Origin of the sequence: Paenibacillus terrae, assembly GCF_005217525.1 — a bacterium.
Lineage (GTDB): Bacteria > Bacillota > Bacilli > Paenibacillales > Paenibacillaceae > Paenibacillus > Paenibacillus terrae_C.
In genome coordinates, this window is sequence record NZ_PNXQ01000014.1 from 446367 (window position 1) to 503903 (window position 57537).

The window sequence follows — 57537 nt, forward strand, 5'->3', positions numbered from 1 at the left end:
GCGTGTAGTTGTAGCTACTTTTGCTTCCAACGTACACCGTATTCAGCAGGTCATTAATGCTGCTGAATCGACAGGACGCAAAGTGACGGTTATCGGTCGCAGTATGGTTAATGTCGTAGGGATTGCATCTGATTTGGGCTATTTGGAAATTCCGGATGGAATGCTGATCGAGCCTGAGGAAGTTGGCAAAATGTCAGCGGATCGCGTAGTTATTCTCTGCACAGGTAGCCAAGGCGAGCCGATGTCTGCTCTAACAAGAATGGCGCGTTCCACACATCGTAAGGTGGATATTCTTCCGGGAGATTCGGTTATCATTGCAGCTACACCGGTACCGGGTAATGAAAAATACGTCGGTCGCACGATTGATGAACTGTTCCGTTTAGGTGCCAATGTTTATTACAGCGCAGCTAATCCGGGAATTCACGTTTCCGGACACGGAAGCCAAGAAGAACTCAAACTGATGTTGAATCTGATGAAACCTAAATTCTTCTTGCCAATTCATGGTGAGTTCAGAATGCAACGTCGTCATGCCCTCCTTGCCGAATCGGTAGGTGTAGAGCCGGACAACATTTTCATCACAGATATCGGTGAAGTTATTGAAATTCAGAACGGTGGAGCACGCAGAGCTGGTAAGGTTACAGCGGGCAACGTGTTAATCGACGGACTGGGTGTAGGAGATGTAGGGAATATCGTATTACGCGACCGCAAATTGCTGTCACAGGACGGTATTTTGGTTGTTGTTGTCACCCTGAGCAAGCAGGACGGCACGATCAAGTCCGGACCGGATATCATTTCCCGTGGTTTCGTATATGTTCGTGAATCGGAAGGTTTGCTGGATGAAGCGAATCGCATTGTCTCAAGCACACTGCATAAGCTCATGAGCGAGAATGTAAATGAATGGGCTTCCCTTAAAACAAACGTCAAGGATGCGCTGGGTCGCTTCTTGTATGAGCAAACTCGTCGCAGACCGATGATTTTGCCAATCATTATGGAAGTGTGAGTCAATTGAAATTTGCTCAAAATCCTGAATTAAAAACTTAAGTCACAGGCACACAGTCGCCTCTCTTCCCGCAGGAAATATTGGACGGTTTCCGCGGGAGGGGAGGCTTTTTTGGCTTTTCCGGGTGAGGAAAGAAGGAAAGCCATGGGGGCGAGTATAAAATATTCCATTTCCATCCCATACTATAGGGTGAACACGGGTCACAAAGACGCGTAAAGCGAAAGGAAGGTCGCCCACATGGAACAATACAGCAATCTATTATCCGGCAGACAAGAAACGGAAGCACCGGATCAACCTATGCCTGAAGTTGGGCAAAGACCCATTTCCCCTGCTATGGAGGCCTTGCAGCAACTGGGACAAACCTCCATGCCCGGAAGCGAATCCAATATTTTTTGCATGACAATCATTGGTCAGATTGAAGGACATCTGGTTTTGCCACCGCAAAACAAAACGACCAAATACGAGCACATTATTCCCCAGCTGGTAGCAGCGGAGCAAAATCCACATATTGAAGGCTTAATGATTCTGCTGAATACAGTAGGTGGGGATGTCGAGGCAGGGCTGGCTATTGCTGAAATGATCGCTTCAATGAGTAAACCGACGGTGACCATTGTCATTGGAGGCGGGCATAGTATCGGTGTACCTATCGCTGTCTCGTCCACCTATTCTTATATTGCCGAGAGCGCGACGATGACCATTCACCCGATTCGTATGAATGGCTTGGTTATCGGAGTTCCACAAACGTTTGAATATATGGAAAAAATGCAGGAGCGTGTTGTACGTTTTGTGGTTTCCCATTCGCGTATTACCGAGGAGCGGTTTAAGGAGCTTATGTTTAAAACCGGTGAACTGAATCGGGATATTGGTACTGCGGTTGGGGGAGCCGATGCAGTGAAATATGGCTTGATGGACGCGGTTGGTGGCATCGGAGAAGCATTGAAACAACTGAACACCATTATTGAATCTCGACGTCAGCAAAATGGGATTACAGGGACTCAGCAGCAGACTCCGTTCGTGCCTTTCCCCCCCAATGCTACAGATACCTCGACTGGAACGCTTCCTAATGAGCATAGTGGGGAGTTGCCTCAATGACATTATATACCGTAATGCCAATGGAAATGGTGTGGGAGGGCATGTGGAAGGAGGCGGAGGCGTTTGCAGAGATTCGGGTTGACGGTTTACTTATGCAGGTGCAGCCGCTCGAAAGTCGCAGAGGGATTATCGTGCGATTGCTAGATTGTCCGCTGGAGACTTACCTTAATCCGCGTTATGCACCTGGACAAGTCATCGAATGGTCGTAGAAGGTGTCGAATAGGACGAAAATAGGTCGTTTAATGTTGGAAAAGAACATATGTGCGGATACCTGGTGACGTGGTATAATATTCTTCTGGGGGGTGACCTTGAATGTCCAGAAGAAGGAAAAGGAAAAAGAAAGCCGCGTTTGGCGGAGTTCTAAAATTCGAAGTTTACGGCATTGTGCTGATTACATTGGCGGTCATTGCGCTGTCGGGTGAAGCGGCAGTCGGTCGGTCGCTTTCCAAGATGTTTGGGCTGGTACTGGGGAAGTTTTATTTTGTCATACCCCTGATTGGCATTTATTACGGTCTGATGGTGATGATTCACCGCAAATGGCCAAATCAGTGGAACTCACGTAAAACGGGGCTGTTGCTACTGGTATTTGCCTTTACGCTTATGAGCTCTATTTCATCTATGGAGCAGCGTTTGGGGCCGATTAATGCACTTCAACCAGGCGGGGTGATGAGCCAGATACATATAGATATGCGTGAGCAGTTGCTGTCGCCTGACAAGGAAGGCCATACCTCAATGCTGAATAAGGATATTAGCGGGGGGTACATCGGCGCATTGCAGCTTACCGTGCTGTTGTGGCTGTTTGGTCTTATGGGTGCCAAGCTGATTATGATTGTAATGTTTGTGATTTGTTTTATGCTGCTGACCCAGCTGTCTTATGTGGATCTGGTGCGAATTGTTCGGACGAAGCTGCTGGCGGCAGGGGGAAGCGTTCGAAAAAAATGGATTGGTAAAGCCACTCCACTTTCGGCATCTGTCAGAGGTACTGGGAATAAAAAAATCAAGTCCGAGACGATTCCTGCGTATGAGGAAGATATGGATGATGATTTTGATGAAATGCAGCCTCCTGCACGTAAGCAGCCGATTTTCTTTCAGCTGTTTGGTCTTAAAAAACCGGCTGGAGAGGACAAGTATGATCGTTCCGTTCATGCTGATGAGGTTGATCATGAGCCTGCTTATGAAGCTGAGGAAGCACAGCCCTTATGGAGAGACGCCAAGCAAGCAGAAGAATTGCCCGATACTGTTGAACACTTAGAGGAGGAAGCTTCTGTTCCGATAAAAAGGTCACCGATCATTCGGGATTTCTTCGAGCAGGTGAAGCATGAGGAAAAAAGACCTGAGGATGAATCAGAGGCATCCTTGGCTGGGTCAGAGCAGACGGATTCATCTTATGATGAGTCGCTGGATGACAACTTTATAGATGCCGCTGTGAACACAGACACGGACGGTATGGCAACAATAGGTCATAATACACCGGACAGTGCAGACGGACGGGCCCAAGTGAATGCAACGGGGACGTCAGGCGAAGAGACTGAGGGCACAACTGCGGCCATTCCTACTCCACCGCCACCCAAGCCGTACAAGCTCCCTTCGTTCCGTTTGCTTTCCAAGCCACAAAACGTGGGCAAGGGTCTTGGGCAAAAGGATTACATGCAAACGGCACGCAAGCTGGAGGCCACATTGGAAAGCTTTGGCGTACGGGCAAAGGTACTGGAGGTTGTCCGTGGACCTGCGGTGACTCGTTATGAAATTCAGCCGGACATTGGTGTGAAGGTCAGCCGTATTGTGAGCCTGACGGATGACATTGCGCTTGCGCTGGCTGCGAAGGATATTCGTATGGAGGCTCCAATTCCAGGCAAATCGGCTATTGGTATTGAGGTTCCGAACAACGAGGTTTCTATTGTAACAATGCGTGAGGTTATGGAGACGACCGTTTTCCAGGAATCTGTATCCAATTTGTCCATCGCGTTCGGACGTGATATTGCAGGACAGACGATTGTTGGTAATTTGGCTAAAATGCCCCATTTACTTGTGGCCGGAGCAACCGGTTCAGGCAAATCGGTGTGTATTAACGGTATTATCACGAGTATTTTGTACAAGGCGAAGCCGGATGAGGTTAAATTTCTCATGGTCGATCCAAAAATGGTGGAATTGAACGTGTACAACGGTATTCCGCATTTGTTGGCACCGGTCGTTACCGATCCGAAGCGCGCTTCACTCGCTTTGAAAAAAATTGTAGTAGAAATGGAAAAACGTTACGAATTATTTTCCAAATCAGGAACCCGTAACATAGAAGGCTATAATAATTTGATGAAAGACAATCCTGCTGCGTTCCTGCCTTATATCGTCGTTATTGTGGACGAGCTGGCGGATCTGATGATGGTAGCTGCGGGGGATGTGGAGGATGCGATTGCAAGATTGGCCCAAATGGCGCGTGCCGCAGGGATACATCTTATCATTGCAACGCAGAGACCGTCGGTTGACGTAATTACCGGAGTTATCAAAGCCAACATTCCTTCGCGTATTGCCTTTGGCGTGTCCTCGCAGGTAGATTCCCGTACAATACTGGACATGGGTGGGGCTGAGAAGCTGCTTGGGCGTGGGGATATGCTGTTCATGCCGATGGGTGCTTCCAAGCCGGTTCGCGTTCAAGGAGCGTTCATGAGCGATCAGGAAGTGGAGAACATCGTTAACTATGTGCGTGAGCAGGGCGAAGCACAATATGATGAAACGCTGGTACCGGAGATAGAGGAAGTATCGGCTAATGCCGATGAAATGCTGGATGAGTTGTACGATCAGGCTGTCAACATCATTTTGGAGGCCAAGCAAGCATCTGTATCTCTGCTTCAGCGCCGCATGAGAATCGGCTATACACGTGCGGCCCGGTTGATTGACTCTATGGAGGCTCGTGGTGTCATCGGTCCTTATGAGGGAAGTAAGCCCCGTGAGGTGCTTATTTCATTGGAGCAATATCAGCAAAACAAAGTCAGTTCCTGACCATAGGCTTTACCGAAAATCGTATCCAAAATCGCTGTTTGTAAGTATGGTGGTTGTTTAAATCCGACAACACTAAGCGTACAGACAGCGATTTTTTTTGTTTTTTTTAAGGAATAGGAGTGGCCGAATGAAAGAAGATTAAAAGGGTGAATAGCTTTAAGCAGAGCTTGTCATAATAAACGTAGCCATCCTGTTAATCCAACAAAAGAAAGGTAGAGCGCAGCATATGAAAAAGACAATGGTCTGGATTTGCACGGGTATTCTCGCAGCCTCGGCTATCACGTACACAGGACTTATTGCGAACGTCTCTGCGCAGCATGCAGAGCCGCTGAGCACACAGCAGGAAGTACAAGCAACACAGCCTTCCCAAGCGACATTTAGCACAGAGGCGGTTAATTACGGTTCCTACGGTCAGGATGTATATGAACTGCAATCCCGTTTGAAGCTGTTGGGCTTTTTCGGGGCGGAAGTGGACAGTCATTTTGGCAGCAGTACATTGAAGGCTGTTAAGGGCTTTCAAAAAGAGTTTGGTATCACCCCTGACGGAGTGGTTGGGGCAAAAACAAAGCTAAAGCTGGTGAATGCAACCCCTAATTGGAAACCGACGGAAACGCCTTTACATCGTAAAAATGAGGCTTCTGCTCAGGGGAAGACAGCGGATAATAATAAACCGGATCAAAAAGATGAAACAATGGGATCAGCTAATACGATGGGACTGTCTGACAACGATCTCAAAATTATGGCTAACGCAGTCTATGGTGAATCCCGTGGCGAGCCGTTTGAAGGACAGGTTGCTGTGGCGGCAGTTATTTTGAACCGGGTCAAATCCCCCAGCTTTCCAAACACACCGTCTGGAGTGATTTTTCAACCGGGGGCCTTTACAGCGGTAGCTGATGGTCAAATCTGGCTCACGCCAAATGAAACTGCAACAAAGGCAGTTCGCCAGGCACTGAACGGCTGGGACCCAAGCGGAGGCTGCCTCTATTATTTTAATCCAAAAACAGCCACCTCCAAATGGATTTGGAGCCGCCCGCAGGTAAAGACGATTGGTCAGCATATTTTCTGCATGTAAACCACCGAAGCAGCCGGGAGCTTGTCTCCGGTTGCTTCTTGGCTTTTGCATCGTTAGAATAAAGATTGGCACACTTTACCTCCTTACAGGAAAAAGATTTACAGCGGCTCATGCTAATCAAAGGCTAGACGAAATTGACGTAACAAAGGAGTTTTGGACTTGAACAAAACAGGTTTCGAGCGTGGGACGCGCAGACAATTAAGGATTCATGTACTGCCAACCAAACGCTTCAAGACGTTTGCCATATCATTGTATGTAGGTACTCCACTACGAGAGGAAACGGTAACCCGAGTCGGACTGACCCCATTCGTATTGCGAAGGGGTACAGAATCATATCCGCAGACTACACAATTCAGAGAACAATTAGAGCAATTGTATGGCGCGGGCTTTGGATTTGATGTATATAAACGCGGAGATTATCAAATCGTGCAATTTCGCATGGATACGATTAATGACAGCTTTGTCAACAGCTCGGACAGCTTGCTGGATCGTTCATTTGCTTTTCTCGGAGAGGTGTTGACAAAGCCTGCATTGGAGAATGGAGCATTTCACACCGGATACGTCCAGCAGGAACGGGAAAACGTACGTAAGAAGCTGGAATCTATAGTCAATGATAAAATCCGTTATGCTGGAGAGCGCTGCATGGAGGAAATGTGCAAAAATGAGCCTTATCGTCTGCATCCCCTCGGTCAGCGGTCTGATCTGAATAGTATAGATGCGCAAGGCTTGTATAAAGCTTATGGAGAATGGCTAAATAACGCCAACATGGATTTGTATGTGGTTGGAGATACAACGCTGGAGGAAGTGGAGAAGTTCGTAGACCGCTATTTCCAATTGAACCGTTCTGAAGAAAAGGGATATGCTCATGAACAACCAAAAGCGGTGGAGCGTGATGTACAAACGGTGGTGGAGCGTCTTGATGTAAATCAGGGCAAGCTAAACATGGGACTGCGCACCCCGATTACGTATGGTGACGATCGATACGCCTCCGCACTGATGTACAACGGGATTTTAGGTGGTTATCCTCACTCCAAGCTGTTCGTCAATGTGCGGGAGAAGGAAAGTTTGGCGTATTACGCCTCATCACGGTATGACGGGCACAAGGGCATAGGGACGATTCAATCCGGTATCGAAATACCCAACTATGAAAAAGCGGTTACCATTATTCGCAAGCAACTGGAAGATACGCAAAATGGTGCGATTACCGAGCTGGAAATGACCCAGACACAGGCGATGATCCGCAATTTATTGAAGGAAATGCAGGATTCCGCTTTTGAAATGATCGCTTACGATTTTAACAGACAGCTTTCCGGCAAAGATCGGACGGTAGATGAGTTGCTGAGCCAGGTGGAAGCTGTCAAGGTGGAGGATGTTCAGGATGCCGCCCGGACGTTCCGACTGGACACCATTTATTTCTTGAGAGACCAGAAGGGGGAATAGCGGGTGGAGCACATACCTTATGAGCATTTGCAGGAAACGCTGTACTATGAAGTGATGGATAACGGATTGCACGTTTATGTGTTGCCCAAACCGGGATTCCAGAAGACATACGCTACATTTTCGACCAAATACGGCTCAGTCGATAATCATTTTCGTGTGGAAGGTCAGCAGCCGGTTAAGGTGCCGGATGGCATCGCCCATTTTTTGGAGCATAAAATGTTTGAAGAGCCTCAAGGTGATATTTTCGCTACTTTTTCCTCCAATGGGGCATCGGCCAATGCATTTACGAGCTTTGATCAAACGGTATATTTATTTTCCGCAACCGAGCATATTCAGGAGAATTTGACCACATTGGTCAATTTTGTACAACACCCTTACTTTACAGATGAAAATGTGGAAAAGGAAAAAGGCATTATCGGTCAGGAAATCAATATGTATGAGGATAATCCGGACTGGCGGAGTTACTTTGGCCTGATCGAAGCGCTATACAAGGTCCATCCGGTGCATATTGATATTGCGGGTACCGTTCAATCCATCAGCACGATTACGAAAGAAACGCTGTATAGCTGTTATGAGGCTTTTTACCACCCGAGCAATATGATTCTTTTTGTGGTAGGCGGAGTGGATCCGGCGGAAGTAATAGAACTGGTGCGTAACAATCAGGCGAAAAAGGATTACAAGCCGCAAGGAGAGATTGAGCGTATTTTTGACGAAGAGCCTGCTACTGTGGCAGAGAAGCGTCGTGAGGTAAAACTGGCGGTTTCTCTCCCTAAGCTGTTGTTCGGATTCAAAGAAGCCAAGGTAGGTCTCACGGGTGGGGAACTGCTTCGTCATGATCTGGAAACCAAGTTGATGCTTGATCTTTTGTTTGGTTCCAGCACGCAGCTGTATCAAAAGCTCTACGATGAAGACCTCATTTCAGATAGCTTCGGCCATGAGTACAACAGTACACCGCAGTATGCGTTCTCTGCTATCGGTGGAGATACAAAGGACCCGGATGGGCTGTTGGCGCGGATACGTGAAGAGGTGAGCTCCATTCAAAAACAGGGCTTCACGGCAGAACATTTTGAACGGGCACGTAAAAAGAAAATCGGCGGTTACCTGCGTATGCTTAATTCGCCCGAAAATATAGCGCATGAGTTTACGAGACACCGCTTCCGGGATAGCGATTTTTTCCAATTGCTTCCGGTCTATGAAAGTATTACACTTGAGGATGTTAACCGTCGTCTGAATGATCATATTCAGTGGGATCAGATGGCCATATCGCTGGTGGTGAGTCCGTAATGCCCAGGGAGAGGGAACCGATAACCACCAAGGATGGGGAATTAAAAGCCCTTGGCGATACGACTGTGCTGATCACAGGAGCAAGCGGCGGGATTGGAGCGGCTATTGCGGAGCGTTTTGCGGCTGTTGGGATGAATGTGGTCATTCACTACATGAAGTCCCATGAAAAAGCGAATGAAGTTGCCCGCCGTTGTATGGCTTATTCAGGCAAGGTGATGACCGTGTCAGCGGATCTGCGGAGCAAGGAGCAGATTGAACGCATGCGGGAGAAGCTGGAGAATCACGGAATGAAGCCAGATATTCTTGTGAATAACGCTGGATTATCTCATTATGGATTGCTGACAGATGTGTCGGAAGAGGAATGGGATGAAGTGATGGCCGTCAATGTGAAGGGAACCTTTTTGTGTACGCAGGTTTTTATGCCGCACATGATTTCCCAACGCTATGGCCGTATCGTGAATGTGTCTTCTGTATGGGGAATATGCGGCGCTTCGTGCGAGGTGCTGTATTCCACCACCAAAGGCGGGATCAACGCATTCACTAAAGCACTGGCTCAAGAAGTTGCACCTTCCGGCGTAACGGTAAATGCGGTAGCTCCGGGTGCAGTGGATACGTCTATGCTGGATCATCTGGACGAAGGGGAAATTTCCAGTCTCGAAGAAGAAATCCCTGCCGGTCGATTGGCTCGGCCTGATGAAATTTCATCACTGGTTTATTTTCTGGCGCTTCCTGAATCTGGTTATATTAACGGGCAGGTCATTAGTCCTAACGGAGGATGGGTGACTTGACGACAAGTACAGTGTTTGGAGGAAATCACCAGTATAGAGTGTACCTGAGAAGAACATATTATAACTGTTGATTTTAAATCTGAATCATCTAAGGAGGATTTAAGTATGTCAACAGTTGTTCAGAATTTCGATACCTGGAAGAAGTTCCTTGGTCAGCGTGTGGAACAGGCGGAGAAGCTGGGAATCAGCCAGGATACCATTTCAGAGCTTGCTTATGAAATCGGTGATTTTCTGGATGAGAAGGTCGATCCGGCCAACCACTCCAACCGCGCACTGAAAGAACTGTGGGGAGTTGCCGATGAGGACGAGCGTCACACTATCGCCCGGCTGATGGTCAAATTAGCCAAAAGCAACGCATAAGCAGGAACCAACATGAAAAGCTCCCTTTTGGGGGCTTTTCTGTAATGGTTACAGAGCTGTTCTTGTAATTCCTTTGTAATTTATATATCATAAACGTGATTGAGGCTTATGCGATTGTGTTGAATACAGGAAGCCTTTAGGGTCTCAATAATTGGTTTTGTCGAATGGTGTTATTCTATGATACAATAAGGCTTTGATTTGGAAATGTTAACGGTTTTGAATGTGAATGAGGTGCTAACGTGACGGAGGAATTGAAACAGTGGTACATGGAGTACAAGATACATAAAAATCGTCCCGGATTGCTGGGAGACATTGCTTCCATGCTTGGTATTCTGGGGGTTAATATACTGACGATCAACGGTGTTGAAGGCGAAAGACGGGGGATGCTGCTGGAAACGGACGATGACGAGAAGATACGCATTCTGGGAGATACTTTAAAAAAGGCCAGCAATATTACAGTTACGGCCTTGCGCGCTCCGAGGCTGGTCGATATATTGGCAGTAAGACACGGACGTTACATTGATCGGGATTCGGACGACCGCAAAACATTCCGCTTTACACGCGACGAGCTTGGGTTACTGGTCGATTTTTTGGGTGAAGTATTAAAGAGGGATGGAAATCAGGTGATTGGACTTCGCGGAATGCCTCGTGTGGGTAAAACCGAATCCATCATTGCCAGCAGCGTATGCGCCATGAAGCGCTGGACTTTTGTGTCTTCAACGCTCTTACGGCAGACGGTGCGGAGTCAGCTATCCGAAGAGGAAATGAACCCTAACAATGTATTTATTATTGACGGCATTGTGAGTACAATTCGGTCAAATGAAAGACATTATCACCTGCTTCAGGAAATTATGAGCATGCCGAGTACGAAGGTTATCGAGCATCCTGACGTTTTTGTGCGTGAATCGGGATACAGCTTCGACGATTTCAATTTCATTATTGAACTTCGCAATAATCCGGCTGAGGAAATTATTTATGATACCTTTACAGCCAGTTATACTGAAGATCTTTAAATAAGCGTAATTATACAAGGAGATGATGACATGTCAGAACTGGGTCAGCAATTAAAGGAGGCCCGGCTGCAAAAAGGATTGAGCCTTGACGATGTTCAGGAAATGACGAAGATACGCAAACGTTATCTGGAAGCCATTGAGACGGGCGATTACAAAGTGCTGCCGGGAAGCTTTTATGTCAGAGCTTTCATTAAAACGTACGCTGAAACAGTGGGTTTAAACCCCGACGAGATTCTGGAAGGACATAAAAGCAATGTACCTGAACCGGAGCCGGAAGCTGTCATGGAGCCTGTGACACAGAAACGCTCCAGCCGTCCCGCTACGATTGGAAACCTTAAGTGGTTGCCGACTGCTTTAATGTGGCTTTTTCTGGTTCTCATTGTTGGGGTTATTTATGCATATTGGGTGAGTAACAATCATACAGCTCCAAAAACAGCCGAGAATACAACGCCGATTACGACACCGATTACGTCCACTCCAAACAGCACCAAGGAGGGAACCACGACACCGCCGCAAAATACGACGACAACCCCTCCTCAGGGAAGTGCTCAGACGACCACGCCGAATAACGGTCAGACGGCAGCTCCAAATGGTGGCGGCGGACAAACCACTCCTGATGTTGGGCAAACGGGGCAAACCCAACCATCGGGAGGTACAGGAACGGATACGACCACTCCTGACAGTAGCCAACAGCCCAATACCACTACTCCGCAACAAGGTGTAACCGTGGCTCAGGATGGCAAGCAAGGCAAAACGACGATTTTTAAAGTGTCCAGTACAACCGGAGCTACAGTCAAAGTTGATATTAAGGCAACGGGAGAAAGCTGGCTTGAGGTATACAAGGGGCAAAACTCCCGTGGTGAAAAGCTGAGTTATGGCATGACCAAAAGTGGAGATGTCATGTCCTTTGATATAGGCCCGGAAGGCTTGTATATCAAATCAGGACGCTCTTCTGCCACGGATATTTCCGTAGCAGGCCAACCGATAACAGATAATAAATCGACGACTCGGGTTTTAATACAGCAAGGAGAAGCTTCTTCGACCGGAACGAGTGCCGGGGTGAGTGGTACTACTACGGATTCGAATACAGGCAGTACGGGTTCAACTCAGAGCGGTATAGATTCTTCGACTACTGGCGGTGAATAAACCCTCTATTGCGCGGAAATACTAATGACTGTAATTCATGGAAAGCCAGTCATTTCATTTTCCGCAAAGTGAGGTGTATACATTATGACCGTCAGCTGGATTGTGACAGGGCTTGGTATCATTGTCAGCCTGCTTGGTTATTATCTGACCCCAAGCGCATGGGGCTATGGCATACTGGGCTTTGGTCTTGCACACATTGTGCTGGGACTTCTGGATATGTTCCGGAATCCATCCCGTAGCCATAGTTAGAAAAGTTTACAGCTTGAATGAAATAAAGGCGTTTTTGTCCTTAACTGGCAAGAGCGCCTTTTTAGTGAGCGGATTATTGGATTTTTGTAATTGACTAGCCTATAATTAGTTATTGAACTTTGTTGTGGAAAGGAAAGTGAAACGATGGCTTCAGAAAATTCATTTGATATCGTCTCCAAAATGGATATGCAGGAATTGACCAATGCGGTTCATCAGACGGAGCGTGAAATTGAAACACGATTTGATTTTAAGGGGAGCAAAAGCAGCCTTAAGCTTGAAAAGGAAGCTCTTACAATTGCATCGGAGGACGAATACAAGCTCAATGCGGTAATTGATATTTTGCAATCTAAAATGGCCAAGCGCGGTTTATCTCTTAAAAACGTGGAGTACGGGAAGCTGGAGCCGGCGTCTATGGGTTCAGTGCGCCAGCGTCTTGCACTCAAGCAGGGGATTGATCAGGATAATGCCAAAAAAATTAACATTCTTATCCGGGACTCCAAGCTGAAAGTGAGAAGTCAGATTCAAGGTGATCAGATCCGCGTGACCGGAAAAAACAAGGATGATTTACAAGCGGTCATTCAGTTATTGCGCAAAGCGGATCTACCATTGGAACTTCAATTTATGAATATGAAATAAAGCCGTTTTCCCTTATGTAGATTGCAAGAAAAAATGATGCTTGATACGCCGGCAGGTTATTTTGACATGCGTTTTGCACCATATTATACTTGTAACGAAAATGCAGATGATCAGGTGTATAGCGGTATTCAAAACGATTTACATAGGATTGAATTCAATCCGAAAACTGCCATTTTTAATCAAGTACGATAATCAGGGGAGAGTGTGTTGTGAATTTACCCAACAGAATTACAATAACGCGGATTTGCCTCATCCCGGTAATGATGCTGGCCTTGCTGGTGGATTTTGATTTCTATCCGCCGCCGATTGAGATCGGAGCTTTTGAGCTGCCGTATAATCAGTTGATTGCGGCTATCATTTTCCTCATAGCCGCCAGCACGGATGGCCTTGACGGATACTTGGCCCGTAAAAATAACATGGTCACCAACTTGGGGAAATTACTGGACCCTCTTGCGGATAAGCTTCTGGTAACTGCTATTTTGGTCTCTTTGGTGGAAATGGGCAAAATTGATTCGTGGATTGTTGTTGTCATTGTTAGCCGTGAGTTTGCGGTTACTGGTCTGCGTCAGATTGCTTTATTGGATGGCTCTGTGGTCGCTGCAAGCAATTGGGGCAAATTAAAGACCATTATCCAGATCGTTGCCATTGTAGCGTTACTCATTAATAACTTCCCGTTTGTTTTTCTGGGTATTCCGTTTGATTTAATAACGATATGGGCCGCTGTGTTGATCACCATTTATTCGGGGATTGATTACTTTGTAAAGAATATCCATTTGCTGAGTTCCTCCAAAGTTTAACAGGATAAATTTTATGGAAACAGCAATAGGGACTAAACTTATTGCTGTTTCTTTTACATAATTCTCACAACATTCGCTCTACAGGAGGCAGAAACGATGAAAGCTGAAATCATCGCAGTAGGTACTGAATTATTGCTCGGACAAATTGTGAATACAAATGCCCAATATTTGTCACAAGAGTTGGCTACGATTGGGATTGATGTATATTTTCAGACGGTTGTTGGCGATAACATGGATCGGCTTCAGGAAGCGGTGCGTCTGGCTCAGAAGCGTGCGGATATTATTTTGTTCTCGGGCGGTTTGGGACCGACTCAGGATGATTTGACGAAAGATGCAATCGCCGCTGTGCTGGGGCGTAAATTGCATATAGACCGTCTCGCTATGGATAAGCTGGAACAGTTTTTCCGTAATCGAGGGGTAGAAATGACCGAAAATAATCGGCGTCAAGCGCTTTCCATTGAAGGGGCTACCCCGCTTGGAAATGAGACAGGTCTGGCTGTGGGCGATGCGATTGCACAGAATGGTAAATATTATGTGGTTTTGCCTGGACCGCCGAAGGAACTCAAGCCGATGTTTGAGAATCAGGCAAAACCTTGGTTGCTCCAGCAAGCACTGAGCGGTGAGGAACTGCCGATTTATTCAAAAATGTTAAAGTTTGCAGGAATCGGTGAGTCAGCTCTCGAAACCCGCTTATTGGATCTGATCCAATCACAGACAGACCCGACGATTGCTCCTTATGCCAAGGAGGGAGAGGTCACAATCCGTATATCCACCAAGGCGGCCAGCGAGAGCGAGGCACTGGTCAAGCTTGGGGCTACGGAAGCAGAAATTCAACAGCGTCTTTCGGAATACATGTATGCGAGCGAGGACGTCCCGCTGGAGAAGGTTATTGTGGATTTGATGTCCGATCGCGGACTGACTGTTAGCGCGGCGGAAAGCTGCACAGGTGGAATGCTAATGGAGCATATCACTTCCGTCCCGGGTAGTGCAGCTATGTTTCAGGGAGGTATCGTGTGTTATTCCAATGAAATGAAGAAGAAGCTGCTCAACGTGCCGCATGATTATCTAGAGGGGGACAATGCGCCCGGTGCAGTAAGCGAGGAGGTAGCTCTTGTACTTGCGGAGCAGGCAAGAATGGTCACGGACAGTGATTTCGGACTCTCGGTTACTGGTGTAGCTGGGCCAGGATATTCTGAGCGGAAGCCGGTTGGTCTGGTTTATATCGGTATTGCTGAGCGTGACAAAGAAACTGAGGTATACGAGCTGAAACTGAGCGGGAATCGTGAAACGATCCGTCTGCGGTCTGTTAAGGCAATCCTGTACAGATTATGGCGCAGACTGGTGGAAAATGAGCAGCTCTCTTAATGAGCTGTATCTGACGCGAGTTTTCATAGAGTTGTTTTAGGTAAACGACTAATGATATAATCATATTATCGGAAGAACCGTTGCAAAAGCCTTTTTGCCTGCGGTTCTTTTTTGATTTATGAGACAAATGGAAGCATAGAAGAGAACTGACTAACAAAAAAAACGAATGTATGTTCGAAAAAATGCTTGGCAAGCGTGTCAAAACAAGGTATTATTAAAGTACAAACAACGAAGGATGTGAGTTTATTGTCAGATCGTCGTGCTGCGCTGGATATGGCGCTCCGTCAAATAGAAAAGCAATTCGGTAAAGGTTCCATTATGAAGTTAGGTGAGTCCACACATATGCAAGTGGAAACCTCTCCCAGTGGTTCGATTGCTTTGGATATTGCGTTAGGAACGGGCGGCTTCCCGAGAGGCCGAGTTATTGAAATATATGGACCGGAATCGTCCGGTAAAACGACAGTAGCACTTCACGCTATCGCAGAGGTACAAAAAGCAGGCGGACAAGCCGCCTTTATCGACGCTGAGCATGCGCTTGATCCGTCGTATGCCAGCAAGCTGGGTGTTAATATTGATGAGCTGTTACTATCGCAGCCAGATACAGGGGAGCAGGCACTTGAGATTGCCGAAGCGCTTGTACGTAGTGGGGCAGTGGATATTGTTGTTGTTGACTCTGTAGCAGCACTTGTGCCGAAGGCGGAGATTGAAGGAGAGATGGGAGATTCCCACGTTGGTCTTCAAGCCCGTTTGATGTCACAGGCATTGCGTAAGCTGTCCGGTGCTATTAACAAGTCGAAAACGATTGCTATCTTTATTAACCAATTGCGTGAAAAAGTAGGCGTTATGTTCGGTAATCCTGAAACGACACCAGGCGGACGTGCTCTGAAATTTTACTCCACTGTACGTTTGGATGTCCGTCGTATTGAGAGCTTGAAAATGGGGAACGACATTGTAGGTAACCGCACACGTATTAAAGTAGTGAAGAACAAGGTGGCACCTCCTTTCCGTCAGGCCGAGGTGGATATTATGTACGGCGAAGGCATCTCCAGAGAAGGCAGCTTGATCGACATTGGCACAGAGCATGACATTGTTGACAAGAGCGGAGCCTGGTATTCCTATGAAGGTGAGCGACTCGGTCAGGGACGTGAAAATGCAAAGCAATTTTTGAAGGAAAATCCGAACATTGCTAGTACGATCGAGCAAAAAATTCGTGTGGCCAGCAATCTGATTACGACGGTAGCTCCCCCGACAGAAGAAGAGTTGGCACAGCAAGCCAAGGAAGAGCAGGAATTGCTGGAGCTTGAATAAAGCTTAGTTAATGCCTGGTTTGTGAATGAAGCCGGGGTTATGGCACAGTCTGTTTGAATAGCATGATTCTGATGCCCTGCACAGTTGTGCAGGGCATTTTTGCATCGAATATGGCCTAATGTTAGCTGACATTTTACTGATGCGTGGCGGGCGTTCTCGGCTTGCCTTCGTGAATATCAAAGTGAGGGAAGCACATTGCAATTGGAAGATGAAGGTGGACATATTTCGAAAGAAGATAAGCAGCAAGGTATTTTCCTTTTTCCCGATCATGAGGAATTGATGATTACGAGGGTGGAACAGGGACAGGGCAGGAAACGCGGAAGATACACGATTCATTTTGGTCCGTATTCATTGTCCATACTGGAAGATGTAATGATCAAGTTCAATATGTTCAAGGGAACGACTTTTGTCAAAAAGGAACTGGAAGAAATCGTTCTGGCGGACGAAAAGCAACAGGCGTATGTGCAGGCACTTCGTTATTTGGGACGAAAGCCGCGTACACGTCAGGAGATTGAGCAGCGTTTGACGCAAAAGGAAATGGGTCAAGCTGTAATTGCTGAGGTATTGGACCGTCTGGAGCGGGAACAACTTGTGGATGACGATCTGTACGCCCGTCAGTGGGCAAGGCAACGCATAACGAGCCAACGGAAGGGGAAGATGTGGGTAAGGCAGGAACTGCGTCAAAAGGGCATTTCTAAAGCCTCTATCGGGGAAGCTTTAGATGAGGTCAGCGATCAGGAGGAATGGGAGAGTGCTTTGATAGTCGGACGCAAGAAATGGAATCAGGTGCGTGGAGATATAATGGAGAAAAAACGGAAAACGTACCCCTTTCTCATGAGACGCGGGTACTCGGGGGATATGACACGCCGCGTAGTTAATCATCTTACGATGGCCGAGCAAGACGGGGCTTCCGATGACGAGGAATTATCACTGTGGGATGAATAGCTTCAAACAGCCGGGCATCCATTAGCTGGCATAGGCGAACAGGATGAGCTGGTTATCACATGGAAAGCCACATGGTAATCTACTAAAGTTTGCATTCCCTTGACAATGCCATTTGTCAAATAATAAAATATATATGAAACGATGCTTGTGGAACACCCTTTTTCCTTCCAAAAAAGTGGAGTCCATGGGTACGTTCTCATCGCCAAATAACAAGTGATGCCGCTATGCCAGGCGGAATTGTACATGTGAAAGCATGTGCATATGAAATGAAACGGCTGCGTGCCGTTATCTTAGTTTGACGATCAAAGCTAATGTGACAATTGCAAAAAGTCCCAAGGAATGCCTTGGAGGAACCAACGAGGAGGTGAACAGTATGATGATGACTGCGATCTGGTTCGTTCTCGTTGCTGTAGCCGCGTTATTCTTTGGGTTCGGGATTGGTTATTTTATTCGCAAATCTATTGCAGAAGCTAAAATCTCCAGTGCGGAAGAAGCTGCCGCGCAAATCGTGGAGAACGCGAAAAAAGAGGCAGAAGCGCTGAAGAAGGAAACGGTATTGGAAGCGAAAGATGAAATTCACCGCATCCGTGCCGAAGCTGAAAAGGAAACTCGTGAGCGTCGTAATGAAATTCAACGGCAGGAACGAAGACTGCTGCAAAAAGAAGAATCGCTGGATAAAAAATTGGAATCGCTGGAACGTAAAGAAGAACAAGTGGCCAACAAAGAGAAACGAATTGATGAAACCCAGCAGCAGATTGATTTGATTTACAAGAGTCAGGTAACTGAGCTGGAGCGTATTTCCAATCTGACGACAGAAGATGCGAGAAGTATTATTCTGTCCAACGTAGAACAGGAAGTACGTCATGAAACCGCTCAGATGATTAAGGAAATTGAGCAGCAGGCTAAAGAGGAAGCGGACAAAAAGTCTCGTGAAATCATCACACTGGCCATCCAACGCTGTGCGGCGGACCATGTAGCGGAAACGACGGTTTCCGTGGTTACGTTGCCGAACGAAGAAATGAAAGGCCGGATTATCGGACGTGAAGGCCGTAATATCCGTGCGCTTGAAACCCTTACGGGAATTGACCTTATTATTGATGATACGCCGGAAGCAGTTATTTTGTCCGGATTTGATCCGATTCGCAGAGAGATTGCGCGTACTGCGCTTGAGAAGCTCGTAGCAGACGGACGGATACATCCGGCTCGTATTGAAGAAATGGTGGAAAAATCCCGTAAAGAAGTGGATGAACGAATCCGCGAGTATGGCGAACAGGCCACCTTCGAGGTGGGCGTGCATAGCTTGCATCCGGATTTAATCAAGATCCTGGGACGTCTCAAGTTCCGTACAAGCTACGGACAGAACGTATTGAAGCACTCGATGGAAGTTGCATACTTGACAGGTCTGATGGCCGGGGAATTGGGCGAGGACGTTACACTGGCAAGACGGGCAGGGTTGCTGCATGACATCGGGAAGGCGCTGGATCACGAAGTGGAAGGATCACACGTTGAAATTGGCGTGGAACTGGCGAAGAAGTACAAGGAACACCCGGTTGTCATCAACAGTATTGCTTCACATCACGGCGACTGCGAAGCGACTTCAGTGATTGCCATGCTGGTTGGAGCGGCAGATGCCTTGTCGGCAGCAAGACCGGGAGCACGGCGTGAAACACTGGAGACGTACATCCGTCGTCTTGAGAAGCTGGAACGCATTTCCGAGTCTTTTGAAGGCGTGGAAAAATCGTACGCTATTCAAGCTGGACGCGAAGTTCGCGTCATGGTGCAGCCAGAGAAAATTGATGATGCGGAAGCATTCCGACTGGCTCGTGATATAACGAAAACGATCGAGAATGAACTGGATTACCCGGGACATATCAAGGTTACCGTCATTCGTGAGACCCGGGCGGTAGAATACGCAAAATAAAGTAATTTAACGAAAAGTGGCCGCTGTGTGTAGGGCCACTTTTCATTATGTAAGGCAGACTAGGGAGGGTTTTCTATCAACGTATTATTTATTGGAGATATTTTCGGTAGTGTAGGCAGAAAGGCATTAAGGGAAAATCTTCCTTCGCTAAAATCAAAATACAACCCGCATATCATTATCGTGAATGGGGAAAATTCAGCTTCAGGAAGAGGCATTACTCCAGCCATCGCCAGAGAATTTTTTGATTGGGGCGTACATGGTATTACAATGGGTAATCATACTTGGGACAATAAGGATATATTTGATTTTATAGACGATGAGCCACGTATTATACGTCCGGCAAACTTTCCTCCAGGAACGCCGGGGCGAGGCTATACCGTGGTGAAAGGTGGAGGCAAGGAGTTGGCGATCGTTAACTTGCAGGGCAGAACCTTTCTCCCGCCCATCGATTGCCCGTTCCGTGCAGCAGATGAGATCGTAGATGAATTGCGCAAGAAGCATAAGCACATTCTGGTTGATTTTCATGCCGAAGCGACATCGGAAAAAATTGCTATGGGCTGGCATCTAGATGGCCGTGCTTCAATTGTGGTTGGTACACACACCCATGTGCAGAGCAACGATGAAACGATTTTACCACAAGGAACAGCGTATCAGACAGATGTGGGTATGGTAGGTCCCTATGAAGGAGTACTTGGCATGCAGAGAGACGCCGTGTTGCAGAAATTTCAGACTCAGCTTCCAGTACGTTTTCAACCGGACAACGGAAAATGGCATTTTCACGCTGTTAGCGTAGAACTGAATGACAACGACGGTATGGCGCGTAAAATTCAGAAAATTAGACTCAAAGAAGATGAATGGCGGATGGATTAACCTTTTTTGGAAATTGCTTTAGGAAAGAATAAGGAAAACTGTCATCAAAAAGCAGGAATTTTTTGCTGACCCTCGAATAACATCTAATAGTGGAATCAAACCATCATCATTCCCAGGGGAGGTACTTACTATGGATGTATTAAAAGTATCAGCAAAATCCAATCCCAATTCAGTTGCAGGCGCACTCGCAGGGGTACTGCGTGAACGCGGAAATGCCGAATTGCAGGCGATTGGAGCGGGTGCACTGAACCAAGCCATTAAAGCTGTAGCCATTGCCCGGGGATTTGTCGCACCAAGCGGAGTGGATTTGATTTGTATTCCTGCTTTTACGGATATTGTTATTGACGGAGAAGACCGGACTGCAATCAAGCTGATTGTAGAGCCAAGATAATAAATGCTAGTTGTTGAGCCTGTTTACGATGGTGTAAACGGGCTTTTTTGCATGGAGGTCGCCTGTTATTACATAGATTGTAAGATCAACTTTATCTCGTTGTAATCTATGAATGGAGGTAAGATGCATGAACAGTAAACTACACACGAAATGGTCGGTTGCCGATTTGCATTGTGATGTGTTGTGTAAGATGCAGCTTAACCCGCAGGTGGATTTCAGTCATCCTTCGCTTGATGTTACAAGAGAGCGTTTGTTAGAAGGCCATGTGAACTTGCAGACATTCGCTATATATATTTCCCAGGTGCTGGGTACGCCAAGATTTGAGCATGTCATTCGTCAGGTTGAACTCTTCAGACAGCATATGATATCCCCATCTGTCGGGTTGAAGCCGCTATTGTGGAAGGAAGACTTGGAAGAACGTAAGGATATATCAGTGGGACATCTGGAAGGGAATGAAATAAAACAACATCAAGGATCACCGTGGGCTCTGCTATCGCTGGAGGGAGTGGAAGCGCTGGAAGGAAATCCGTTTTATGCTGAACTGTGCTATGCCTTGGGAATCCGATTGATCGGGCTGACGTGGAATTATGCAAATTGGGCTGCTGACGGCATTATGGAGCAGAGGGGAGGCGGACTGACTTTCAAGGGGCATGAGTTGGTCAAGCGCTGTAATGAGCTAGGTTTGCTACTAGATGTATCGCATTTGTCTGTACAAGGCTTCTGGGAGGTGCTGGAGGAGGCGGCTCAACCGCCGATTGCTTCGCACTCCAACGCCTTCGCGGTATGTCCTCACCCACGTAATCTTCGGGATGAACAGATTCGTGCGCTGATTGCGCGTAATGGACGGATTGGTTTGACTTTCGTAACGATGTTTCTCAAAGAGCAGGGTACGGTGACCGCTGAGGATTTGTTGCCACACATTGAACATATTTGTTCACTAGGCGGCGAACGGCACTTGATGTTCGGATCTGATTTTGACGGTATTGAGCATCATGTGCAGGGGCTGGAGCATTCAGGGAAATATCCACGTTTTGCGGAACTGCTGCTGAAGCATTATTCCGAGGAACTGGTCAAGGGGTGGCTGGGAGAACATGCGCTGGAATATCTGCAAACGAATCTGCCTTCTAAAATGTCTTTTTAAATGAATCCATTTCATAATACCCTCAGTAGCTTTAATCAAGAGTACATATAGATCAAAATGGTTTGATTTGTCTATATGTAGTATACATTTCGCTTGGCTTAATCATTTATGAAATGGATTCAAATAGCTATTTAATAGCAGTTATTTTTGGTTGCTTCATACCCTTGACAATGCGAGTTATATTACGAAATAATTGGAGCATCCTAGTATTGCATGGTGCTAAAACAACGCTTGCTGAAATATGACATACCTTGGGGCGAGCCTGACGAGTCACCATGCTGTACCGCCATGTCAGAGGGGAGCTCCATTACATAATGTTGATAAAAAAGGTTACCTGGCTTGAACTCTTTTATGACTTATTGTTCGTAGCCGCTGTCTCCAAGGCCACTCATGTTTTACTACATGTTGAACATGGTAGTATTTCTTTGGAGCATCTGGCGAAGTTTATTTTGATTTTTATTCCGATATGGTGGGCTTGGGTAGGACAAACGGTCTACAACAATCGTTTTGGTCAAGACAGTATGACGCATCGAATCTTTATGATTCTGCAATTGTTTTTCGTGTTAATTATGACCGCCAGCCTGAATGTAGATTTTGATGCATATTATGTATCTTTTTTTGTTGGCTATATTGGTTTAAGAGGCTTGACCGTCATTCAATATTTACTTTCAGCACCTCAAGAAACGGCTAATAAACAGGAAACAGCTCGTTTTTTTGGGACCTATTTTTGGATTGGAATCGCCATCTCTAGCTTCTCCCTCTTTTTTGACTCTTGGATTCGATATTTGATTTTATATGTTGGCATTGCTGTTGATATCCTCGTTCCTTTGATCGGTCGTAAAAAATTGGTGATTACACCTATCCATACGGAGCATCTTTTAGAGCGTTTTGCACAGTTCACCTTAGTCCTGCTTGGCGAATCGGTGATCAGTATGCTTTCTGTTTTACAATCCGATCATTTTACGGTATCCTCCGTTGTATTTGCTGCCTTGGCTTTTGTATTAGTCATCGCAATCTGGTGGCAGTATTTTGAGAACATGGAGAAGCATGTAGATAAATCAAAACAAACAGCAGGGCAAACTATTATGTATGGTCATTTGTTTATTTATCTTTCACTTAGCATGCTGGCAGCTTCGATACAGCTCTTATTTTTGGGACAAGTAGCCTATATCTTTGTTCTTTGCTTTACCTTTGCTTCAGTACTTATTTACTTTTTGTCGGTTTTGCTGGTATTCCATCGGTACAGATTAAGTCATCTTAAACCAAGCCTTAGAGTTATTTTTTTCTTAACTGGAGTCCTCTGTGTCTTGTTTATCCTTAACATATTTATTGTTGTTCCCTCTCATCTTATGTTAGCTGAAATCATGCTGTTCTTTATCCTGTTCGCTAAAATGACAGTTCACGATATTAAAGGCTGAATAGGGCGAAATACGGAACTTTGTATCGCTTTCCTTTTCTTTCTTGGCAAAGTAGGAGTATAATAATGTGGATGTGTAAAGTATTGTATAGAGAAAAAGGAGTGACCATACGATGAGTAAAATCGTACCTGTCGGCGTTTCCGCACGCCATATTCACCTGACTCAAGAGCATATTGAAATTTTGTTCGGAGCAGGCTATCAACTGACTGAATTTAAACCATTGTCCCAACCAGGACAATTTGCCGCAAATGAAACGGTAGCTGTAATTGGTTCTAAGGGCCAATTTGATAAGGTTCGTATTTTGGGACCCGCTCGTCCGGCTTCCCAGCTTGAAATCTCTCGCACAGATTCCTTTGCTATTGGTGTAAAAGCGCCTGTACGCGAATCTGGCAGCATTGACGGTACACCAGGAATCACAGTAAAAGGACCAGCCGGAGAAGTGGAACTGCAAGAGGGTGTAATCGTAGCTGCCCGTCATATTCATTTCCATACATCTGATGCAGCGAAATGGGACATTAAGGACAAGCAGTTGCTGAAAGTACGCGTCGGCGGCGAACGTGGTCTTGTATTCGAAAATGTTCTTGCACGTGTGTCCGATTCTTTTGCTTTGGATATGCACATTGATACAGATGAAGCGAACGGAGCCGGTGTGAAAAACGGTGACAACGCTGAAATCGTAGACTAATATACGTATTTAATGCCGAAAGGCTAAGGGTCCGATTCTTGCTAAAGAGTCGGGCTTTTTTACATACTAAGGATTCTCAAAATGGTTACCTATAAAATTATGGACATTAGATTCACCGCGTAACCAATGGGCGTTCACGGGGATATATGGCGATGGCTTATAAATCATGCTATAATTTAGTGTAATGCCTTTTTCAAAGGAGTTTTTACGGGCTAAAAAGAGATGTACCCATAGCAAAGATACAGTAAAAGCGTAATTGGCGTGAAATAGATGGTGTAAGGAGTGACCAAAGGAATGGCCAAGGAAACGAAAGATTACTCCAAATATTTTGATTTCTCGGATGCAAAGCTCATTTCTCAGGATGAGCACAGCAAGAAGATCCGCATTCGCGGACGTGAAATCAATATTATGGCGGAGCCGAATCATAGAAAAGAAAAGCAACGCGGTAAAGAAGACGTACAGGTATTGTACGATAATGCAGTTCCGGATGAGCTGAGGCATATCGGTGAGGGAAAGCATTACATTGTGTACACATTCGGATGCCAGATGAACGAGCATGATTCCGAAACGATTAAAGGATTACTGGAGCAAATGGGTTATCAGGCGACAGAGGATCGTAAGGAAGCGGACATCATCTTGCTGAATACATGTGCGATCCGTGAAAATGCGGAGGACAAAGTATTTGGTGAGCTGGGTCACCTCAAGCATCTCAAGACCGAGAAGCCGGGTATGCTGCTTGGCGTATGTGGTTGCATGTCGCAGGAAGAGAGCGTCGTCAACCGGATTTTGCAAAAGCACGGTTTTGTCGACATGATTTTTGGTACCCATAATATCCATCGCCTGCCGCAGCTTGTCAAGGAAGCACTCTTTAGCAAAGAAATGGTGGTCGAGGTGTGGTCCAAGGAAGGCGACATTATCGAGAACCTGCCTAAGAAGCGCGAGGGTATGCGGGCTTGGGTGAACATTATGTACGGCTGCGATAAATTTTGCACCTATTGCATTGTTCCATTCACACGCGGTAAGGAAAGAAGTCGTCGTCCCGAGGATGTCATTGCTGAGGTAAGGGATTTGGCACGTCAGGGCTTTAAGGAAATTACTTTGCTCGGTCAGAACGTCAATGCCTATGGCAAGGATTTGAAGGATATGAATTACAGATTCGGAGATCTGATGGACGATATGCGTAAGATTGATATCCCCCGTATACGTTTTACAACATCACATCCGCGTGATTTTGATGACCACTTGGTTGAAGTGCTTGGTAAGGGCGGTAATTTGGTGGAGCATATCCATCTGCCTGTTCAATCCGGCAATACGGATATATTGAAGAAAATGAACCGAAAATATACACGTGAGCGCGTTCTGGAGCTGGCGGCGAAGATCAAAGCGGCAGTTCCGCATGCTTCGCTGACAACGGATATTATCGTAGGTTTTCCAGGCGAAACGGACGAACAGTTTGAAGATACCGTTTCTCTCGTGCGCGAGGTCGGTTACGACTTTGCCTACACCTTTATTTATTCGCCACGGGAAGGTACGCCAGCCGCGTCCATGGAAGATAATGTTCCTATGTCGGTCAAAAAAGAGCGTCTCCAGCGTCTGAACAATGTAGTGAACCAAAACAGTCTCCGCTTTAATGGTAGATTGCGTGGCGAGGTGGTTGAGGTGCTGGTAGAAGGCGAGAGCAAAAATAACAGCGAGGTGCTTGCCGGCCGGACCCGATCCAATAAGCTGGTGCATTTTGAAGGCTCCAAGGATTTGATCGGGACCTTTGTGCAGGTGAAAATTACGGAGCCTATGACCTTTTACATCAAGGGTGATTTGGTTCAAACTGCCGTCGCGGTCAACGGTTAACAAAATATCGTAGCAAGGTTTGCATGTGGATCAAATATGAACTGTATGTACGACCTTATTAAGTGAGAAAAGGAGCGATGGACAGTGACAGAGGAGCGGTTGCAACAGTCAGAGCATCAACCGGCGGCGCGCCAGCATGATCATTTGGTCAATCGCGATATGATATTGGCGAAAGCCCAAGAGTTGGCGGGTATTTTGGGCAACAGTGAGGAAGTGCAGGTATTTCGGAAAGCAGAAGATAAAATCCGCGATCATGAGCGCATCCAGCATCTGATTACAGCGATGAAGAAAAAGCAAAAGGAAATTGTGGCCTTCGAATCCTTGAAGAATCAAACCATGATTGCCAAAATAGAGGCCGAGCTTCAGGAGCTTCAAGAAGAGCTTGACGGTATTCCGATTGTAACGGAGTTTCAACAAAGCCAGGTAGAAATTAATGAGCTGCTGCAAATGGTTATCATGGCAATTCGTGATACAGTTGCCGAAAAGGTGAATGTAGAAGAGGGAAAAAGTACTTCTTCCTCCAATTGCAGTGACTAGAATGATGTATGGTGTGGAGGCTCAGCCTCCACGCCTTTTTTTCAGGAGCAACTTGTAATCATATGTACTGTGCCAGATTCCAAGAGGAAATGGGGCCTCATAGAAAGGATGGAAACAAGGAATGGACATCTTGCGTAGTTTGGTAGAGGATGAAGTAAATACATTTTGGGAGTATTTGGGCTGTGAATTGATCGAAGCTGATGCGAAAGAGGTACATATCGCTTTACAGGCTGGGCCACAACATACCAACGTGGTGGGTATTGTTCACGGTGGCGTACTCACAACATTGATGGATCAGGCGATGGGGATGGTTAGTATGGTTTCACGCAATATGGAATTATGTGTGACGACGAATCTGAACGTTCATTTTTTGTCAGCCATGAAACAAGGACGATTAGAGGTTAAGGCACGGATTCTCCATCAAGGGGGACGTACCATAACGACGGAGGCGGAAGTGAAGGATAGTGAAGGAACGCTCGGCTGCATGGCTACGGCGACATTCCGGGTATTGCGTAAACAACCTGATCATTTGGATAAGGCCTGACGCTTGACAAAACTTTTTATTATGTCATAATGAATTTATCAAAACGATATAATGTGGTGATGCCAATGGATAACGAACGTATAAACGAAGAGACGCAGAAGGCGTCGTACAACATTAAGAAATATCGCACCCCGGATGGTGCTCCGGCAGATATCGTCATGTTCACCTTAACCAAGCGGGAGCGCAAGACGGTGACAAAGACGTTGCCGATCCGTGAGCTGAAGGTAATGCTTATCAAGCGTCGTAGTTGGCCGTTTGCCGGACGTTGGGCGTTGCCGGGGGGCTTTTGTCAGGAAGATGAATCCATTTACGGAGCTGCCAAGCGCGAGCTGTTAGAGGAAACCGGTGTGGACGGCGGTCATCTGGAGTACCTAGGTGTGTATAGTGGACCTGGGCGTGATCCGCGCGGGTGGATTATATCGCATGCGTTTTTTGCACTGGTAGAGGAATGGATGCTGGAGCAGCGGCAAGCGGCGGATGATGCTTCCGAGGTTGGGCTGTTCACGATCCGTGAAGCGCTGGAGGAATTAGAGCTGGCGTTTGACCACCGGGACATTATTGTGGATGCCTACCGGAAGATTCAGTTGCAAATGCTCCAGACGACGATAGCCAAGCAGTTTTTGCCTCTGCATTTTACATTGGGTGAGCTGTATCAGGTCATTCAAAGTGTTGTACCGGATTTCGAAGAGCCGAACTTTATTCGCAAAATAACGTCGACTCGCAGCAGACAGGGAATATTGGAAGAGGTACGGGACGAGAACGGCAAACCGCTCAGCTCCAATCAGTATTCACAGAGACCGGCACAGCTTTATCGTTTTAGTGACAGGGTGCCGCGGTTGTCTATCTACACTTAATGTAATGTAGTAGGTCACGTAAAGAAGCGCACAATCTCCAATTTGAGGATGAAGGAGCTGGCCGTACGATGAAGGCATTGATTGTTATTGATTACACGAATGATTTTGTGGACGGCAGTCTGCCTGTAGGCCAACCGGCAATTGAGCTGGATGATCGGATGGCAGCTATTACGCAGTTGTATGTGGATCAGGGGGACTTTGTCGTAATGGCAGTGGATCTGCATGAGGAAAATGATTTTTATCACCCGGAAAGCAAGCTGTTTCCTCCACATAATATTCGTGGAACCGGGGGACGAGATTTGTATGGCAAGCTCCATAACCTCTATGCTACACAGAGTGATTCCATCTATTGGATGGATAAAACACGATACAGCGCCTTTGCTGGCACGGATCTGGAACTCAGATTGCGTGAACGTGGTATTACGGAAGTTCATTTGATCGGTGTCTGTACGGATATATGTGTACTGCATACGGCTGTAGACGCTTATAACAAAGGTTTTGCGATTACGGTATACAAGGACGCTGTGGCGAGCTTTAATCAGGCCGGACATGATTGGGCTTTGGGTCATTTTCAGGGCAGTCTCGGAGCCGACGTATGGTCGGCTGAGGATACGATTTTACGCCAGAAGAAGTAAATAACTTAACGATTGTGCACCAATATCCGATAACAAAATGGAGTCGGATATTGCTGAATACGGATGGACAAGACGGTACGCCGCTGCAAAACCGGGGACAGTCAGAGAGGATGATTACGATGCAGTCAACGAGCCTCGCATTACATACAGATAAATATCAAATTAATATGATGTACGCCCACTGGGTGAACGGAAGTCACCAGCGCAAAGCTGTGTTTGAGGCATATTTTCGCAAGCTACCTTTTGGAAACGGATATGCGGTGTTCGCAGGTCTGGAACGCATTGTGAATTATATTGCAAATCTGCGCTTTACAGAAGAGGATATCCGTTACCTCTCAGAGCAAGAGGAGAAGTATGATCCCATGTTTCTGGAGGCATTGCGCCAGTTTAGGTTTGGCGGAGCCGTTCATTCGATGAAAGAAGGGGCACTCGTTTTTCCGAATGAGCCTCTGGTACGCGTCGAAGGAACGATTATGGAAACACAACTGGTTGAGACAGCGTTGTTGAATTTTATGAACTACCAGACGCTGATTGCGACGAAGGCGTCGCGCATCAAGCAGGTTGCAAGCGGAGATACGCTGCTGGAATTTGGCACACGGCGGGCGCAGGAAGCAGATGCGGCGATTTGGGGAGCACGGGCAGCTTATGTAGCGGGCTTTGACGCAACTTCTAATATGTTGGCAGGTGAGCACTTTGGTATTCCGACCAAGGGAACACATGCTCATTCCTGGGTGCAGACCTTTATGAGCGAGCAGGAAGCTTTTGACGTGTATGCGAAGGTTTTACCGGATCAGGTCACACTGCTGGTGGATACCTTTGATACGCTGGAGAGTGGCGTTCCCCATGCGATTCGGACAGCGAAGATGCTGGAGAGTCAGGGTAAACGGATGAATTCGATCCGGCTGGATAGTGGTGACTTGGCTTATTTATCCATTCAGGCTCGGGAAATGCTGGATGCCGAAGGGCTGGATTACGTACAAATTGTAGCCTCCAATGATTTGGATGAGAATACAATTTTCAACTTAAAGGCCCAAGGCGCGCGTATCGATGTATGGGGTGTGGGGACACAGCTCATTACAGCTTCGGATCAACCTTCATTGGGCGGGGTGTACAAGCTGGTCGAACGGGAAGTAGAAGGCGAAATGCTGCCGACGATTAAAATTTCGGGCAATCCGGAAAAGGTATCCACACCGGGCAAGAAGGATGTATATCGTATTATAGATAAGAAGAAAGGGAGAGCTGTTGCCGATTATATATCTTTTCCGGACGAAGACCGTCCGCGCAATGGAAAGCGGCTGAAACTCTTTAACCCGTTGCATCCGTACATGAAGAAGTATGTGGAAAATTACGAGGCAGTTCCGATGCTGGAGCCTATTTTCGTAAATGGGCAGAAAGTGTATGAACTTCCCGGTCTGGATGAAATTCGCGCATACCATACTTCCCAGTTGCAACTGTTCTGGCCGGAATATTTGCGGAAAATGAACCCTGAAATTTACCGTGTAAATCTCAGTGAAAAGGTATGGGGGCTGAAACAAAAGCTGATCGACAGCTATATGCAGCCAGAAGTGGAAGAAAAGGAATAGTTTTAAGAGGCACCCTGCAAATGATGGGGTGCCTCTTTGTGTTTCAGAGCGTAAGAGGAAAATCTGTGTGTTATTTGTAAATTTCCCTCATGACATGCCGCAGCTCAGGTATAATAATGCGCTCCATCGCCAAACGGACGGCTCCACGTGAGCCTGGCATAGAAAACACGGCTGTCCGGCCGACAGTGCCAGCTACAGCACGACTCAATATCGCTGCAGAACCAATATCCTCGGCAAAGCTTAAATAACGGAAGATTTCCCCGAATCCGGGCAGTTCCTTATCCAGCAGAGAGGATACGGCTTCATATGTGGTATCACGCGGGGAAATACCGGTGCCGCCTGTCAAAAGTACGGCCTCAATGTCATCGCGTTCAGCGGCTTCGGATACGAGGTGCCGGATGCCGTCATAGTCGTCTCTGACGATAACATATCGGACCACCTGATAGCCGTTCGTTTCCAACAGATCCACCAGTAAGCGCCCACCGGTATCTGTTTCCAGCGTACGGGTATCGGAGACGGTTACAACCATGCAGCTAACCTGCTGCGGGGCCTCCCGCCGATGCTCATCTACAGAAGATATATTCATTGCAATGCTCACTCCTCGATCTATGGTTAGACATACTCTTTTTACAATAGAGGAATGATTGCGGGTGTGCAAGTCAGGAGCAGGCATCAGGGAGTTGTGTGATTTATCCCCTTGCACGGGTGGGTTGGAATATAGTACACTCCCTTACATAAGTCGGGATTTTTGTCTGGTCATTGATGAAAGCGTGCACAACGGTTGATTAATCTCAATTGTCGGCGGGTAATAATACAGCAGGGTCAACAACAGGGAGGTAATGTATTATGAAACATTCATACCAACAATGCGTGGATGCTTGCCTGGAGTGTATGAACGCTTGCAACGTTTGTTATGTGGCGAGCTTGAAGGAATATGATTTGGCTATGCTGCGCGAGTGTATTCGAGTGAGCCGGGAATGTGCAGAAATATGCGGGTTTGCCGCTCAAATGTTGGAACGTGGAAAGGAATTTGCCGAGCAAATTTGTGAGTTATGTGCCAAAGCCTGTGAAGTATGTGCTGCTGAATGCAGTAAGCACTCCCCTGAGCATTGCGAGCAATGTGCAGAAGCCTGCCGCCGTTGTGTTCAGACTTGCCGCCAAATGGTGGCTGTGTAATTACATATTATCAAGTCAACATATGAACAGAAAATAAAAGATTGCTTTCCACTGGATAGGTTTGTATAATGATGGGAATTAACGTCTTGGAACGGGAGAGTAGCAGCGGAGCCATATCATTACAGCGAGCCGGGAAAGGTGGAAGCCGGTATGAGGTCCGATGTGAAGCGCACCCGGGAGGCGGTTGTTCCAACACGGAGTTCCGTTAGTAGATCAGCCCGGCAGACACCGTTATTGGTCATTAGAGTGAAATCGGCGATTATGCATAAGTTCGATGTGTAATCCGATTTACGAAGAGTGGTACCGCGGGGATATTAAAGTTCTCGTCTCTTGAATAATTCAAGAGGCGGGAGCTTTTTTTGTTTGATTTTAATGAAAAAAAGGAGAGAAACCTATGCTATTGCCAATCGCTGTTCAAGCTATTTCCGCCCATACAGGCTTGGAGGAAAAGGAGATTTCCTCTTTATTGGAGGTACCGCCACAGCCAGAATGGGGAGATGTGGCGTTTCCCTGTTTTATGCTGGCTAAAAAGTTTAGGAAGGCTCCACAGCAAATTGCGCTGGAACTGGCGGAAGCCATAAGCCGTGAAGAAGGACTGACTGCTTCGGCATCAGGGGCCTATGTAAATATAACTTTGGGGCGTTCTGTTCATATTCCACTGATGCTGGCTGAATTGAAGAAACCTGAATTTTTCAAGCCAGATCTCGGACACGGACAGCGGGTAGTGATTGATATGTCTTCGCCCAATATTGCCAAACCGTTTGGTATTGGTCATCTTCGCTCTACTGTCATCGGCGCCGCATTGTACCGCATTCTCGGGGAAACAGGGTATGTTCCAATGAGTGTAAATCATCTGGGGGATTGGGGAACACAATTTGGTAAGCAAATTGCGGCTTTTAAAAGATGGGGAAATGAGGAGCAGCTACAGCAAGATCCGATTGGAGAGTCACTTAAGCTGTACGTACGTTTTCATGAGGAAGCAGAGCATGACCCGTCTTTGGAGGACGAAGGTCGAGAATGGTTCCGTCGTCTGGAACATGGAGATAATGAGGCTCAGCGGCTATGGGAGTTTTTTGTTGAAGTCAGCCTGCGTGAATTTAATCGCATGTACGAACGTCTGAACATTACATTCGACCATGTGCTGGGAGAGAGCTTTTACAATGATAAGATGCATACGGTTGTTGCCCAATTAAGGACGAAAGGTTTGCTGGAAGAAAGCGATGGTGCGCTTGTGGTGCGTCTGGAGGACGAAGAACTGCCGCCTTGTCTGATTTTGAAAAAGGATGGGACGACCATCTATCCAACCCGTGATTTGGCTACGGCGTTCTACCGTCATGAGGTGATGAAAGCTGATCGTTTGCTGTACGTAGTAGGTGGAGAGCAGCAGTTGCATTTCCACCAGGTATTTGCGGTGCTAAAGCGTGCAGGGGAGTCATGGGCAGAGCGGTGTGAGCATGTGCCGTTTGGACTGATGCGTTTTGCAGGTAAAAAAATGTCCACAAGACGCGGCAAGGTCGTGAAGTTGGAGGAAGTGCTGGATGAAGCGGTAGCCCGCGCTTTAACTATCATCACCCGGAAGAATCCCGATTTACAGGATCAACAGGAAATAGCCGAAGACGTCGGCATCGGGGCAATCATTTTTGGCGACTTAAAAAATAATCGCCTGAACGAAGTGGATTTCTCACTGGAAGATGCATTAACCTTTGAAGGTGAGACAGGTCCTTATGTACAATACACACATGCACGTATACGAAGTCTTTTGGAAAAAGCTTATGCTGGCGCTGGTACGGTGGATGGTTCTGGTATCGACGTTCTTATGAGGGAACATCCAGTATCTGATTACACCGATGCATCAGTTGAAATGCTGGGGGATGCAGGCTGGGCGCTGCTTAAGCAACTGGTTCGTTATCAGGGACAACTGGCGCGTGCGGCTCGGCAACTGGAACCTTCGGTTATCGCGAGGTTTGCGCTGGATACGGCGCAGGCGTTCAACCGCTTTTATGCCAAGGAACGGATCGTCGATGGTGGGCCGTGGCGCATTCAGTTGGCTGAACAAACTGCTGATATTTTGGCACATACGCTGCATCTTCTTGGCCTGAAAGCACCTTATCAGATGTAGCCCAATATACCTTTTTACAATCAATTTTTGAGTATCTGAAACATTTGTTGATAGTATTGCGTCGATAAGTATAGAAGAAACATAGTAAATATGGAGGTGCACCTCATGAAAAAAAACAAAAGCGTGACAGCAGCTTTGCTCGTGATCTGTTCGTTGGCAGTGGCTACGTCAGCTTCTGCTTTTCGTGATATAAAAGGAACGGAGCAGGAGAAGATTGTAAGTTCGCTTCAGAACAAAGGGATTATTCAGGGCATCACGAAGGATAAGTTTGCGCCTGATCAATCACTTACGTATGCACAAGGAGTGCATATGGTCGTTAATGCGATGGATCTTCAGGTTATGCCGGATTTCACGACGGGTTCCTTCGCCAATATTTCGTCTTCGGCATGGTATGCCAAGTCCTATCGAATCGCAGCTCAACACCAAATTCCTTTGTCACCGGATATTGATCCAAGCACCCAGATGACAAGAGAACAATTCGCGAATATACTGTACAAAGCGGTTAGTGCAACCGGAGAATATCCAACAGTCCGCATGTACATTAATGTTGCGGATGGCAAGAAGCTGGACCAGGATTCAAGCGAAGCTGTTCAGTTCCTGTTGTTGACCAAAATTGCTAAATTGGATGAAAAGAGCAACTTTAATCCGGAACGTAAAGTAACCCGAATGGAGGCAGCGGAGATGGTCTATCATGCATCCGAATTTGTGCAAAATCATAATCCGGTTGAATCCACTCCAGAAAATCCGGCTGAGCCTTCAGATCCGGGCCAGCAAAATGGGATTAGTATGAGCATAGAGAAGGCAAATGATCAGCAGAACAAGATAACATTAACCCGTTTGCAGGCACCTAATCCCGGTTACGGCATTGAGGTCGATCATATCGACTACGTAAATGACACCAATGCAGTGATTTACTACAAGCTGACAAGTCCAAAGCCGGGGGAAATGAACATCCAGGTCATTACAGATACCCAGACAAGCACACTGGTGGACAGCAAGTATAAAGTGACAATTAAGGCGGTAGAAGGAACGGTTTTTCCTCCTTCAGGATCAGGCACCTCGGTAGCTCAATAATAGTCGTATCCTTACACTTGAAGCACGTGTTTAGAAAAAGTAAAACAGCAAGTCTCCATTGTGTTTATTCGGAGACTTGCTGTTTTTTTTATGCATGCTTTGTGTGCTTAATTTATGCGCTTCCTCCAGCCAAGCCGGAGCCATTTTGACCTGTGCCCGGTTTCTGCAAGGAAATGGTACCTGCTCGGGTACCGGCTTTTCCAGAAGTGGCAGCTCCTGCTGGTACAGCAGTTTGCTCTGCAAGTAAAGCTTCGTGTTCCGACGATGCACTAGAGGATGCATTTGTAGCTGTTCCCGTCGTTCCTGACTGGAGCTGATACATCTGGAAGTAGCGACCACCCTGAGCCATAAGCTCGTCATGGTTGCCTCGCTCGACAATTTCACCTCGATGCAGTACCAGAATTTGGTCCGCACTGCGGATGGTCGACAGACGGTGAGCAATGATGAAGGTAGTACGCCCCTTCTTGAGTACCTCCAGCGCAGATTGGATAAGCGCCTCGGTTTCGGTATCAATATTGGCGGTAGCTTCATCGAGAATCAGAATCGCCGGATCAAAGGCCAGCGCGCGGGCGAAGGAAATGAGCTGACGCTGCCCGGCTGATAAAGTACTTCCTTTTTCAATCACTGGCTCGTCAAAGCCTTGCGGCAAGTGGGCCAGCAGTTTGTCTGCCCCGACATCACACAGTGCTTTGTTTACCTGTTCTCTGGTAATCCGGCTGTCTCCCAGACTGACGTTGGAGGCTACTGTACCTGTAAACAAATACGGATCTTGAAGAACGATACCCATATGATGGCGCAGCCACTGCTTTGGTATGTCCTTGACAGAGGTTCCGTCAATCGTGATCGTTCCTTTTTGAGGATCATAAAACCGGAACAGCAGGTTAATAATTGAGCTTTTTCCAGATCCGGTATGTCCGACGAGAGCAACCGTTTGGCCGGGATGTGCAGTAAAGGAAATATGCTTAAGGACATCATCCCTTTTGTAGGCAAAGGTCACATCGTCGAACTCCACCAGACCTTTGTAACGCGGCATCGTGCCGTCCGTTACCTGTTCTCCGGTTTCATCCATCAGTTCAAATACCCGTCCTGAGGATACGATGGAAGTATCCAGTACGGCGAGTTGATTGACCATACCAGTCATCGGTTGGAACAGTCGTCCCAGTACATCGACGAAGGCGTATAGTACGCCTAGTGATACAGCACTCCCTGTCGTGCCGAGCGCCTCTGCTCCGAAATACCACAACACGACGGCAAATGCAAGATTTCTCAGCACATTGACCAGATTGTGTGAGGTGAAGGCGTTCAAATTCAGCATTTTATTCTGATGTTTCATATAATCGTCGTTCAGTTCTTCAAACTCATGCTGCGTTTGTTTCTGGTGCCGGAACACGCGAATAATGGACATACCTTGAATAGACTCGTTGATAATCGCATTAATCTCACTGAGTCGGGACCGAATGATTGTATTAAAGCGGGTGGCGACCTTGCGGTACAGCACAATCCACAAGATCAGCAGCGGTACAATGAACAGAGAGATCAGACCCAGTCTGAAGTCCAGCAAAAAGAGTGCGACATATACCCCGGCCATCGTCACAATACCGGAAGTGAAGTTCGATAGTACGGCTACGAATAAATCTTTTACTGCTTCTGTGTCATTCGTAACACGGGATACGACCTTACCTGCGGGCAGATTGTCAAAAAAGTAAACTGGCAACCGTTGAATGTGCGCGTAGAGGTCAAGCCGAAGTTTTTGAATGACCTTGTTGGCCGAGGATTGCAGCCAGTACGTTTTGCCAAATTCGGCAAAGATCGAAATGACCAAAAAGAAGCAATACCAGCCAATCAATTGAAAGATACCGGGCATTTCCGGCTTGTAAAAGCTATACAGCTCATCGGCAGTCAAAGCCTTGGCATTATAGCGAAAGGTGTCGGAGCCGCGCGTCACGGTCAGTGTGCCGTTCGCAAAGGAGCGGTTACCGTCAGCCACCTGCACGGAGCCATCAATAAATACGAAGGATTTGCCGACTTGTAAAATCCTGGCTTCACGTCCTTTGGCCTCCCCTGCTTCAAAGCGGTCTTCACGCTTAAAATGGGTTCCGGCATAGCTGACGGTGCCGTCCACGCTAGTTGTCTCGTAAAATGGTTTTTCAATAGCGAGCATATGGTCGTCGATCATCGTTTTGGCGATGAAGGGTCCGGCCAGCTCGGCGGCTACCCCGATAGCCAGTGCGATGAGTGCCGCGATAAAGCCAGCTTTGCTCGTCAGGGCATACTGGAATAGCCTTTTGCCGATATTGGATTTCATCAGGAAACCTCCCCTGAGGTCAGAACAGATTCCACTTGCTGTCGTTCATACTGTTGACGGTACCATCCGTCCGCCTGAAGCAGCTCGTTGTGGGTTCCTTCCTCAATAATGCGTCCTTGCTCCAGCACGACGATCCGGTCTGCATGTTCTACAGCCGAGAGACGGTGAGTGGAGATCAGAGTTGTTTTACCCGAGCGTTTACGCCGGATATTGTCAATAATACGTGCTTCTGTTCGAGCATCAACCGCGGACAGTGCATCGTCTAGCACCAGAATATCCGGGTCGCCAATAAAGGCGCGTGCCAGCGAAACACGCTGCTTCTGGCCGCCGGACAGGGCTATGCCTTTTTCTCCGACGAGTGTGTCCAGTCCATCAGACAGGGTGCCTAAATCCTGATCAAAGGCTGCGGTACGAATCGCTTCCATGATATCGTCATCATCTGCACGCGGTTTACCGAACTGGATGTTCTCACGCACTGATTTGGAGAACAGAATTTGCTCCTGTGGCACGTAGCCGATCCAACTGTGCAGTTGTTCAACTGCAATGTCCTCCAGCCGAGTGCCAGATATTAAAATGTCACCGGTGCCCGTCGGGTATTCATGCAGTAGCTGTTTGAGCAGGGTGGATTTCCCGCTACCTGTTCGCCCGACGACACCCAGCGTTTCTCCACGTTTCAGCTCCAAATTCACATGTAACAGATTGTCAACAGATGAGGTTGGATAGCGGAAGGTAACATCTTTCATCGTAATGGACTCGGGGTGGTTAACCGATACAGGCAGAGCTGCATCTTGTACGTCCGGCTCGACATTAAGGGTTTCGTTCACCCGATCCAGGGAAGCGCTACCACGCTGCATAATGTTGATTAGCTCGCCAATGGCAAACATCGGCCAAATCATCATCCCCAGATACATGTTAAAGGATACCAGCTCACCCAGCGTAATATCGTTATGAAATACCAGATAAATACCATAGCCGAGTCCGATAACATAGCTAAGTCCTACGCACAGGCGGATCGTCGGTTCAAAGAGAGCGTCCATTCGAGCTACCGCCAGATTTTTGCGAAATACGTCATCGGTAATATCGGCGAAGCGTTTTTCATCCATCCGTTCTTGTACATAGGCGCGAATAACCCGGATACCTGCCACGGATTCCAGCACCTGGTCGTTCATATCTCCAAATGCATCCTGTGCCAGCGTGTAGCGTTCGTGAACGGCTTTGCCGTAAATACTCATTGCCAGTGCGATAAATGGCAGGGGCAGAACCGCCGCCAGCGTCAGTTTCCAGCTAATCAGGGTGCCCATGGCGACCAGTACGACGCTCAGGTAAACTGTAGAGTCAGTTAACGTCAGCATGCCAAAGCCCGCGGTACTAGCCACGGAGCGAAGGTCGTTCGTAGCACGAGCCATCAGGTCGCCAGTACGATTACGTTCAAAAAATGGGGGCGTCATGCGCAGCAGATGATTCATAAAGCGTGTGCGCAACAGGCGTTCCACCAGATTTGCACCGCCAAACAGCTTGTGCATCCATATGTACGTAATGCAGTAGATGAAAGCAAGAATACCTAAAATGTAAAGAATATAACGCCAGAGCGAGGACCATGAAATTGAACCGCGTACGATCTCATCAATGGCGCTGCCTAGCAGTCGAGGTGGAGCCAGCTCCACAACGCCAACGGCTATCAGCATAAACAGCCCAATCGAGTACCGGCTTCGTTCTCTTTTAAAAAACCAGCTTAAATTTTTGAGTACCGAAAACAAGACGAATCCCATCCTTTCATGTAAAGCTCATGCGAGAGTTGTGTGCCATTTTGAATAAACAATAACGGCTTGCTACCACTAGCTTCAATCCGGTAGCAGGCGCAAAAAAGGCATACCGTCCGCAGACGATATGCCTTAAATCTCAATATCATATGGCGCGCAGATGTTTTCAGCACACTCACCGCTGAAAAACTGCTTAAACGCAGGCAGCCACTCGTATTAAACCATACAATGTGAATGGTCCATTTTCGAAGGATGCGTCAGGGGAGATGCTCCGATATGAAGTTGTTGTGTTTGTAGATGTGGGTTAAAGGCGAGATGAATGTTTGGCACCGGTAGCACTCCTTTCTTCTTCGAATTGGATTCATTCTAAACATTTAAGTAATCGTTCAAATTGGTAATTAATTTCAAAATGGATCTCGTATGCTTGAATCTTAACACCGTCTTTTGCGAATTGTCAAACCTTTTTCAAAAAAATGTATATCAATCGCTGGAGATTTTCACTTGAGTAAGGGGCGGTTGGTGGTCATTCTAAATCATGCTATGATATATTTAACAGGACGTAATTGTACAAGGAGATGAGCATAACGCATGAGCATACAGGTAACTGAACCAGCGGCAAAGTGGTACATCAAGGAGCTTGGTCTGAACCGTGGAGATACCATTCGTTTTTTTGCCCGCTATAGTTCAGGAGGAGGGTTACATCCAGGCTTCTCTCTGGGAATTGCCGTGGAGCCTCCGCAGCATCCCGTGTTACAACATGAAGCGGCTGGTATTACGTTTTATATGGAGGACCAGGATTACTGGTACTTGAAGGGGCATCACCTGGAAGTGAAGTATGTGGAGGAACATGACGACATTATTTACACGTATGCCGAGGAAGAGCAGTCTTAATGCTCTAACGTTAGAAATAGCGTGTAGGTTAACAGTTTAGGGGCATGAAAAAACGGCGGAGTATCTCAAGACAGGGGATTAACCTGTGTGTGATACTCCGCCGTTTTGTTGTCCTTGGGGCGCGCGTGCTGCATGTTAAGGGTTGTTAAGCATCGGACCTTCCACCGCAAAATCAAAATCATCTATGTCGTACACATGTACAGGAACGGAAGCTTCAATAATGCGGTGAATCCAGTCCAGTTGATCAGTCAAAATGGGTAATTCTTCACGCTGAGCTGTTAGCACCAATTCGGTCTCGATTGGATCGAAATATTCTCCGTAATGCGCAGTATCGACGGCATTAATGATGATCAGTGAGGTGTTGGCGTCGAACAGGATGGGTAAGCTTTTGGCCCAGGGCATCTGAAGCGCACGCCGGATTTTTTTCTGATTCAATGGCTCCTCGAAATAGCTGATCAGCTCGCTTACCTTGCGCTTCACATGCTGATCGTCCGCAGGATTATCCATGAGCGGTTCCGTGCTATCCTGAAATTCGTATAGCTCCAGCAGCGACGTGTAAGGTACTATATATTCCACAGGGGCGGGAGTTGTAAGCAGTTGGCCATATATGGCAACCATTACAGCTTCCGTTACAAATTGTCGGGACATCGGTCAAGCCTCCTGCATTTACCAAATTATGCGATAAGAGTATAACACAAAGCGGGACTGAATTCAGCCCGTCATGCAGATTGCTCAGGTTCATTCGTCTTTTGCATTGACTGCCTTTTCAATTTTATGTCTGCCGCTGGTCAAATACGTTTTTTTATGGACAGCATCTGCCAGCGCCAGACGAAGGAAAAGCAGGGAAGTCTAGGTGCGTCCGATTAACAGCGATAGCAGCCCGGCGGCGATGAGCGGCCCTACAGGAACGCCTTTGAAGAAGGCGACACCAATCACGGTTCCGATCAGCAAGCCCGTCACAATGATGGGCTGTCCGGACATCAGGGTTACTCCACGGCCGCCAAGGTAGGCTACCAGGATGCCAATGGCAATAGCGAGCAGTGACTTCCAATGCAGGAAGGACTCCATGACCTGGCTAATACTGATTTTACCGCTGGCCAGCGGCGTCATCACACCAATGGTCAGAATAATGATCCCGATCGTCAATCCATACTTTTCGAGCCAGGGAAAAGCAGTATAAAAATGGGTTGCCCGCAGTAGCAATAATACGACCATGGCAATGGTGACTGTGGAGTTGCCGCTGACAATTCCAAGAGCAGCCAGTACCAGCAGGATGAGTGAACTGTAATCCATATATGATTTCTCCTTGGTTCATTTAGCTTTGAATATGTTCAGCGATTTGGCGACCGTGCCAGCGGCCTGTTTCAATAAACACCTCATTGGCATTACTGCCGGAAGCGATGACACCCGCCACATATATACCCGGTATATTGGTCTCCATCGTGGAAGGATCATATTCCGGTTTGTCCAGATCCTCAGCCATGTGAACACCGACAGACTCCAGCAGCTTCCGTTCGGGGTGGAACCCGGTTAGTGCAAGTACAAAATCATTTTCGAGCCGGAAAGCTTCTGCCTCCGAGGGGGTGACCACTACATGATCTGGACGAATTTCAGTGATGCGCGCTCCCAGATGGAGTGTGATTTTTCCTTTTTGTACCATGCTGTCAAACAGTGGACGAACCCACGGCTTAATGTATTCAGACAGCTCGGTTCTGCGATACACCATGTCAATGGTGGCTCCGACGCGTACGAGTTCCATCGCTGCATCCACCGCAGAGTTACTGCCGCCAATGATTGCGACCCGTGTACCGGTATAGGGATGAGCTTCACTGAAATAATGAGTAACTTTATCTAATTGTTCCCCGGGAATGCCCAAATAGTTCGGATGATCAAAATATCCTGTAGCCACGACGACATGGCGTGACGAATACGTTTTGGCTATTCCCTGCTTGCTCACCGTATGTACAGTAAATGTACCATCATCCTGTCGTGTGATTGTTTTTGCTTCCTCGTAATGACGGACGTTCAGGTTATAATGTGCCGCCACCTTGCGGTAATACGCCAGTGCTTCATGACGATAAGGCTTGTCATTAGGCGTACTGAACGGAACATCCCCAATTTCCAGCAGCTCAGCCGTACTGAAAAACTGCATGTTCGTCGGGTACAGAAAAATGGAGTGAACAATGTTACTTTTTTCGATAATGACGGTTTGCAAGCCTTTGCGGCTGCATTCGATTGCAGCGGACAGCCCGCAAGGCCCGCCTCCGATAATGACTACGTCGTGCATCTCGATGAACCTCCCGTTGTATTGGTCTGTAGCGCCAGTTTTGCAGTAGTGTGTAGGACGTTTCAAAGCGCTAATTCATAAAAATTTGAAAAGGCAAAACAGTTGAATATATGCAATCTCTGTACAAAAGTCAAGTAATATCATCCTACCGCAATGCGTACACAATATCCAGCCGTTTTCAGAAAGAAGTCAAAGAATGCTACGATTGACAACCATTTTTAACAATCATATAATTAGATATACATCTATTTTTATGTGTGGAATTTATTTTTTACGGTAAATATACGGCAATGTATGTAGTGATGAAAAGAGGCGTTAACGATGCAACTGGATAAAATAGTTAACTATCATAAAGCGCTTGCTGATCCAACGCGTATGCGTATATTGCTGCTCTTGTCACGTGGAGAGATGCATGGTCAGGCTTTGGCGGAAAAACTGAATTTATCCCAACCGACTGTAACGCATCATGCTTCCAAGCTCCGTGAGGCCGGATTAATCAAGGAACGGCGTGATAAGAATACGGTATTTTTCACACTGAATCCTGAACTGATCAGGCAGTATGCCGAGGCGACAGTGCGGTTTATTTTTGAAAAAGGAGAGGGGGAGGAAGAGCTGTCAGAGGTTAATGAAACGCTGGAAGCGACAGTTTTGCGCAATTTTTTTTCCAAGGACGGCAAGCTGCGTCAAATTCCCTCGCAGTACAAGAAAAAGCTGATCGTGCTTCAAATGCTGGCAGAAAAGCTGGAGCCGGGCCGCGTGTATCCTGAACGTGAGCTAAACGAGTGGATTAAGCAGTATCATGAAGATTTTGCGACGATTCGGCGTGAGTTGATTATGCATCATTTTATGTACAGAGAACGTGAAATGTATGAATTGAATCCTCGTGAGATGTGGACGCGTTGGGATCAAGTGCGCTAAAAGCAACTTGAAAAAAGATTTAAAAAAAGGCTTGCGGCAGACTTGACAGACGAATTGTGGACTTGTATGATTAAGAAAATTTTAGGAGGAGGCGATGTTATATGCGTACGAACATGAATGGATTGGTTCAGCAGCAGTATGACGTTGTCTCCCGCACGGATGATGCACAGTTGAAGACTATATGAAATAAGTATAGTTTTTACATGGCATTCGGTTGAGCAGTAGAACCGATGAAATCCGCAGGGAGCGATTCCCTGCGGATTTTTTTATGATTAGGGTCTTGGGATAGCCTCGGCCTGAATCATACACCCTCCGCAGGGATTTCCCTGCGGATTTTTTGCGTTATTTGCTCGCGGGAGAGAACATTTGGAAGCACAGAATAGCACGAAAATAAATAACACCAGCTTTAAACATCAGCAATAAACGATGATTCACAGGAGGAAAACAATGAGTATACATGAATACGGCTGGTCTGATTACTGGAACGGCTTTTGGGACCAATGGAAACAAAGCTTTGAAGAACGAGCAGAAAATACACAGGTACGCCCTGCCCGTCTAATTGCCGATTATGGTCAAAAAGTAAAGCTTATGACTATGGAAGGAGAACGCTGGGGAGCTGCTTCCGGCAAGCTGAGACATGCTAATGTTGATCCGGCGGAAATGCCGGCTGTGGGGGATTGGGTAGCTGTCACCCTGCCGGATGGAGTCTCTGATGCAGTCATTCATGCCGTGCTGCCACGTAAAAGTCGGATTTCTCGGCAGGCTGCGGGCCTTGAGACGAAGGAGCAGCTGATTGCGACAAATGTAGATACCCTCTTTCTCGTCAATGCACTGAATCACGATTTTAATGTGCGCAGGCTGGAACGGTATTTAATTATGGCGTGGAACAGCGGAGTTGACCCGGTCGTTGTACTGAGCAAAAGCGATCTTTGTCCCGATGTGGAAGAGCGGGTGGCAGAAGCGGAGGGGGTTGCTCCTGGTGTACCAGTCATCGTTATTTCCGCTTTGCAGAACGAAGGGAGAGAGCAACTGGAGGCGTTTCTTCAACCCGGACGCACTGTTGCCTTGACAGGCTCATCCGGCAGCGGCAAATCAACAATTGTGAACTGGCTGTCCGGGGCCGAAGTCCAGCTTACACAGGATGTGAGGGAAGAGGACAGTCGGGGGCGCCATACAACAACCCACCGACAGTTGTTCCCCATATTGAAGCAAGCCGTTCTGCTGGATACGCCGGGAATGCGTGAACTGAATCTGTGGGATGATTCCACTGGGGTCGCTAATACCTTCACGGATATTACGGAAATGGCACAAAGATGCCGTTTTGCAGACTGCAAGCATCAGAGAGAAGCGGGATGTGCGGTAGAGGAAGCAGTGCAGCGTGGGGAGCTGTCTGAATCCAGAGTGAACAATTATCGCAAAATGCAGCGGGAGCTGGAGTATCAGGCGCGTAAAGAAGCAGATCGGCGGAAAAAGGATCAACGATCAAGCACAAATCAGGGCCGAGGCGGTAATCGAAGTGGCTGGAGACGTGATGTGGAGTGGTGAGATGAAGAAAGGTTATTTGTAAAAATCACAAGAGAATCTGCGGTGTGGTCGGCATATCCTGTAGAGGGGTGAGTATATGCCGAATTATAGTATCGTGGTGAGTTTGTCGGATCGTCGTCTGTACTTAAAAGATGGCGATCAGACTGTACTTAGTTATCCGGTCGGAATTGGTAAAATCGCTACACAGACACCGCACGGACAATTTACCATCATCAACAAACAGCCCAATCCCGGCGGCCCCTTCGGAGTGTTCTGGATGGGGCTGTCCAAGCCGCATTATGGCATCCACGGCACCAATGAGCCCTGGTCCATTGGCAAGCTGGTGTCGCATGGTTGCATACGTATGCAGAACAAGGATGTGCTGGAGCTTCAAGAGAAGGTGAGTATTGGCACGCCGGTCACCATACAGCCTTAGTGACCGACAAGTTACAACACACTGCAAGTCATGTGCTGTGCAATTATGATTTGGGTTGAATAGGGACATGGACTTCAATTTTTAAAGGTTATGCAATCCTGCTTGCTTTATCCAACAGGGGGGTTAGGTGTTTGAACACCAAACAGAATGGTTAAAAATGGATTGTCTAATTACCCCTTGGAAAGCAGGGGCAGCATGATGTAAAGGAGCCAGTGTCATATGTCCATTGACCGTTTTATCCTGAAAAAGCTGGACAACTGCCGGGAAGAGCATACACGCGCTAATTTACTGGAACTGTTTAGAATACGAATTGAGAAGGCGCAGAAGTTGGAACGAGGCGGCAAAAAAGGTTATCGCAGAAGAATACTATAAGCAGATTGCTAGTTACATGTATCATGTTTTAAAGCCGCTGATACGGAGAGGGTGCTTAGTCACTCTCTCTTATTTGCTATGATTTCGGAACAAAAAAAATCCCTCTTAATAGAGGGACAGTGCCAATGAATCATTTTCACTAACGCTATGCAGGATGGCTTCACAACCAACAATTTCTATACTGATCAAAGAGTTAAGACATTTTTGAAGGGCACGCTTGCCTCTGGAGATTTTGTTCTCCAAAGTGTTGCTTAGAAGTTTTAACGTTTTTTGTACAGGTTGTTTGTTTTCTTGATTGAAGTATACGGGAATACGTTTGTTTTGAAATGTAATTAATGTTCTCACAAAAATCACCTCGCTTGAGTTATTTCATGGCTTTATTGTAGAGCCCGTTTCTTAAAATTACCTTAAAAACACCTTATAAAAACATAAAGGTCTGAAAAATTTACAAAGTGTTCACAATACTCTGGTAAACAATCGAATTTGGTTTAACCCATCGACAAAATGACGTATATGCGAATTCTACAAAACTCTGAAAATATAGTTTATTGATTCATATGACTCTTTTAAGATATAAAAATACAACTAAAGTCATGATTTTATAGTGCGAGTGGGTATTTTGTAACAAATTGACAGTCTAATAGGCGAATGCTACAGTTACGATAGCCATATTTTCATAGAAAATAGGCTCTTTGTGTGAGCTTTACTGTATACATTAAGGATCGGGAGGGATGACAGATGATCCTGACCGTGCTTTCGGGACGACAGGAAACAGAGTGGTTTGACATCGAGGTGGCTAATGAATACTCGGTGGATCATTTGAAGCTGATGCTGGGTGTTCGTATTTTTGGTGAGCCTCCGGCGGAAGGAATGCAATATATTATGGAAGCAAAATTCCCGGAGGGGCTTTGGTTCAGGGTGGAGGACGACCAACTGCTGATAGGTGCAGGTCTGCGGGAAGGCTGTACGGTGCGTATTCAGCGTGCTTTTTCGACAACCCGGGACGAAGCTCCTGTATATGGACGGCGTTCGCTGTTTCAAAGTGAAAAAAATGGGTAAATACACACATGAAATTATATGAAACCTTGGTAAAATGAAATAGTAAGCGAAAAGGGGGACTTTTGTCTTGAATGTATTATACCAGCGCTCCCCGCGATTAAGACCGGCGCTCCGAGAGGAGAAGCTGGAGATTTTACGGCCTCCGGCTGAGCCGAGCAAGCCGTCTTTTTCTATTATATCTATACTTATTCCGTTAATGATGACGTTGGTAACGATTGGTTTTTACGTATATATGAGCAAAACAGGCAGGATGGGCAACAGTAACTACCTGATGTTCCAGATGGTTACTGTGGTCATGATGCTTACATCCTATACCATTCCTTTTTTCGTTTATTTGAACAATAAGAAGGAATACAAGCGCAAGCTGGAGGAACGTGACCGGATGTATCGGGAACAGCTCCAGAAGCATCGGGAAGAGCTTGAATTGAAACGCGAAGAGCAAATCCGTACGCTATATGAAATTCACGGTGACCCGCAAATCTGCGCTCAAATCGTCAAAAACCGTAACAGCTCTCTCTGGGAGCGTTCGCCGGAGGATGAGGATTTTTTGCAGGTGCGTATTGGAACCGGACAAGTTCCGTTTCATATCAAGCTGCAAATCCCGCGTCCGGACGGCTATGACCGAGACCCGTTGCTGGGAGCTGCGGATGAATTGGGTGAAGAGTTTCGTCTGGTGGATGCTGCGTCCATTGCATTGCCGCTGTTCCAATCCAAGGTGGTTGGATTGGTTGGAGAGCGAGAGCATACGCTGGCAGCATTAAGAGTGATTCTGGCACAGGTGGCTGTTCGTCACTCGCCGGATGAAGTGAAAATAGCTTCCTTTTATGATAAACGGGAAGAAAATGAATGGAACTGGATGCGTTGGCTCCCGCATGTGTGGGACGATGACAGAACTGGGCGGATGATGTCAGACCGCAGCAGCAGCGCCCATCAATTGGCCGACTTTCTGTTTGCCAGATTGAATCGCCGTAAAAACAACCGCAACGAACGTAATGGAAAAGGGATGGAAATCCCGTGTTATGTGGTTGTTTTATCAGATAGCCAGCTCATTGAAGAAGAACCGTTGCTCCCGTTGCTGTTGGAGGACGGACGGGCAATTGATGCGTGTACCATCGTGCTGGCTTCCCGAAAGGAAGCTTTGCCGATGCAGTGTCAGCTTATCGTGGAGGCTTCCAAGGAGCAGGGCGTATATGCCCGCAAATCGGAGTCACCAGAGGTTGAACAGCAAAGCTTTAAACCGGATCGTCTGTCTAGAGAGGAAGCAGATGCATTGGCGCGGTATATGGCTCCTGTTCGCTTGAAGCGTTCCTCGGCTTCGGATATTCCCTCTGTGCTGCCACTGTTCGATATGATGAGCGTAGCGGGTGTGGAAGAACTGGACGTTACAGAACGGTGGCGGCGTAACCGTCATCCTGACACCTTGCCTGTACCTATGGGTGTGCGGGCAGGTGGCAAGAAGATCATGATTAATTTGCATGATAAAATCGAGCGACACGGGCATGGTCCGCACGGCTTGATCGCCGGTACGACAGGTTCAGGGAAGAGTGAGGTTATTCAATCCATCGTAGCTTCCCTTGCTGCTGAGTTTCACCCGCATGATCTTGCGTTTATGCTGATTGACTACAAGGGTGGTGGCATGTCCAATACGTTCGTCAATTTGCCGCATGTGGTGGGTACAATTACGAATTTGGACAATAACCTGATCGAACGCGCCAAAATATCACTAAAAGCAGAACTGGTTCGCCGGCAGAAAATATTAAACGATGCGGGCAATTTGCAGCATATTGATGAATATTACAGATTGCTTCGGCAGCGGCACGCACAACCGCTGCCTCATCTGGTTATTATTATTGATGAATTTGCACAATTAAAGCGGGATCAACCCGAATTTATGGATGAGCTCATCAGTATTGCCGCCATTGGACGAACATTGGGTGTCCATCTGATTTTGGCGACCCAAAAGCCTGCCGGCGTGGTGGACGATAAAATCTGGAGTAACTCCAGGTTCCGTATCTGCTTGCGGGTGCAGAGCGAAGGCGACAGCCGTGATATGTTGAAAATACCGAATGCCGCGTGGATCACGAAGCCAGGGCGAGGGTATTTTCAGGTCGGCAGTGATGAGGTGTTTGAAGAGATGCAATTTGCCTGGAGTGGTGCGCCGTATGTAGGCAACAGTGATATTTCATCCTCACTGCCTGTGCACGAGGTGAGACTGAACGGCAAGCGTGAAGCGCTGCTGACTGGTGGCGAACGGGCAAGCTCAGGCTTAAAAGGGGAAGAAGCTCCCAAACAGCTTCAGATATTCATTGATTATATTGCAGAAGAAGCTGCCAAGGCAGGAATTGAACGGCTTCAGGGACCGTGGCTTCCACCGCTGCCTGAATTGCTGGATTTAACTGATTTGCCTCTATGCGTCGAAACGGGCAGTCCAACATCGCCTCAAGAGCTGAAGGCGGTCATGGGTCTGGTTGATGATTTGCCGAACCAACGACAGGAGCCGATTTATGCATCGATGGATCATGGTCATTGGGCAGTGTACGGTATGCCGGGCATGGGTAAAACTACCTTTTTGCAAACAATGCTAATGTCGATGGCTCAGCGTTTTCATGCGAACCGTTGGAATGGTTACATCATTGATATGGGGCGAACGATGCGCGACTTTGGGGAACTTCCCCAGATCGGTGCTGTTATGATGGCAGAGGAGGACGACCGGATCAAGCGGTTGTTCCATTATCTGTTCAAGCTGGTGGCTGTACGCAAGGAAATGATTTCCGAAGCGGGTGTCAAAACGATAAGCTCTTTTCGACGTTCTGCTGTTGAGGATGTGCCGCAAATTATCGTAGTCATTGATGGCTACCTTAATTTCCGCAATGCTTATACAGATGAAAATGAGCTACTGGAATTTCTTCTGCGTGAAGGTGGCAGTCTGGGCATTACATTTATCATTACAGCGAATCGGATTACCGATGTGTTTGAGAAGTTCCGCAGTAATATTCCGAATGCCGTTTCTTTTGAAATGTCTGACCCAAGTGATTATTATTATGCGGTAGGACGACCAGCCAAAACACCGGGGCCTTTAATTCCGGGCCGGGCTTTGGTTAAAGGGCATATCCCGCCGCTGGAGCTCCAGACGGCGTTACCTTCACCCGGAGAAGATGAAACGGAACGTTCAGCACAGTTGCGTCGTAATATTGCGGGCATCGTACAGGAAGGAAAGGGAACAAATGCGCCAGCCATTCTTCCGTTGCCCGAGCGAATCCCGTTGGCGGAACTGCTTCAGCAGTGGGACCGGACGAGTGCGCCTTCGGGCGCGCTTCCTTACGAGGTGCCTGTAGGGCTACAGAGCGACGATCTGGAGCCTTTCTTACTGAATCTCAAGGAAGGTCCCAATTTTATCGTGGGCAGTCCTATGGAGGGAGGGAAAACCTCTTTCCTCATGAGCTGGATCATATCGCTGGCTTATTACACATCACCGAGTCAATTGGAAGTCTATACGGTCGATACCCGCTATGGAGGCGGGGGACTATCTCGATTACGGCATCTTCCTCATGTCAAGGCTGCTGCTGAAAGCGAGGAAGAGATTGGACCTTTGGTACAGCAAATGTATGATATCGTTCAACAGCGGAGCAAGGACGGAAATGATTCCGAATTGCTGTTGGTCATTGATGATGCGGATATGCTAAGCAAGCAATTGAACGATTTTACGATAAAGGATCAGCTTTCTGCCATTGTGCGGTTGGGACGTGATCGCAATGTGCATGTCGTGCTTTCGGGCGTGCCATCTGATTTTCCAACCTTTGGTGTGGACTGGTTTAATGATGTTAAAGCAAGTCAAAGTGGTATGCTTTTTGGAACACTGGATTCGAATGATTTATCGTTCTTTCGTATTCCCTATTCAGAAGCAAACGCCGCCGCTGGTGGCCTAAAAGTCCTGCCCCCTGGGCAGGGATACTACGTACGACGCAAATTTACCAGGTTAAAAGCGGCAATTCCCTTCTCAGAGCAAGTGAGCTGTGAGGATTGGATAACGAAAATTTGTGACCGTTGGCATGTTGTAGTTTGAAGGGAGGTGGCTCATAATGTTAACGTTTCAAGCTTCCAAGCAGAAGTTAATAACCCTCAAGTCGAAGGAGCTTTTTTTCCTGGCAGGCATATTGGGTTCTGACAGACTGCTTGGGGTGGAAGATCCGTTTAAGGGCTATCTGGCAGACGAGTTGGCAGAAGAGTGGGAGCGGGTAAAAGCCTCTCTTCTGGAAAAAGGTTATCTAAAGCGGGTAGATGAGGGCACTGAGTTGGCCATGCCCCCTACCGTTTTTTCAAGGGTTGCTATCGCGGGATTATCTAACCGGGCTTGCCACATACGTTATGAACGGGGCGGCAAGCAGTTCGAAGGTTACCTCCATTGCACGAACGAGCGTGTCGTGGAGCTAGTGAAATCCGTTGATGAACCTGATGAGTACCGCCTGTATGATCTGGGTAATGTGGAGAAGGCTTGCGAGACATTGATCGATAAAATGGGCTGGGTAGATCGGCTTGTGCCTGAATCACCTGCGCTGATGTTCTCCAAGCAGGCATTTAATGAAATTTACAAGCAATCTGCAGGAGAGAGTGTCTCTCAGATTAACAGCAAACTGACTGAGGCAAGCGGTGATGTAGAAGGTTCTACGAGACTTGCCCAATCATTGAGTTCCCGTATAGCCGAAGGGGAATTGCAATTGCTGGTCTGGAACGGCAGGGAGTGGGAATCACAGCGGGTTGCCTTTGTCCTGTGTCCAATGACGAACTGGATATTTCGTATGAGCTCTAATGGCAACGGAGATTGGCTTATTGCAGCCATGGCATCAAGAGATCAGTTTGTGGATTTATTATTGAATTGGTTGAGACAGTCGGCAGTGAAAGAAGAAGCGACAGAAGAAGGGTGATGGATATGCGCATTCGAGTTGAGCCGGATGTGCTTCGGGGGCTTAGCGGGCAGCTACAGCATGCGGCGGAGCAAATTCAACAGTTAACAGCAGGGTTGGAGCAGGCGTTACAATCGTTTGATTGGGATGTATCTGCGCGTGAGTCGGTCTTGAATCATTGGATGCAGGCCAAACGGATGTCGGAGCAGATTCATGCTTACCTCCATACATCAGGGACACAACTGAATCGAAAGGCAGAAGAGTTTCAGTCTGTTGACCACAACTATCATACGATTCTGTCATTTGCCAGCCAACCATTAGGACGACCAGTCACGATGCTGGATTGGTCGAATCAGCAGTCACCGTCTATTTTGCCTGGTCAACCCTCGGAAGGAAGCAGCGGTCCGATTTCGGACCCGCAGTCTGTCGTGAATGCTATTGCTGGTGTACAGTCGTCGGATGCAGGTATGCTGAATCAGGATATTTTAAAGCAGGCGTCTTCCAGCAATCCACAGGAATGGTATTTTGCTGATCCCGCTATAGTTAAGGATCAGCCTGTCGCTTAGTAGATTCCCGGGACTCTCATGCCAGCCATGAGGATTCTATAAATTCAGTTTATAGAATCCTGATTTTTTGGGACTTATTAGGTACTGATTCTATTGATATTATACTGTTAGATGCTGTTTTATAGTCAAAAAGTGTGGTTATTACAATTAGGACCTTCGCCTTTTGTAGGAAATTAAATAAACATAGTACAATTTGAACCAGTTAAACAATACATTTTATTCTCATCAAGGAGGACTCATAATATGGCGGGACGCATTTTAATTACCCCGGAGCAGGTTGATCAGGTGGCTAACCAATTTAAACAAAGCGGCGAACAAAGCCAGCAGATCGTTTCCAGCTTGACACAATCCATCTCAGGTATGGAAGGTCAATGGGAAGGTATGACTAAACAACGCTTTTTTCAAGAGTTTCAGGAAGCCAGCAAGCAAATGCAAGCTTTCGTAACGACTTTGAACAGCATCAGCCAGGAACTGACGGCTATTGCTAACAAATTCCGTACCGTTGACCAAACGAAGTAAGATGCGTGATAAGCATCACCCTATAATATACCACTCTATGAGGAAACAATATGGATGAACCTCTTTATGGTTTGTACATTTGGTATAGTGGTTATCAGGAAAAACCGGGCGATCTTCGGACACCCGGTTTTCTTGCCATCCACAGATTGTATATAATAGAGTGAGGAAACTAGCATACTGAACGATGTAAGGAGAGGGATGTTCCATGTCTTTTCAACCGAATCCGGGAGACGAATTGATCATAAACGGCACAGCCTATGTGATTGGGCGACATCCTGTTGCACCCGGTTTGGCTTATGCTCAAGCAGGGCGGCAGGGGATCGTATACCAGCTCAATGCCAAAAGCGGAGCGCCGCATGAGGCTAAAGCCCTTAAAGTGTTTTTTCCAAAGTTCCGTATCCCGGCTATGGTTTATCAATCTGAGCATATGGAAGCCTACGGGGATATTTCCGGTTTGCAGGTATGCAAGCGTGATGTGCTCACTCCAGAAAGAAACGGAAGTCTGATCGCCGAGCAGCCTGATTTGTTATACGCAGTGCTGATGCCATGGATTCATGGGACGACATGGTTCGATTGTCTCACAGCTCAGCAGCAGCTTGAGGCTTCCGATAGTCTGGCTTTGGCCCGGGCGCTGGCAGGGATCGGTTCAGCTATGGAGCAAAAAGGACTAGCGCACTGTGATTTATCTGCGCCGAATGTCATGCTTCCGTTTTTTTCTGAAGTGGAACTGCCTGAAGGCACATCAGCTGTAGAATTGGTCGATGTGGAACAAATGTACAGTACCAAAATGGATCGTCCGGATGCTCTATTGGCGGGTTCGCCGGGGTATGCTGCGCACCGAACCGTTCACAGCGGATTATGGAGCGCGTATGCGGATCGTTTTGCAGGGGCCATTATTATTGGCGAAATGCTGGGATGGTCAGACCGTGTGGTGGTCGATAAAGCGTGGGGCGAAAGTTATTTTGACCAGCATGAAATGCAGACGCCTTGCGAACGTTATTATATTTTACGCAAGTCGCTGGAAGCCCGTTGGGGAAGCAAAGTGGTGGAGCTGTTTAGCCGTGCCTGGGACAGTCAGGATCTGAGTAGTTGCCCTACCTTTGGTGAATGGCTGGTTGTACTCAATGCACTTACCGAGCAAGAGATTCCTGTTGAAGTAGAGACGGTGGAACCCGAGGCGACAGAGGCAGCAGCATTAGCTACTGGCGAGTCCGGGGAAGCCGCATCCTCCTTGGTTGCACCGCTCCAAGCGGAACAAGCTGCGATACTGAACCAGGCGGTCGAGGAGCAAGGAGAGCGCGGGGTGACGGACAAGCTGTTCCGGCAGGCGCGTGAACTGGAGAAGCAAAACAAGCCTGCTGCGGCCCTAGAGGTATATCGGTCGTTGTATCATTTTGTAGAAGACGGCAGCCCTCTGCATGTGGAGGTATCGGCTGCCATTATGGGGCTGGAGGAACAGTTGAACCCCAAGCCGCCTGAGCAGCCTGAAAAATCAGCAGCCTGGTACCGCTCCAAAACGTTCATTGTGACAACGGCGGCGGCTGTCGTTCTGCTGGCTGTTGGCATTCCAGCCGTGAATATTCTGGCGGATCAGTCCAATCAGCGGCAAATCGAGGCAACCAAACAGGAAGAAGCCGCAAAGGCGGCGAAAGCGAAGCTGACTGCCGAGCAGGAGGCCTCTCAAAAGGCACTGACGGAGAAGCAGCGGCAGGAAGCTGAGCAGCAGGCCAAACAACAGGCTCTTGTTGCCCAAAAGCAGCAGGAAGAGCAGAAAAAACAACAGGCTCTTGTAGCTCAGCAAGTCAAATATGAAGCCTACCTTGCTCAAAAGGAGCAAAACAAGCAGGCGGCCGCCAAGCTGGCAAAGCAGAAAGCGTATGATCAGCAGGCGAAATACGAAAAATATTTAGCCTGGAAAAAGAACGAGGCTGCCCGCGCAGCGCAGGAAGAGGCAGCACGTAAGGCGGCGGCAGAGGCGAAGCAAAAGCAAAAAGCATCAATTCATGCAAGTAACAAACAGAATGTTCTCCAGCTTATTTCCCTGTATAACAAGGCTTATGCTTCTCAGGAGGGTGGAAGCACGGCGAAGGCGAAGGGGTTTGCCAATCGCTTTAGAGCGTTGTACGAAAGTAATTCTTCCTATTATCGTTCGGTAGGCGAAGTCGGGTACCGGGCTTCCTCTATCTATAACTTTTTAAGCGATACGAATTTTAGACTGCCTAAAATTTAATTTTTTTCATATTTTAATATCTTGGCACAAGATGATAAAAGGTAACTGAGGGGAGCGTGTGCAAACGATGAATTATACCATACAGGCTTCTCAGCGTACCCCCGCCCTGATCATTTACCTGATTGACATTAGCGCGTCAATGAACATGCTTATGGACGGGCGGCGGCGAATTGATGTTGTCTATGAAGCCATATCACTGGCGATCCGGCAGATGGTTTTCCGTTCAACTAAAGGGAATCGGCTGACTGCACGCTACCGGATTGCGATTTTGGCCTATAGTGACGACGTATATGATCTGCTCAACGGTGTGAAGGGAATTGATGAAATCGCAGCGATTGGTTCGTTGCCCGACTTGACACCCAAACGATTTTCAGATTCGGCAAAAGCTTTTTTGCAAGCCGAACGTATTTTACAGGCGGAGCTGCCGGAGATGCAGGATTGCCCTGCGCCTTTGGTTTGTCATATGACAGATGGTGTTTCCACAGGTGATGATCCGGAACCGATTGCGAAGCGTATTATGAGCATGAGCGTACCGGACGGTAATGTACTGGTGGAAAACATATTTTTATCGGACAGATTACTGGAAACGCCTATTCAGGATCCCCGTCGCTGGAAAGGTCTTACGCATAATACGCCGTTACAGGATGAACATGCTGTGAAATTGCGTAATATGTCTTCTGTACTTCCTGAAAGCTATCGGGAAATGCTGTTTGAGGCAGATTATCAGCTAGGTGAGGGAGCAGTTATGATGCTGCCTGGAACCTGTCCAGAACTGGTGTCCATCGGTTTCCAAATGTCGGCAGCAACGCCTGTACGGTAAGGAGGTAAACGCATGAATCCACTGCTGTCTCTGCTCCCCACGAGCAAAAGGAAGGGAATAAATGCACGGCTGGCGCAGCATTTTGCCTACATAAGCTCTCAGACGGGCGATCAGCCACTATCGACTCATCATAGCCGCTTTATGTGCCGTTATGGTTACGGAAGATCTGCCGAATCTGCCAGTATGGGTGAAAGCGGACAGGATTTCGCCGCAGTGCGTATTCATAAATCCGTCTGTTGTTTTGTTCTGTGTGATGGTGTCGGGCTTAGTTACCAGGGAGATTTTGCAGCCCGTTATTTGGGTTCCTCTTTGCTGGATTGGATGGAACAGGGGCAGGATCTGTCTGCCGATAAGCTGGGGTTGTATCTCGAACGTTTGGCAGGCACGGCTGCGGAGGAACTGGATCGGCAGCCTCTGCATCATGAATCGGGGTTGATGCGTTCGGTGCTAGAGGATAAACGTCGTCAGGGAAGCCAGTCGATGTATATTTGCGGTAAAATCGAGCTACCGAAGCGTGGTACCCGCGGGCGTCTCAGACTTGCCTGGCAAGGAGATTCACGATTGCGGCTATGGAACGGTTCGGAGGAGATCAGCCAATTATTTGATCATACCTTCTCTACAGCGGAACGCTGGTCCACAAGTCGTGGGCCGATTGGAGGTAAACCTCATTGGTACGAAAGAAGCATACCCGCAGATATGTCGATGAGATTACAGGTATACAGTGACGGGTTATCCGATTTGGATCCTATTCGTGAGCCTGTCCCTGATGAGCAGATACAGGTTTTGCTGGACGCCCCCCATACCGGAGGGCTTGATGATGATGCTGCATTTATTGAATTGCAGTGGTAAGCGGAACAGGAAAAGGACGTAAGCATCCATACTGATGGCTGTATAACGTCCTTTTTTTTGCTGAATACATAGAAAGAAACTAACGGTCAACAAGAAAGCGGAAGAAAAGAGGCGATAATGGTGTGTGATGTGTCCTTTTCACGAATATCGTAACGGAATAGCAAAAAATGCGTAAAAATGGTGATTATAAAGTAACCCTTTTTGGGTAATCTTGTGATAATACAGGATACTGAAAGGGAGCGATACATATGAGCTACACATTGGCAGGAGGCGCGCGCTTTGAAGGCAAAACCGCTTTGATCACGGGAGCCGGATCTGGTATTGGCAAGGCAACAGCTATTCAAATGGCCAGAGAGGGAGCGAATGTCGCTCTTTTTGATGTCAGCAATGAACGGATCGTAGAGACGGAGAGAGAGATTAATGCTATGCGTGAAGGTGCCGCTCGGGCCTTTGACGTGGATATTGCCGATCCGGTGCGTGTGGAAAAAGCGGTTTTGGAAGCGGTTGAGCTGTTTGGCGGACTACATATCATTTTTGCCAATGCGGGGATTAATGGGGTTGTTGGACCGATTGAGGATTTGAGCATCGAGGATTGGCGGCAGACGCTGTCTACGAATCTGGATGGTACTTTCCTGACGGTGAAGTATACCGTACCGCATTTGAAAAAAAACGGTGGCGGCAGCATTATCATTACCAGCTCTATTAATGGAAATCAGCGCTTTACCAGCTTTGGAATGTCAGCCTACAGTACGTCCAAGGCAGGTCAAACCGGATTTGCTAAAATGGCTGCGCTAGAGCTGGCCAAGTTCCGTATCCGTGTCAATGTCATCTATCCCGGAGCGATTTCGACGAATATTGACGAAACTACGGAGAAATCCGAAAGGTTAAAGCAGATTACCATCCCCGTTCAATTTCCCGAAGGAGGGCAGCCATTGGCTGATGGGCCTGGTCAACCCGAGCAGGTAGCTGATTTGGTAACATTCCTGGCCTCCGATCATTCGCGTCATATCACTGGTGCGCAAATTGTGATTGACGGGGCGGAATCCTTATTGTTTTAGTGCTAGAGAATTCTCTGTGAGGGAAAAATATTTTGTGGTATCCTAAGTGTATTGTCTTGGTTAAGGTGCGAATGTGAAGCTCACATAAAAACCCCGGGTCCTTCGCACCTCGAAATTTGTCGAAAAGGATTAGAATCCACTTTCTATAATAGAAGTCAAGGGTGAATTCAAGCTTTTTTAGCATCGTTTTTTGCGAAAATGTATGGAATTGATATCATTAGAGTATCAATTGCTGTATTTTCGCCGTCGCACTCTATATGAGTGCGTGGATTGAAATAACTCTCGGATCGGTAAAAGCATCCATGATACCGCGGTCGCACTCTATATGAGTGCGTGGATTGAAATAGATAAACAAAATAACCAGCTACATCATTATCATTTGGGTCGCACTCTATATGAGTGCGTGGATTGAAATGGCCATACGTTGATAAGTACATTGAGGGTATGGGTGAGTCGCACTCTATATGAGTGCGTGGATTGAAATACTGTACTTAATAAACCATCAAAACGTTTGTATTCGTCGCACTCTATATGAGTGCGTGGATTGAAATCAAGTATGCATACCGATATTGACGATATCCGGTGTCGTCGCACTCTATATGAGTGCGTGGATTGAAATTTTAAGGACAACGACACTGAATGCTGGATATTGGTATGTCGCACTCTATATGAGTGCGTGGATTGAAATTTCCGCGGTTGGTCGATCTGACCGGATGGGCTACAGTCGCACTCTATATGAGTGCGTGGATTGAAATGA

The 57537-nt window shown here is 47.2% G+C and carries 53 protein-coding genes, 1 CRISPR repeat array and 1 other annotated feature (1 of these 55 cut by a window edge); of the genes, 46 read left to right on the top strand and 7 right to left on the bottom strand.

Features of this window, described 5'->3' with window-relative positions:
- The 29 genes from C1I60_RS16860 to C1I60_RS16995 all read left to right on the top strand — a co-directional run.
- Window positions 1-1000 carry the 3' portion of a ribonuclease J gene (locus tag C1I60_RS16860; RefSeq protein ID WP_044644827.1) on the top strand. It extends 680 nt beyond the left edge of the window, so only the last 1000 of its 1680 coding nucleotides appear in the window; its start codon lies beyond the left edge, outside the window; the stop codon is at window positions 998-1000.
- 237 nt (window positions 1001-1237) lie between these two features.
- Window positions 1238-2092, top strand: coding sequence for a ClpP family protease (locus C1I60_RS16865; RefSeq protein WP_137062765.1), 855 nt, complete (start codon window positions 1238-1240; stop codon window positions 2090-2092).
- Window positions 2089-2301 (top strand): YlzJ-like family protein, encoded by a 213-nt coding sequence (locus C1I60_RS16870; RefSeq protein WP_137062766.1) that lies wholly within the window; start codon window positions 2089-2091, stop codon window positions 2299-2301. Before C1I60_RS16865 ends, C1I60_RS16870 begins: the two co-directional genes overlap by 4 nt.
- A 103-nt stretch (window positions 2302-2404) precedes the next feature.
- Entirely contained in the window at window positions 2405-5086 is a 2682-nt protein-coding gene (locus tag C1I60_RS16875) for an FtsK/SpoIIIE family DNA translocase (RefSeq protein ID WP_137062767.1), read from the top strand.
- A 226-nt stretch (window positions 5087-5312) separates the two neighbouring features.
- A complete protein-coding gene (gene sleB, locus C1I60_RS16880) occupies window positions 5313-6158 on the top strand; it encodes a spore cortex-lytic enzyme (protein WP_137062768.1) in 846 nt (281 codons plus the stop codon).
- Between the two features lie 159 nt (window positions 6159-6317).
- Window positions 6318-7598, top strand: coding sequence for an EF-P 5-aminopentanol modification-associated protein YfmF (yfmF, locus tag C1I60_RS16885; RefSeq protein ID WP_137062769.1), 1281 nt, complete (start codon window positions 6318-6320; stop codon window positions 7596-7598).
- 3 nt (window positions 7599-7601) lie between these two features.
- A complete protein-coding gene (yfmH, locus tag C1I60_RS16890) occupies window positions 7602-8882 on the top strand; it encodes an EF-P 5-aminopentanol modification-associated protein YfmH (RefSeq protein WP_137062770.1) in 1281 nt (426 codons plus the stop codon).
- Window positions 8882-9670: an elongation factor P 5-aminopentanone reductase gene (ymfI, locus tag C1I60_RS16895; protein WP_137062771.1), complete on the top strand. Its 789-nt coding sequence runs from the start codon at window positions 8882-8884 to the stop codon at window positions 9668-9670. The genes yfmH and ymfI overlap by 1 nt, the downstream gene beginning before the upstream one ends.
- Window positions 9671-9775: 105 nt before the next feature.
- Window positions 9776-10030, top strand: coding sequence for a DUF3243 domain-containing protein (locus tag C1I60_RS16900; RefSeq protein WP_014281144.1), 255 nt, complete (start codon window positions 9776-9778; stop codon window positions 10028-10030).
- Between the two features lie 239 nt (window positions 10031-10269).
- A complete protein-coding gene (locus C1I60_RS16905) occupies window positions 10270-11043 on the top strand; it encodes a DUF3388 domain-containing protein (protein ID WP_235332175.1) in 774 nt (257 codons plus the stop codon).
- 30 nt (window positions 11044-11073) lie between these two features.
- Window positions 11074-12189: a RodZ domain-containing protein gene (locus C1I60_RS16910; RefSeq protein WP_137062772.1), complete on the top strand. Its 1116-nt coding sequence runs from the start codon at window positions 11074-11076 to the stop codon at window positions 12187-12189.
- A gap of 84 nt (window positions 12190-12273) precedes the next feature.
- A complete protein-coding gene (locus C1I60_RS24550) occupies window positions 12274-12438 on the top strand; it encodes a hypothetical protein (RefSeq protein ID WP_170970830.1) in 165 nt (54 codons plus the stop codon).
- Window positions 12439-12582: 144 nt separating this feature from the next.
- Window positions 12583-13074 carry a YajQ family cyclic di-GMP-binding protein gene (locus tag C1I60_RS16915; protein ID WP_137062773.1) on the top strand — a complete coding sequence of 164 codons (492 nt, stop codon included), beginning with the start codon at window positions 12583-12585 and terminating at the stop codon, window positions 13072-13074.
- A gap of 209 nt (window positions 13075-13283) precedes the next feature.
- Complete coding sequence (gene pgsA, locus C1I60_RS16920) at window positions 13284-13871, top strand: CDP-diacylglycerol--glycerol-3-phosphate 3-phosphatidyltransferase (protein ID WP_137062774.1); 588 nt, start codon at window positions 13284-13286, stop codon at window positions 13869-13871.
- 96 nt (window positions 13872-13967) lie between these two features.
- Entirely contained in the window at window positions 13968-15236 is a 1269-nt protein-coding gene (locus tag C1I60_RS16925; protein ID WP_137062775.1) for a competence/damage-inducible protein A, read from the top strand.
- Between the two features lie 246 nt (window positions 15237-15482).
- Window positions 15483-16544, top strand: a complete 1062-nt coding sequence (gene recA, locus C1I60_RS16930; protein WP_137062776.1) for a recombinase RecA — start codon at window positions 15483-15485, stop codon at window positions 16542-16544.
- Between the two features lie 195 nt (window positions 16545-16739).
- Window positions 16740-17489: a regulatory protein RecX gene (locus tag C1I60_RS16935; protein ID WP_137062777.1), complete on the top strand. Its 750-nt coding sequence runs from the start codon at window positions 16740-16742 to the stop codon at window positions 17487-17489.
- Window positions 17490-17865: 376 nt separating this feature from the next.
- On the top strand, window positions 17866-19410 hold the full coding sequence (rny, locus tag C1I60_RS16940) for a ribonuclease Y (protein ID WP_014281153.1): 1545 nt from the start codon (window positions 17866-17868) through the stop codon (window positions 19408-19410).
- Between the two features lie 75 nt (window positions 19411-19485).
- Window positions 19486-20280 carry a TIGR00282 family metallophosphoesterase gene (locus tag C1I60_RS16945; RefSeq protein ID WP_137062778.1) on the top strand — a complete coding sequence of 265 codons (795 nt, stop codon included), beginning with the start codon at window positions 19486-19488 and terminating at the stop codon, window positions 20278-20280.
- 130 nt (window positions 20281-20410) lie between these two features.
- A complete protein-coding gene (locus C1I60_RS16950; RefSeq protein ID WP_007430104.1) occupies window positions 20411-20671 on the top strand; it encodes a stage V sporulation protein S in 261 nt (86 codons plus the stop codon).
- Window positions 20672-20798: 127 nt separating this feature from the next.
- Window positions 20799-21812: a dipeptidase gene (locus tag C1I60_RS16955; protein ID WP_137062779.1), complete on the top strand. Its 1014-nt coding sequence runs from the start codon at window positions 20799-20801 to the stop codon at window positions 21810-21812.
- Between the two features lie 314 nt (window positions 21813-22126).
- Window positions 22127-23230, top strand: coding sequence for a low temperature requirement protein A (locus tag C1I60_RS16960; protein ID WP_137062780.1), 1104 nt, complete (start codon window positions 22127-22129; stop codon window positions 23228-23230).
- Between the two features lie 112 nt (window positions 23231-23342).
- Entirely contained in the window at window positions 23343-23915 is a 573-nt protein-coding gene (gene pduL / locus C1I60_RS16965) for a phosphate propanoyltransferase (protein WP_013309962.1), read from the top strand.
- Window positions 23916-24209: 294 nt separating this feature from the next.
- The gene (gene miaB / locus C1I60_RS16970) at window positions 24210-25763 is read left to right on the top strand and encodes a tRNA (N6-isopentenyl adenosine(37)-C2)-methylthiotransferase MiaB (RefSeq protein ID WP_137062831.1); all 1554 of its coding nucleotides are present in this window, start codon (window positions 24210-24212) and stop codon (window positions 25761-25763) included.
- 84 nt (window positions 25764-25847) lie between these two features.
- The gene (locus C1I60_RS16975; protein ID WP_137062781.1) at window positions 25848-26300 is read left to right on the top strand and encodes a YlbF/YmcA family competence regulator; all 453 of its coding nucleotides are present in this window, start codon (window positions 25848-25850) and stop codon (window positions 26298-26300) included.
- 121 nt (window positions 26301-26421) lie between these two features.
- Entirely contained in the window at window positions 26422-26844 is a 423-nt protein-coding gene (locus C1I60_RS16980; RefSeq protein ID WP_137062782.1) for a PaaI family thioesterase, read from the top strand.
- A gap of 65 nt (window positions 26845-26909) precedes the next feature.
- Window positions 26910-27698, top strand: a complete 789-nt coding sequence (locus C1I60_RS16985; RefSeq protein ID WP_134910030.1) for an NUDIX domain-containing protein — start codon at window positions 26910-26912, stop codon at window positions 27696-27698.
- 68 nt (window positions 27699-27766) lie between these two features.
- Window positions 27767-28333, top strand: a complete 567-nt coding sequence (locus C1I60_RS16990; protein WP_137062783.1) for a cysteine hydrolase family protein — start codon at window positions 27767-27769, stop codon at window positions 28331-28333.
- A 119-nt stretch (window positions 28334-28452) separates the two neighbouring features.
- A complete protein-coding gene (locus C1I60_RS16995; RefSeq protein WP_137062832.1) occupies window positions 28453-29916 on the top strand; it encodes a nicotinate phosphoribosyltransferase in 1464 nt (487 codons plus the stop codon).
- A 70-nt stretch (window positions 29917-29986) separates the two neighbouring features.
- Here C1I60_RS16995 and C1I60_RS17000 read toward each other — a convergent pair whose 3' ends face one another.
- Complete coding sequence (locus C1I60_RS17000) at window positions 29987-30502, bottom strand: MogA/MoaB family molybdenum cofactor biosynthesis protein (protein ID WP_137062784.1); 516 nt, start codon at window positions 30500-30502, stop codon at window positions 29987-29989.
- 260 nt (window positions 30503-30762) lie between these two features.
- Here C1I60_RS17000 and C1I60_RS17005 point away from each other — a divergent pair, with 260 nt between their 5' ends.
- From C1I60_RS17005 to C1I60_RS17015, 3 genes are all read left to right on the top strand, one after another.
- On the top strand, window positions 30763-31092 hold the full coding sequence (locus C1I60_RS17005) for a four-helix bundle copper-binding protein (RefSeq protein ID WP_137062785.1): 330 nt from the start codon (window positions 30763-30765) through the stop codon (window positions 31090-31092).
- 78 nt (window positions 31093-31170) lie between these two features.
- Window positions 31171-31426: a binding site (T-box leader), on the top strand.
- 60 nt (window positions 31427-31486) lie between these two features.
- Window positions 31487-33211 carry an arginine--tRNA ligase gene (gene argS / locus C1I60_RS17010; protein WP_137062786.1) on the top strand — a complete coding sequence of 575 codons (1725 nt, stop codon included), beginning with the start codon at window positions 31487-31489 and terminating at the stop codon, window positions 33209-33211.
- 105 nt (window positions 33212-33316) lie between these two features.
- A complete protein-coding gene (locus tag C1I60_RS17015) occupies window positions 33317-34285 on the top strand; it encodes an S-layer homology domain-containing protein (RefSeq protein WP_137062787.1) in 969 nt (322 codons plus the stop codon).
- Window positions 34286-34397: 112 nt separating this feature from the next.
- Here C1I60_RS17015 and C1I60_RS17020 read toward each other — a convergent pair whose 3' ends face one another.
- Together C1I60_RS17020 and C1I60_RS17025 are read right to left on the bottom strand one after the other, a co-directional pair.
- On the bottom strand, window positions 34398-36590 hold the full coding sequence (locus C1I60_RS17020) for an ABC transporter ATP-binding protein (protein WP_137062788.1): 2193 nt from the start codon (window positions 36588-36590) through the stop codon (window positions 34398-34400).
- Entirely contained in the window at window positions 36590-38347 is a 1758-nt protein-coding gene (locus C1I60_RS17025; protein WP_137062789.1) for an ABC transporter ATP-binding protein, read from the bottom strand. The genes C1I60_RS17020 and C1I60_RS17025 overlap by 1 nt, the downstream gene beginning before the upstream one ends.
- Window positions 38348-38938: 591 nt before the next feature.
- Between C1I60_RS17025 and C1I60_RS17035 the strand changes: the two genes are divergently transcribed.
- On the top strand, window positions 38939-39241 hold the full coding sequence (locus C1I60_RS17035; RefSeq protein ID WP_137062790.1) for a HesB/YadR/YfhF family protein: 303 nt from the start codon (window positions 38939-38941) through the stop codon (window positions 39239-39241).
- A 135-nt stretch (window positions 39242-39376) separates the two neighbouring features.
- On the opposite strand, the gene C1I60_RS17040 is transcribed toward C1I60_RS17035, so the two are convergent.
- The 3 genes from C1I60_RS17040 to C1I60_RS17050 form a co-directional block, all read right to left on the bottom strand.
- Window positions 39377-39889 carry an ADP-heptose synthase gene (locus C1I60_RS17040; RefSeq protein WP_137062791.1) on the bottom strand — a complete coding sequence of 171 codons (513 nt, stop codon included), beginning with the start codon at window positions 39887-39889 and terminating at the stop codon, window positions 39377-39379.
- 201 nt (window positions 39890-40090) lie between these two features.
- On the bottom strand, window positions 40091-40534 hold the full coding sequence (locus C1I60_RS17045) for a DUF441 domain-containing protein (RefSeq protein ID WP_137062792.1): 444 nt from the start codon (window positions 40532-40534) through the stop codon (window positions 40091-40093).
- 22 nt (window positions 40535-40556) lie between these two features.
- Window positions 40557-41528 (bottom strand): YpdA family putative bacillithiol disulfide reductase, encoded by a 972-nt coding sequence (locus C1I60_RS17050; protein ID WP_137062793.1) that lies wholly within the window; start codon window positions 41526-41528, stop codon window positions 40557-40559.
- Window positions 41529-41849: 321 nt separating this feature from the next.
- Between C1I60_RS17050 and C1I60_RS17055 the strand changes: the two genes are divergently transcribed.
- The 4 genes from C1I60_RS17055 to C1I60_RS24555 all read left to right on the top strand — a co-directional run bounded on the left by C1I60_RS17055 (window position 41850) and on the right by C1I60_RS24555 (window position 44778).
- Window positions 41850-42446, top strand: coding sequence for a DUF2087 domain-containing protein (locus C1I60_RS17055; protein ID WP_137062794.1), 597 nt, complete (start codon window positions 41850-41852; stop codon window positions 42444-42446).
- Between the two features lie 447 nt (window positions 42447-42893).
- Window positions 42894-43991: a ribosome small subunit-dependent GTPase A gene (gene rsgA / locus C1I60_RS17060; RefSeq protein ID WP_137062795.1), complete on the top strand. Its 1098-nt coding sequence runs from the start codon at window positions 42894-42896 to the stop codon at window positions 43989-43991.
- A gap of 76 nt (window positions 43992-44067) precedes the next feature.
- The gene (locus C1I60_RS17065; protein ID WP_137062796.1) at window positions 44068-44406 is read left to right on the top strand and encodes a L,D-transpeptidase; all 339 of its coding nucleotides are present in this window, start codon (window positions 44068-44070) and stop codon (window positions 44404-44406) included.
- Window positions 44407-44625: 219 nt separating this feature from the next.
- On the top strand, window positions 44626-44778 hold the full coding sequence (locus tag C1I60_RS24555) for a hypothetical protein (RefSeq protein WP_170970831.1): 153 nt from the start codon (window positions 44626-44628) through the stop codon (window positions 44776-44778).
- A 105-nt stretch (window positions 44779-44883) separates the two neighbouring features.
- On the opposite strand, the gene C1I60_RS24890 is transcribed toward C1I60_RS24555, so the two are convergent.
- Window positions 44884-45123, bottom strand: coding sequence for a hypothetical protein (locus C1I60_RS24890; protein WP_081473730.1), 240 nt, complete (start codon window positions 45121-45123; stop codon window positions 44884-44886).
- 393 nt (window positions 45124-45516) lie between these two features.
- Here C1I60_RS24890 and C1I60_RS17075 point away from each other — a divergent pair, with 393 nt between their 5' ends.
- The 9 genes from C1I60_RS17075 to C1I60_RS17115 all read left to right on the top strand — a co-directional run bounded on the left by C1I60_RS17075 (window position 45517) and on the right by C1I60_RS17115 (window position 56780).
- Window positions 45517-45837, top strand: coding sequence for a hypothetical protein (locus C1I60_RS17075; protein ID WP_137062797.1), 321 nt, complete (start codon window positions 45517-45519; stop codon window positions 45835-45837).
- Window positions 45838-45904: 67 nt separating this feature from the next.
- Window positions 45905-49900 (top strand): type VII secretion protein EssC, encoded by a 3996-nt coding sequence (essC, locus tag C1I60_RS17080; protein ID WP_137062798.1) that lies wholly within the window; start codon window positions 45905-45907, stop codon window positions 49898-49900.
- A gap of 16 nt (window positions 49901-49916) precedes the next feature.
- A complete protein-coding gene (locus tag C1I60_RS17085) occupies window positions 49917-50759 on the top strand; it encodes a hypothetical protein (RefSeq protein WP_137062799.1) in 843 nt (280 codons plus the stop codon).
- Window positions 50760-50764: 5 nt separating this feature from the next.
- Entirely contained in the window at window positions 50765-51304 is a 540-nt protein-coding gene (locus C1I60_RS17090; RefSeq protein WP_137062800.1) for a WXG100 family type VII secretion target, read from the top strand.
- Window positions 51305-51547: 243 nt separating this feature from the next.
- A complete protein-coding gene (locus C1I60_RS17095) occupies window positions 51548-51823 on the top strand; it encodes a WXG100 family type VII secretion target (RefSeq protein ID WP_013309990.1) in 276 nt (91 codons plus the stop codon).
- A gap of 205 nt (window positions 51824-52028) precedes the next feature.
- The gene (locus tag C1I60_RS17100; RefSeq protein ID WP_137062801.1) at window positions 52029-54053 is read left to right on the top strand and encodes a serine/threonine-protein kinase; all 2025 of its coding nucleotides are present in this window, start codon (window positions 52029-52031) and stop codon (window positions 54051-54053) included.
- A gap of 67 nt (window positions 54054-54120) precedes the next feature.
- Complete coding sequence (locus C1I60_RS17105) at window positions 54121-54873, top strand: vWA domain-containing protein (RefSeq protein ID WP_137062802.1); 753 nt, start codon at window positions 54121-54123, stop codon at window positions 54871-54873.
- A 12-nt stretch (window positions 54874-54885) separates the two neighbouring features.
- Window positions 54886-55722, top strand: a complete 837-nt coding sequence (locus C1I60_RS17110; protein WP_137062803.1) for a hypothetical protein — start codon at window positions 54886-54888, stop codon at window positions 55720-55722.
- A gap of 248 nt (window positions 55723-55970) precedes the next feature.
- Window positions 55971-56780: an SDR family oxidoreductase gene (locus C1I60_RS17115; protein ID WP_137062804.1), complete on the top strand. Its 810-nt coding sequence runs from the start codon at window positions 55971-55973 to the stop codon at window positions 56778-56780.
- A 245-nt stretch (window positions 56781-57025) separates the two neighbouring features.
- A CRISPR array of direct repeats spans window positions 57026-57535; the repeat unit is 32 nt; unit sequence GTCGCACTCTATATGAGTGCGTGGATTGAAAT.
- Window positions 57536-57537: the final 2 nt, after the last annotated feature.

Excerpts from the sequence above, each read along its gene's own strand:
- C1I60_RS16995 (WP_137062832.1), top strand. The coding sequence starts at position 28,453 with ATGCAGTCAACGAGCCTCGCATTACATACAGATAAATATCAAATTAAT.
- C1I60_RS17005 (WP_137062785.1), top strand. The coding sequence starts at position 30,763 with ATGAAACATTCATACCAACAATGCGTGGATGCTTGCCTGGAGTGTATG.
- rsgA (WP_137062795.1), top strand. The coding sequence starts at position 42,894 with ATGAGTATACATGAATACGGCTGGTCTGATTACTGGAACGGCTTTTGG.
- C1I60_RS17000 (WP_137062784.1), bottom strand. The coding sequence starts at position 30,502 with ATGAATATATCTTCTGTAGATGAGCATCGGCGGGAGGCCCCGCAGCAG.
- C1I60_RS17065 (WP_137062796.1), top strand. The coding sequence starts at position 44,068 with ATGCCGAATTATAGTATCGTGGTGAGTTTGTCGGATCGTCGTCTGTAC.
- miaB (WP_137062831.1), top strand. The coding sequence starts at position 24,210 with ATGGCCAAGGAAACGAAAGATTACTCCAAATATTTTGATTTCTCGGAT.
- C1I60_RS16875 (WP_137062767.1), top strand. The coding sequence starts at position 2,405 with ATGTCCAGAAGAAGGAAAAGGAAAAAGAAAGCCGCGTTTGGCGGAGTT.
- C1I60_RS16900 (WP_014281144.1), top strand. The coding sequence starts at position 9,776 with ATGTCAACAGTTGTTCAGAATTTCGATACCTGGAAGAAGTTCCTTGGT.
- C1I60_RS16950 (WP_007430104.1), top strand. The coding sequence starts at position 20,411 with ATGGATGTATTAAAAGTATCAGCAAAATCCAATCCCAATTCAGTTGCA.
- C1I60_RS16980 (WP_137062782.1), top strand. The coding sequence starts at position 26,422 with ATGGACATCTTGCGTAGTTTGGTAGAGGATGAAGTAAATACATTTTGG.
- C1I60_RS16955 (WP_137062779.1), top strand. The coding sequence starts at position 20,799 with ATGAACAGTAAACTACACACGAAATGGTCGGTTGCCGATTTGCATTGT.
- C1I60_RS16870 (WP_137062766.1), top strand. The coding sequence starts at position 2,089 with ATGACATTATATACCGTAATGCCAATGGAAATGGTGTGGGAGGGCATG.
- C1I60_RS17110 (WP_137062803.1), top strand. The coding sequence starts at position 54,886 with ATGAATCCACTGCTGTCTCTGCTCCCCACGAGCAAAAGGAAGGGAATA.
- C1I60_RS17075 (WP_137062797.1), top strand. The coding sequence starts at position 45,517 with ATGATCCTGACCGTGCTTTCGGGACGACAGGAAACAGAGTGGTTTGAC.
- C1I60_RS16985 (WP_134910030.1), top strand. The coding sequence starts at position 26,910 with ATGGATAACGAACGTATAAACGAAGAGACGCAGAAGGCGTCGTACAAC.
- C1I60_RS16960 (WP_137062780.1), top strand. The coding sequence starts at position 22,127 with ATGTTGATAAAAAAGGTTACCTGGCTTGAACTCTTTTATGACTTATTG.
- C1I60_RS16910 (WP_137062772.1), top strand. The coding sequence starts at position 11,074 with ATGTCAGAACTGGGTCAGCAATTAAAGGAGGCCCGGCTGCAAAAAGGA.
- ymfI (WP_137062771.1), top strand. The coding sequence starts at position 8,882 with ATGCCCAGGGAGAGGGAACCGATAACCACCAAGGATGGGGAATTAAAA.
- C1I60_RS17115 (WP_137062804.1), top strand. The coding sequence starts at position 55,971 with ATGAGCTACACATTGGCAGGAGGCGCGCGCTTTGAAGGCAAAACCGCT.
- C1I60_RS17105 (WP_137062802.1), top strand. The coding sequence starts at position 54,121 with ATGAATTATACCATACAGGCTTCTCAGCGTACCCCCGCCCTGATCATT.
- C1I60_RS17090 (WP_137062800.1), top strand. The coding sequence starts at position 50,765 with ATGCGCATTCGAGTTGAGCCGGATGTGCTTCGGGGGCTTAGCGGGCAG.
- C1I60_RS17015 (WP_137062787.1), top strand. The coding sequence starts at position 33,317 with ATGAAAAAAAACAAAAGCGTGACAGCAGCTTTGCTCGTGATCTGTTCG.
- C1I60_RS17040 (WP_137062791.1), bottom strand. The coding sequence starts at position 39,889 with ATGTCCCGACAATTTGTAACGGAAGCTGTAATGGTTGCCATATATGGC.
- C1I60_RS17035 (WP_137062790.1), top strand. The coding sequence starts at position 38,939 with ATGAGCATACAGGTAACTGAACCAGCGGCAAAGTGGTACATCAAGGAG.
- pduL (WP_013309962.1), top strand. The coding sequence starts at position 23,343 with ATGAGTAAAATCGTACCTGTCGGCGTTTCCGCACGCCATATTCACCTG.
- C1I60_RS17100 (WP_137062801.1), top strand. The coding sequence starts at position 52,029 with ATGTCTTTTCAACCGAATCCGGGAGACGAATTGATCATAAACGGCACA.
- C1I60_RS24555 (WP_170970831.1), top strand. The coding sequence starts at position 44,626 with ATGTCCATTGACCGTTTTATCCTGAAAAAGCTGGACAACTGCCGGGAA.
- C1I60_RS24550 (WP_170970830.1), top strand. The coding sequence starts at position 12,274 with ATGACCGTCAGCTGGATTGTGACAGGGCTTGGTATCATTGTCAGCCTG.
- C1I60_RS16925 (WP_137062775.1), top strand. The coding sequence starts at position 13,968 with ATGAAAGCTGAAATCATCGCAGTAGGTACTGAATTATTGCTCGGACAA.
- C1I60_RS17055 (WP_137062794.1), top strand. The coding sequence starts at position 41,850 with ATGCAACTGGATAAAATAGTTAACTATCATAAAGCGCTTGCTGATCCA.
- rny (WP_014281153.1), top strand. The coding sequence starts at position 17,866 with ATGATGACTGCGATCTGGTTCGTTCTCGTTGCTGTAGCCGCGTTATTC.
- argS (WP_137062786.1), top strand. The coding sequence starts at position 31,487 with ATGCTATTGCCAATCGCTGTTCAAGCTATTTCCGCCCATACAGGCTTG.
- C1I60_RS17020 (WP_137062788.1), bottom strand. The coding sequence starts at position 36,590 with ATGAAATCCAATATCGGCAAAAGGCTATTCCAGTATGCCCTGACGAGC.
- C1I60_RS17045 (WP_137062792.1), bottom strand. The coding sequence starts at position 40,534 with ATGGATTACAGTTCACTCATCCTGCTGGTACTGGCTGCTCTTGGAATT.
- sleB (WP_137062768.1), top strand. The coding sequence starts at position 5,313 with ATGAAAAAGACAATGGTCTGGATTTGCACGGGTATTCTCGCAGCCTCG.
- C1I60_RS16915 (WP_137062773.1), top strand. The coding sequence starts at position 12,583 with ATGGCTTCAGAAAATTCATTTGATATCGTCTCCAAAATGGATATGCAG.
- C1I60_RS17050 (WP_137062793.1), bottom strand. The coding sequence starts at position 41,528 with ATGCACGACGTAGTCATTATCGGAGGCGGGCCTTGCGGGCTGTCCGCT.
- C1I60_RS16990 (WP_137062783.1), top strand. The coding sequence starts at position 27,767 with ATGAAGGCATTGATTGTTATTGATTACACGAATGATTTTGTGGACGGC.
- C1I60_RS17095 (WP_013309990.1), top strand. The coding sequence starts at position 51,548 with ATGGCGGGACGCATTTTAATTACCCCGGAGCAGGTTGATCAGGTGGCT.
- C1I60_RS17085 (WP_137062799.1), top strand. The coding sequence starts at position 49,917 with ATGTTAACGTTTCAAGCTTCCAAGCAGAAGTTAATAACCCTCAAGTCG.
- C1I60_RS16865 (WP_137062765.1), top strand. The coding sequence starts at position 1,238 with ATGGAACAATACAGCAATCTATTATCCGGCAGACAAGAAACGGAAGCA.